General features: G+C 45.7%; 59 protein-coding genes (1 of these 59 running past the window's edge). 29 read left to right on the top strand and 30 right to left on the bottom strand.

Features of this window, described 5'->3' with window-relative positions:
• Positions 1 to 797, top strand: the end of a protein-coding gene (locus tag J7E78_RS01790) for a bifunctional diguanylate cyclase/phosphohydrolase (RefSeq protein ID WP_215074656.1). It extends 1,030 nt beyond the left edge of the window; 797 of the gene's 1,827 nt are visible here — the last part of the coding sequence; its start codon lies beyond the left edge, outside the window; its stop codon occupies positions 795 to 797.
• 154 nt (positions 798 to 951) lie between these two features.
• On the opposite strand, the gene J7E78_RS01785 is transcribed toward J7E78_RS01790, so the two are convergent.
• Positions 952 to 1,119: a hypothetical protein gene (locus J7E78_RS01785; RefSeq protein WP_017691019.1), complete on the bottom strand. Its 168-nt coding sequence runs from the start codon at positions 1,117 to 1,119 to the stop codon at positions 952 to 954.
• 303 nt (positions 1,120 to 1,422) lie between these two features.
• Here J7E78_RS01785 and J7E78_RS01780 point away from each other — a divergent pair, with 303 nt between their 5' ends.
• The 4 genes from J7E78_RS01780 to J7E78_RS01765 all read left to right on the top strand — a co-directional run bounded on the left by J7E78_RS01780 (position 1,423) and on the right by J7E78_RS01765 (position 5,999).
• A complete protein-coding gene (locus J7E78_RS01780) occupies positions 1,423 to 2,253 on the top strand; it encodes a sensor histidine kinase (RefSeq protein ID WP_215074655.1) in 831 nt (276 codons plus the stop codon).
• Position 2,254: 1 nt separating this feature from the next.
• Positions 2,255 to 2,911, top strand: a complete 657-nt coding sequence (locus J7E78_RS01775; protein WP_215074654.1) for a response regulator — start codon at positions 2,255 to 2,257, stop codon at positions 2,909 to 2,911.
• A gap of 210 nt (positions 2,912 to 3,121) precedes the next feature.
• A complete protein-coding gene (locus tag J7E78_RS01770) occupies positions 3,122 to 4,837 on the top strand; it encodes a copper resistance CopC/CopD family protein (RefSeq protein WP_215074653.1) in 1,716 nt (571 codons plus the stop codon).
• Positions 4,838 to 5,222: 385 nt separating this feature from the next.
• The gene (locus J7E78_RS01765) at positions 5,223 to 5,999 is read left to right on the top strand and encodes a YcnI family copper-binding membrane protein (RefSeq protein ID WP_251034752.1); all 777 of its coding nucleotides are present in this window, start codon (positions 5,223 to 5,225) and stop codon (positions 5,997 to 5,999) included.
• Between the two features lie 226 nt (positions 6,000 to 6,225).
• On the opposite strand, the gene J7E78_RS01760 is transcribed toward J7E78_RS01765, so the two are convergent.
• The 4 genes from J7E78_RS01760 to J7E78_RS01745 form a co-directional block, all read right to left on the bottom strand.
• Positions 6,226 to 6,498, bottom strand: a complete 273-nt coding sequence (locus tag J7E78_RS01760) for a hypothetical protein (protein WP_215074652.1) — start codon at positions 6,496 to 6,498, stop codon at positions 6,226 to 6,228.
• 51 nt (positions 6,499 to 6,549) lie between these two features.
• Positions 6,550 to 7,890: a hypothetical protein gene (locus tag J7E78_RS01755; RefSeq protein ID WP_251034751.1), complete on the bottom strand. Its 1,341-nt coding sequence runs from the start codon at positions 7,888 to 7,890 to the stop codon at positions 6,550 to 6,552.
• A 15-nt stretch (positions 7,891 to 7,905) separates the two neighbouring features.
• The gene (locus tag J7E78_RS01750; RefSeq protein WP_215074651.1) at positions 7,906 to 8,187 is read right to left on the bottom strand and encodes a hypothetical protein; all 282 of its coding nucleotides are present in this window, start codon (positions 8,185 to 8,187) and stop codon (positions 7,906 to 7,908) included.
• A 353-nt stretch (positions 8,188 to 8,540) separates the two neighbouring features.
• Entirely contained in the window at positions 8,541 to 9,797 is a 1,257-nt protein-coding gene (locus J7E78_RS01745) for a DUF445 domain-containing protein (RefSeq protein ID WP_215074650.1), read from the bottom strand.
• A gap of 332 nt (positions 9,798 to 10,129) precedes the next feature.
• Here J7E78_RS01745 and J7E78_RS01740 point away from each other — a divergent pair, with 332 nt between their 5' ends.
• The 3 genes from J7E78_RS01740 to J7E78_RS01730 all read left to right on the top strand — a co-directional run bounded on the left by J7E78_RS01740 (position 10,130) and on the right by J7E78_RS01730 (position 12,598).
• On the top strand, positions 10,130 to 10,957 hold the full coding sequence (locus tag J7E78_RS01740; protein ID WP_124118025.1) for an aldo/keto reductase: 828 nt from the start codon (positions 10,130 to 10,132) through the stop codon (positions 10,955 to 10,957).
• 274 nt (positions 10,958 to 11,231) lie between these two features.
• Positions 11,232 to 11,750: a sigma-70 family RNA polymerase sigma factor gene (locus tag J7E78_RS01735; protein ID WP_215074649.1), complete on the top strand. Its 519-nt coding sequence runs from the start codon at positions 11,232 to 11,234 to the stop codon at positions 11,748 to 11,750.
• The gene (locus J7E78_RS01730; RefSeq protein WP_215074648.1) at positions 11,747 to 12,598 is read left to right on the top strand and encodes a hypothetical protein; all 852 of its coding nucleotides are present in this window, start codon (positions 11,747 to 11,749) and stop codon (positions 12,596 to 12,598) included. Before J7E78_RS01735 ends, J7E78_RS01730 begins: the two co-directional genes overlap by 4 nt.
• Before the next feature lie 151 nt (positions 12,599 to 12,749).
• Here J7E78_RS01730 and J7E78_RS01725 read toward each other — a convergent pair whose 3' ends face one another.
• Positions 12,750 to 13,211, bottom strand: a complete 462-nt coding sequence (locus J7E78_RS01725) for a cupin domain-containing protein (protein WP_017691032.1) — start codon at positions 13,209 to 13,211, stop codon at positions 12,750 to 12,752.
• Between the two features lie 200 nt (positions 13,212 to 13,411).
• Here J7E78_RS01725 and J7E78_RS01720 point away from each other — a divergent pair, with 200 nt between their 5' ends.
• Positions 13,412 to 14,263, top strand: a complete 852-nt coding sequence (locus J7E78_RS01720; RefSeq protein ID WP_215074647.1) for a helix-turn-helix transcriptional regulator — start codon at positions 13,412 to 13,414, stop codon at positions 14,261 to 14,263.
• A 150-nt stretch (positions 14,264 to 14,413) separates the two neighbouring features.
• On the opposite strand, the gene J7E78_RS01715 is transcribed toward J7E78_RS01720, so the two are convergent.
• Positions 14,414 to 16,027 (bottom strand): glycoside hydrolase family 28 protein, encoded by a 1,614-nt coding sequence (locus tag J7E78_RS01715; protein WP_215074646.1) that lies wholly within the window; start codon positions 16,025 to 16,027, stop codon positions 14,414 to 14,416.
• Between the two features lie 488 nt (positions 16,028 to 16,515).
• On the opposite strand from J7E78_RS01715, the gene J7E78_RS01710 reads away from it, so the two are divergent.
• The 4 genes from J7E78_RS01710 (at position 16,516) to J7E78_RS01695 (ending at position 19,739) form a co-directional block, all read left to right on the top strand.
• The gene (locus J7E78_RS01710) at positions 16,516 to 17,244 is read left to right on the top strand and encodes an amino acid ABC transporter ATP-binding protein (RefSeq protein ID WP_215074645.1); all 729 of its coding nucleotides are present in this window, start codon (positions 16,516 to 16,518) and stop codon (positions 17,242 to 17,244) included.
• 39 nt (positions 17,245 to 17,283) lie between these two features.
• On the top strand, positions 17,284 to 18,117 hold the full coding sequence (locus J7E78_RS01705) for a transporter substrate-binding domain-containing protein (protein ID WP_215074644.1): 834 nt from the start codon (positions 17,284 to 17,286) through the stop codon (positions 18,115 to 18,117).
• Positions 18,118 to 18,218: 101 nt separating this feature from the next.
• Complete coding sequence (locus J7E78_RS01700; RefSeq protein ID WP_215074643.1) at positions 18,219 to 18,941, top strand: amino acid ABC transporter permease; 723 nt, start codon at positions 18,219 to 18,221, stop codon at positions 18,939 to 18,941.
• A gap of 147 nt (positions 18,942 to 19,088) precedes the next feature.
• Positions 19,089 to 19,739 (top strand): amino acid ABC transporter permease, encoded by a 651-nt coding sequence (locus J7E78_RS01695; RefSeq protein WP_215074642.1) that lies wholly within the window; start codon positions 19,089 to 19,091, stop codon positions 19,737 to 19,739.
• Between the two features lie 262 nt (positions 19,740 to 20,001).
• Here J7E78_RS01695 and J7E78_RS01690 read toward each other — a convergent pair whose 3' ends face one another.
• The 8 genes from J7E78_RS01690 to J7E78_RS29645 form a co-directional block, all read right to left on the bottom strand.
• A complete protein-coding gene (locus J7E78_RS01690) occupies positions 20,002 to 21,339 on the bottom strand; it encodes an FAD-dependent oxidoreductase (protein WP_215074781.1) in 1,338 nt (445 codons plus the stop codon).
• A 52-nt stretch (positions 21,340 to 21,391) separates the two neighbouring features.
• Positions 21,392 to 22,246 carry a carbohydrate ABC transporter permease gene (locus tag J7E78_RS01685; protein ID WP_215074641.1) on the bottom strand — a complete coding sequence of 285 codons (855 nt, stop codon included), beginning with the start codon at positions 22,244 to 22,246 and terminating at the stop codon, positions 21,392 to 21,394.
• Positions 22,230 to 23,144, bottom strand: a complete 915-nt coding sequence (locus tag J7E78_RS01680; RefSeq protein WP_215074640.1) for a carbohydrate ABC transporter permease — start codon at positions 23,142 to 23,144, stop codon at positions 22,230 to 22,232. The genes J7E78_RS01685 and J7E78_RS01680 overlap by 17 nt, the downstream gene beginning before the upstream one ends.
• Before the next feature lie 2 nt (positions 23,145 to 23,146).
• Positions 23,147 to 23,851, bottom strand: coding sequence for a beta/alpha barrel domain-containing protein (locus J7E78_RS01675; protein ID WP_215074639.1), 705 nt, complete (start codon positions 23,849 to 23,851; stop codon positions 23,147 to 23,149).
• A gap of 29 nt (positions 23,852 to 23,880) precedes the next feature.
• A complete protein-coding gene (locus J7E78_RS01670; protein ID WP_215074638.1) occupies positions 23,881 to 25,176 on the bottom strand; it encodes an ABC transporter substrate-binding protein in 1,296 nt (431 codons plus the stop codon).
• A gap of 103 nt (positions 25,177 to 25,279) precedes the next feature.
• Positions 25,280 to 26,047 (bottom strand): response regulator transcription factor, encoded by a 768-nt coding sequence (locus J7E78_RS01665; RefSeq protein WP_215074637.1) that lies wholly within the window; start codon positions 26,045 to 26,047, stop codon positions 25,280 to 25,282.
• Positions 26,048 to 26,052: 5 nt separating this feature from the next.
• Positions 26,053 to 27,876, bottom strand: a complete 1,824-nt coding sequence (locus J7E78_RS01660; RefSeq protein ID WP_215074636.1) for a sensor histidine kinase — start codon at positions 27,874 to 27,876, stop codon at positions 26,053 to 26,055.
• A 272-nt stretch (positions 27,877 to 28,148) separates the two neighbouring features.
• A complete protein-coding gene (locus tag J7E78_RS29645; protein ID WP_311516903.1) occupies positions 28,149 to 28,337 on the bottom strand; it encodes an aspartyl-phosphate phosphatase Spo0E family protein in 189 nt (62 codons plus the stop codon).
• Positions 28,338 to 29,266: 929 nt separating this feature from the next.
• On the opposite strand from J7E78_RS29645, the gene J7E78_RS01650 reads away from it, so the two are divergent.
• From J7E78_RS01650 to J7E78_RS01640, 3 genes are all read left to right on the top strand, one after another.
• A complete protein-coding gene (locus J7E78_RS01650) occupies positions 29,267 to 30,055 on the top strand; it encodes a nuclear transport factor 2 family protein (protein ID WP_215074635.1) in 789 nt (262 codons plus the stop codon).
• Between the two features lie 150 nt (positions 30,056 to 30,205).
• On the top strand, positions 30,206 to 30,574 hold the full coding sequence (locus J7E78_RS01645) for a PadR family transcriptional regulator (RefSeq protein ID WP_311516905.1): 369 nt from the start codon (positions 30,206 to 30,208) through the stop codon (positions 30,572 to 30,574).
• Entirely contained in the window at positions 30,540 to 31,427 is an 888-nt protein-coding gene (locus J7E78_RS01640; protein ID WP_215074633.1) for a permease prefix domain 1-containing protein, read from the top strand. The genes J7E78_RS01645 and J7E78_RS01640 overlap by 35 nt, the downstream gene beginning before the upstream one ends.
• A gap of 18 nt (positions 31,428 to 31,445) precedes the next feature.
• Here the strand turns inward: J7E78_RS01640 and J7E78_RS01635 are convergent, their stop codons facing one another.
• From J7E78_RS01635 to J7E78_RS01620, 4 genes are all read right to left on the bottom strand, one after another.
• On the bottom strand, positions 31,446 to 31,619 hold the full coding sequence (locus J7E78_RS01635) for an aspartyl-phosphate phosphatase Spo0E family protein (RefSeq protein ID WP_215074632.1): 174 nt from the start codon (positions 31,617 to 31,619) through the stop codon (positions 31,446 to 31,448).
• Positions 31,620 to 32,166: 547 nt separating this feature from the next.
• The gene (locus tag J7E78_RS01630) at positions 32,167 to 33,540 is read right to left on the bottom strand and encodes a helix-turn-helix transcriptional regulator (protein WP_215074631.1); all 1,374 of its coding nucleotides are present in this window, start codon (positions 33,538 to 33,540) and stop codon (positions 32,167 to 32,169) included.
• 255 nt (positions 33,541 to 33,795) lie between these two features.
• Entirely contained in the window at positions 33,796 to 35,181 is a 1,386-nt protein-coding gene (locus J7E78_RS01625; protein WP_215074630.1) for a helix-turn-helix domain-containing protein, read from the bottom strand.
• A gap of 130 nt (positions 35,182 to 35,311) precedes the next feature.
• A complete protein-coding gene (locus J7E78_RS01620) occupies positions 35,312 to 35,572 on the bottom strand; it encodes a TetR-like C-terminal domain-containing protein (RefSeq protein WP_215074629.1) in 261 nt (86 codons plus the stop codon).
• A gap of 15 nt (positions 35,573 to 35,587) precedes the next feature.
• Between J7E78_RS01620 and J7E78_RS01615 the strand changes: the two genes are divergently transcribed.
• Complete coding sequence (locus tag J7E78_RS01615) at positions 35,588 to 35,764, top strand: hypothetical protein (RefSeq protein WP_215074789.1); 177 nt, start codon at positions 35,588 to 35,590, stop codon at positions 35,762 to 35,764.
• 41 nt (positions 35,765 to 35,805) lie between these two features.
• On the opposite strand, the gene J7E78_RS01610 is transcribed toward J7E78_RS01615, so the two are convergent.
• Together J7E78_RS01610 and J7E78_RS01605 are read right to left on the bottom strand one after the other, a co-directional pair.
• Positions 35,806 to 36,174 carry a VOC family protein gene (locus J7E78_RS01610; RefSeq protein ID WP_215074628.1) on the bottom strand — a complete coding sequence of 123 codons (369 nt, stop codon included), beginning with the start codon at positions 36,172 to 36,174 and terminating at the stop codon, positions 35,806 to 35,808.
• Between the two features lie 117 nt (positions 36,175 to 36,291).
• Positions 36,292 to 37,353 (bottom strand): alkene reductase, encoded by a 1,062-nt coding sequence (locus J7E78_RS01605; RefSeq protein WP_215074627.1) that lies wholly within the window; start codon positions 37,351 to 37,353, stop codon positions 36,292 to 36,294.
• Positions 37,354 to 37,509: 156 nt separating this feature from the next.
• On the opposite strand from J7E78_RS01605, the gene J7E78_RS01600 reads away from it, so the two are divergent.
• On the top strand, positions 37,510 to 38,373 hold the full coding sequence (locus J7E78_RS01600; protein WP_215074626.1) for a LysR family transcriptional regulator: 864 nt from the start codon (positions 37,510 to 37,512) through the stop codon (positions 38,371 to 38,373).
• Between the two features lie 147 nt (positions 38,374 to 38,520).
• Here the strand turns inward: J7E78_RS01600 and J7E78_RS01595 are convergent, their stop codons facing one another.
• The 4 genes from J7E78_RS01595 to J7E78_RS01580 all read right to left on the bottom strand — a co-directional run bounded on the left by J7E78_RS01595 (position 38,521) and on the right by J7E78_RS01580 (position 42,917).
• Positions 38,521 to 38,949, bottom strand: a complete 429-nt coding sequence (locus J7E78_RS01595; protein WP_215074625.1) for a hypothetical protein — start codon at positions 38,947 to 38,949, stop codon at positions 38,521 to 38,523.
• 223 nt (positions 38,950 to 39,172) lie between these two features.
• Entirely contained in the window at positions 39,173 to 40,279 is a 1,107-nt protein-coding gene (locus J7E78_RS01590; protein WP_215074624.1) for a Leu/Phe/Val dehydrogenase, read from the bottom strand.
• Positions 40,280 to 40,566: 287 nt separating this feature from the next.
• Positions 40,567 to 41,196: a sporulation-specific diadenylate cyclase CdaS gene (gene cdaS, locus J7E78_RS01585; RefSeq protein WP_215074623.1), complete on the bottom strand. Its 630-nt coding sequence runs from the start codon at positions 41,194 to 41,196 to the stop codon at positions 40,567 to 40,569.
• 206 nt (positions 41,197 to 41,402) lie between these two features.
• Complete coding sequence (locus J7E78_RS01580) at positions 41,403 to 42,917, bottom strand: DUF6359 domain-containing protein (RefSeq protein ID WP_251034761.1); 1,515 nt, start codon at positions 42,915 to 42,917, stop codon at positions 41,403 to 41,405.
• A 224-nt stretch (positions 42,918 to 43,141) separates the two neighbouring features.
• Between J7E78_RS01580 and J7E78_RS01575 the strand changes: the two genes are divergently transcribed.
• From J7E78_RS01575 to J7E78_RS01565, 3 genes are all read left to right on the top strand, one after another.
• Positions 43,142 to 43,435 (top strand): hypothetical protein, encoded by a 294-nt coding sequence (locus J7E78_RS01575; protein WP_215074621.1) that lies wholly within the window; start codon positions 43,142 to 43,144, stop codon positions 43,433 to 43,435.
• A gap of 153 nt (positions 43,436 to 43,588) precedes the next feature.
• A complete protein-coding gene (locus J7E78_RS01570) occupies positions 43,589 to 43,744 on the top strand; it encodes a hypothetical protein (protein ID WP_017691064.1) in 156 nt (51 codons plus the stop codon).
• Between the two features lie 329 nt (positions 43,745 to 44,073).
• Positions 44,074 to 44,631 carry a GNAT family N-acetyltransferase gene (locus tag J7E78_RS01565; protein WP_215074620.1) on the top strand — a complete coding sequence of 186 codons (558 nt, stop codon included), beginning with the start codon at positions 44,074 to 44,076 and terminating at the stop codon, positions 44,629 to 44,631.
• Between the two features lie 92 nt (positions 44,632 to 44,723).
• Here J7E78_RS01565 and J7E78_RS01560 read toward each other — a convergent pair whose 3' ends face one another.
• Entirely contained in the window at positions 44,724 to 45,500 is a 777-nt protein-coding gene (locus J7E78_RS01560) for a Crp/Fnr family transcriptional regulator (RefSeq protein ID WP_235193905.1), read from the bottom strand.
• Between the two features lie 373 nt (positions 45,501 to 45,873).
• Between J7E78_RS01560 and J7E78_RS01555 the strand changes: the two genes are divergently transcribed.
• Entirely contained in the window at positions 45,874 to 46,305 is a 432-nt protein-coding gene (locus J7E78_RS01555; RefSeq protein ID WP_215074619.1) for a GAF domain-containing protein, read from the top strand.
• Positions 46,306 to 46,679: 374 nt separating this feature from the next.
• Here the strand turns inward: J7E78_RS01555 and J7E78_RS01550 are convergent, their stop codons facing one another.
• The 3 genes from J7E78_RS01550 to J7E78_RS01540 form a co-directional block, all read right to left on the bottom strand.
• Positions 46,680 to 47,390, bottom strand: coding sequence for a permease prefix domain 1-containing protein (locus J7E78_RS01550; protein WP_215074618.1), 711 nt, complete (start codon positions 47,388 to 47,390; stop codon positions 46,680 to 46,682).
• Positions 47,377 to 47,721 (bottom strand): PadR family transcriptional regulator, encoded by a 345-nt coding sequence (locus J7E78_RS01545; RefSeq protein WP_215074617.1) that lies wholly within the window; start codon positions 47,719 to 47,721, stop codon positions 47,377 to 47,379. The genes J7E78_RS01550 and J7E78_RS01545 overlap by 14 nt, the downstream gene beginning before the upstream one ends.
• Before the next feature lie 115 nt (positions 47,722 to 47,836).
• Complete coding sequence (locus J7E78_RS01540) at positions 47,837 to 49,036, bottom strand: hypothetical protein (RefSeq protein ID WP_215074616.1); 1,200 nt, start codon at positions 49,034 to 49,036, stop codon at positions 47,837 to 47,839.
• Between the two features lie 580 nt (positions 49,037 to 49,616).
• Here J7E78_RS01540 and J7E78_RS01535 point away from each other — a divergent pair.
• From J7E78_RS01535 to J7E78_RS01510, 6 genes are all read left to right on the top strand, one after another.
• On the top strand, positions 49,617 to 49,823 hold the full coding sequence (locus J7E78_RS01535) for a hypothetical protein (RefSeq protein ID WP_215074615.1): 207 nt from the start codon (positions 49,617 to 49,619) through the stop codon (positions 49,821 to 49,823).
• A 396-nt stretch (positions 49,824 to 50,219) separates the two neighbouring features.
• The gene (locus tag J7E78_RS01530) at positions 50,220 to 50,870 is read left to right on the top strand and encodes a response regulator (protein ID WP_017691068.1); all 651 of its coding nucleotides are present in this window, start codon (positions 50,220 to 50,222) and stop codon (positions 50,868 to 50,870) included.
• Positions 50,863 to 51,978, top strand: coding sequence for a PAS domain-containing sensor histidine kinase (locus J7E78_RS01525; protein WP_215074614.1), 1,116 nt, complete (start codon positions 50,863 to 50,865; stop codon positions 51,976 to 51,978). The genes J7E78_RS01530 and J7E78_RS01525 overlap by 8 nt, the downstream gene beginning before the upstream one ends.
• Positions 51,979 to 52,247: 269 nt before the next feature.
• Positions 52,248 to 52,742, top strand: a complete 495-nt coding sequence (locus J7E78_RS01520; protein ID WP_105406131.1) for an Lrp/AsnC family transcriptional regulator — start codon at positions 52,248 to 52,250, stop codon at positions 52,740 to 52,742.
• Between the two features lie 12 nt (positions 52,743 to 52,754).
• Positions 52,755 to 53,342: a chromate transporter gene (locus J7E78_RS01515; RefSeq protein ID WP_017691071.1), complete on the top strand. Its 588-nt coding sequence runs from the start codon at positions 52,755 to 52,757 to the stop codon at positions 53,340 to 53,342.
• Between the two features lie 2 nt (positions 53,343 to 53,344).
• Positions 53,345 to 53,890, top strand: a complete 546-nt coding sequence (locus tag J7E78_RS01510) for a chromate transporter (protein WP_017691072.1) — start codon at positions 53,345 to 53,347, stop codon at positions 53,888 to 53,890.
• Positions 53,891 to 54,049: 159 nt separating this feature from the next.
• On the opposite strand, the gene J7E78_RS01505 is transcribed toward J7E78_RS01510, so the two are convergent.
• Positions 54,050 to 56,425 carry an Ig-like domain-containing protein gene (locus J7E78_RS01505; RefSeq protein WP_251034750.1) on the bottom strand — a complete coding sequence of 792 codons (2,376 nt, stop codon included), beginning with the start codon at positions 56,423 to 56,425 and terminating at the stop codon, positions 54,050 to 54,052.
• Between the two features lie 208 nt (positions 56,426 to 56,633).
• Here J7E78_RS01505 and J7E78_RS01500 point away from each other — a divergent pair, with 208 nt between their 5' ends.
• Complete coding sequence (locus tag J7E78_RS01500; protein WP_215074613.1) at positions 56,634 to 57,239, top strand: methyltransferase domain-containing protein; 606 nt, start codon at positions 56,634 to 56,636, stop codon at positions 57,237 to 57,239.
• Positions 57,240 to 57,671 lie beyond the last annotated feature (432 nt).

The following is a 57,671-nucleotide window of genomic DNA, read 5'->3' as shown; positions in this document are numbered from 1 at the left end:
AGCTGCGCAAACAACTAAACGACACACCGTTTGAAGGTGTTGAAGTGTTTCCGCATGGTTGTCTTTCCTTCTCTGCTGGCGTCGCCCCCTATCAGGTGGATATGTATAACAAATCCCAGCTCGTGGATCAGGCCGATAAAGCACTGTATTATGCGAAGAAACAAGGCAAGAACAACGTTCACCGTCACGGCAGCAATGATGGCATGGAGCACGAGATTGATCTGGTGCAGGATGTTCGTGACATCGAGCAGCAGCTCAATCTGTTCAGATACAAGGATATGGATACGTTCAAACATTCCAAACGGGTCTACAAATATGCACTGGATATCAGTGAATTGCTTAAGCTGGACAATGTGGAGAAACGGCGTTTCGTGCTGGGGGCACTGATTCATGACATTGGTAAGCTGGAGATCCCATGGTCCATTCTCAACAAAAAGGAAAAACTCACCTGCGAAGAATGGGAAACGATTAAAGGGCATGTCATTTGGGGCAAAAAGATGGTGATCACGAACGATCGCTTCGCTGATCTGATTCCGTATATTGAATTGCACCACGAGCGCTATGATGGTACAGGTTATCCCTACGGCCTGAAGGGGAATGAGATCCCTCGGCTGTGCCGGATGCTAACCGTGATTGACTCCTTTGATGCCATGACGACAGAGCGTCCGTATCAGGAGACCAAGAACGTGGAGGAAGCCATTCGGGAGCTACGCGCGTGTTCGGGTTCACAGTTCGACCCGCATCTTGCGGAGCTGTTCATTCGATATATTGAGAAAAGAACAGCTCAGCAACTGTAACTTTAACTGTAACTTTAAAATGAATGGAACTTCTCCTATATCCCCTGGAAAAGTCAAAGCGCTATCCCCGGTCTGATCGGAGATAGCGCCATTTTCATTTTCGTCATGGAATGAATCGTACACCAGACAACTTCATTCTCGTGCAGATTCTACATTAAGATTTGGTATTCAGTTCATGTGAGGTCTGATGCAGCTCTTTAATCATCTGCTGCAAAAACATGTTGTCTTGGCGACTGATACCGTGCTGATTGTCTTGAACAAGCATCTGATGAATGTTCTTTTTGAGCAATTCACTGCGACGTTCCAATACTTCTTGACTCATGTTGTTGCGTCACTCCTTAACATGTTTTGTAATGAATTCACGTTCTATATAAGTATAGAGGACCTACTACGATAGGGAAAACGGACTCAGCCTTCCTCAGCTGTTCACACCAACCCTCACCTAGCGTGACAACATTTCACCACATGTCGTTCTTAGATATCCTTCTTAATACTCCCTGATCCTCCCCAAGTTTCTCCAAAACACAGACTAGGGTCTTGGACAAGCTTACGTTATAATGGTCCCATCCCTACATAAATAAAGTACGTTATTAAGCTAATCCTAGATCAAAGGAGTTCTGCATTCATGTCCTATAAACAAATCAAATGGATGATTCTGCTGATCCCCACTTTCACCGTAGGCATCTGGGAATATATTCGCCATCAGTTTCTGATGCCATACCTTTCGATGGATGCAGGAAACTGGTTAACACCCGTCATCGTTTACCTCGTCAGCGTGACACTGCTCAGCCGATTGTTCCACATGCTCGAAGGTGCCAGGGCTGCTCTGGAACAGGAGCGGGCTGCAAAAGCAGCTCTGGAAGCTCGTGACCAATTGGCACGGGAACTTCACGACGGCATATCTCAATCTCTTTTCCTGCTGTCAGTGAAGACCGATAAAGCAGGCCGTAGTCTGGCAGGGAGCGGACATGAGCATGAGATCCAGGAGATTCAAAAAACCGTGCATGAAGTCAATACATATGTAAGGCAAGCTATTGCCCAGTTGCGTTTTGTTCCTCCCTCTACGGTAACATCAGAAATTATTTCACTACATGCGCAGGTCGAAGTGCTCGTCAAGGAAACGGTGCCTGGTGCACAGATTCATTGGGACCTCAGGGGTGTAACGTTCTCTGCCAAGGAACAAGTGGAACTGCTCGCCTGTATCCGGGAGGGTTTACTGAACGTACGCAAACATGCGCAGGCTGCCCGCGTTCAGGTTCACGCGGAAGGTAACCCAATTGCCTGGTTCATTTATATTCAGGATAATGGGAATGGACTAAGTGGAGATCCTCTTCATCTGAAGGATCGGTACGGACTGCGAATTACGAAGGAACGTGCTGCAGAGATGGGTTGGTCTTTTACCCTCGATTCAAGACCGGGGCATACACGAATGACGATCGGAAAGGAGCATACTTAATATGGAACATGTACGTGTATTGGTTGTTGATGATCATGCGCATGCGCGTGAAGCGATCTGTAGCATTTTATCCGAGGACAGCCTGTTTGAAGTGATTGGTACAGCTTCGAATGGACATGAAGCACTGGAGCTCACCGGACAATGGATGCCTGACCTGATCCTGATGGACGTGCAGATGCCGGACATGGATGGGCTGGAAGCCACCCGTCAGATCAAGCTGCGATTCCCTTATGTTATTATCGTGATGGTCACCGTATCGGATGATGTGACCTTTCTGTTCGAAGCACTGAAACAAGGAGCTCAAGGCTATTTGCTCAAAAATCTAACGCCTTCCACTTGGCTTGAATACCTGCGCGCTATCGTCAGTGACGACGCACCGCTCAGTAAGGAACTGGCCTACCGGATTTTGCAGGAGTTTCCCGCACCACGCAGTGAAGATGTGCAAGATAACCCGCTAACCGCGCGGGAGCTTGAGATTCTGCAATGGGTATCGGCGGGATACACCAATCGGGAGATCGCCGATCAGCTCGGTATTTCAGACCAGACGGTGAAGAATCATCTCAAAAACATTTTGCAGAAGCTCCAGCTTGAAAACCGGGTACAACTCACCCGCTACGCGCTAGAGAGCGGGCTTGCAGGACGTAAACTTCGCAAATAATCATTGTTGTTTCGAGAATTCAATGATGCGTCCGACATAAGTGAGAAATGACATAGCATTCATGCTTTTGTCACAATTATGTAGACCAAATCGTTTTTTTATAGCCCAATGTAGTCATACGCAGTCATTTTGGACAAAGTTATAATGGGTTAGATTGTGTATAAAGGATCATGAATGACTGCAAATTGATAACCTGAGGGTGATGATTTTTTGATTTTTACACGCTTTACCCTGAAATGGGGCAAACGGCACTGGGCATTGGTCACCTGCCTGTTACTTGTATGTTGCCTTGTTATGCCACAGTGGGCATCTGCCCATGCTTATATTGTTAAGGCTTCGCCAGGAGAAAATGAGATCCTCGTAGCTGCTCCGGAGCGGCTGACGGTGGAGTTCAACGAATCCTTGCAGACGGCCTTTTATGATATCAAAATCACCGGACCTGACGGCAATCAGGCAGATGATGGAAATGTAAAGATCGATGTGGATCGCCCTCATATTCTGGAGACTGGCCTGCAGGCTGGACTCGGGAACGGGACTTATGCCGTTAACTGGAAAGCTGTATCTGCCGATGGACACCCGATCCAAGGGGCATATGTTTTCCATATTGGAGAACCGTCCGGTTCTCCTGCTGGACTAAGTGATCTTACATCCGGTTCCGGTTCAACAGGTGGGCCGCTGAAATGGATCGTATCCCTGACAGACTGGATTCAGTATCTCGGATTGTCTGTCATTCTGGGGACACTTGCATTTTTGCTGCTGCGAATCGCACCGACATCCATGACAAGAGAACCAATGGACGTTCCGGGTAGCTACAGACTGTTATGGATCAGCTATGCTGCTGCTTCCTTCGCCGCTCTGGTCAGCCTGCCACTGAATACGTTATATGAATCTGGTGTGGCTCTGAGCGAACTAAGCTGGGCACTTATTGGAAGTGCGCTCAAACTGACGTCTTTTGGCCAGATCTGGATGTTACAGATACTCATTGTAATGCTGCTGGCCGTCACGATTCTCTCCGGATATGATCGCGATCGATCCATCCGTGCTCGCATCTGGTCTTCTTACGGGTCACTCGTGCTTGTGCTTGGATGGCTGTTCACTCATGCCATGACGGGACATCCGGCTGCGGCGGATCAACGTGCTCTCGCGATTGCCATGGACTTCGTGCATCTGATCGGTGCTGCTTTCTGGATTGGTGCATTAACTGCCATGGCGATATGTCTGCCTCCACTCGCTGACAAGCTGCCTTCGAAGGTGCGAGGAGAAGTCTACTGGACTGCTATTCGCAGGTTTACCGCTTGGGGGATTGGCGCCGTAGCCGCTCTGGTTGCTACAGGAATATACAGCAGCCTGATTATTCTGCCTGCACCCGTGCTGACCTCCTTGTTCACTACAGCCTATGGCCTTGTCCTGATCGGCAAGATCGTCCTGCTGATTGTGATGGTTCTCTTTGCATGGCGTCATGCCAGAATGGCAAGAGCAGCAACGGGGAGCGGATTATCCGGCAGTCTGAAAGCCGAGCTTGCTACTGGTGCTGTGATCCTCGCTCTTGCTGCCGTGCTGACACATCTGTCTCCGGGACAACCCGCAGCGGTCGGACCGTATCAGGAGACAAAGACTACAGAAGATGGCTCGTCCATCACACTTCAGGTGAGTCCTAATGTGACGGGAGAGAACCAATTCGAAGTAGATGTCAAACGTGCAGATGGCAGTATCGTTAATGATCTGGAACAGATCACAATGTCACTCACACATCTGGACATGGATATGGGGATCTATGAGATTACCATTCCGAAAAATGACACCGGTGTGTACAAGGCTGAAGATTACATCTCCATGCCTGGACGTTGGAATATCAAGGTACATCTTCTGACCAAAACGTTGGATGCACTGGATGCCGAATTTGAGATCGACACCGCCAAGCCATAGTTACACAACGTTGATATTGAAAAGTGACCCAATCTAAAATTAGTGTTTCTACACACTGCAAATGTAGTGAAGGGAATGAAATTGATTCTGGAGAAGCGAAGTTAAACGCTTTCTGATCTACACGAGAACGGAGAGAACAGAAATAGCGTGAAGAAGCGAAGCGTTCGCCTTTATCCCCGGATTTTACCCTTTAAGAAAAGGGAATCAAAAAATCTGGGGATAACAGCGATCGGAAGGTTATTCTGTCATCGGAGTAGCAGGTGTAGCCTGCTTTTAATCACTCGAAAGACCATTCGTAACCGAAACGGCCTTTGCAGAACGTAGACACTCATTTAAGAGAATGGGCCGCATCATATATGATAAGAACTGAGAGGGGTTATTTATTTTGAAGAAAACATCATGGATTTCCAAACTAACATCCACTATCGCAACAGGTACAGCAGCATTCATGTTATTCGCCGGATTCGCGAGCGCGCATGTAACCGTTAGCCCATCCGTTGCACAGACAAGCGCATGGCAGACGTACACGATTAAGATTCCATCCGAGAAAGAACTGCCTACAACCAAAATCACCATGAAAGTTCCGGAAGGTGTGGCATTCAAGCAATATCAACCACTGGCAGGCTGGAAAATCACCACAGAGAAGAACGATTCCAATGAAGTCACATCGATCACATGGGAAATTGACGGCGATAACGAAGGCATTCTGGCAGGACAATTCCAGCAGTTCAACTTCGTTGCACAGAATCCTAAGGCTGAAGCTGAAGTGGCTTGGGATGCCTTCCAATACTACAGTGATGGCAGTATCGTAGAATGGACAGGCCAACCAAGTGACGCCAACCCGCACAGTATCACGACGATTAGTGAAGATCCGGCTGCTGCTGGTAATGCTGCGGCAGGTGGAGGTCATGCCAATGAAGGGCATGATAGTGCAGGTACAGAAGCAGGCACTGGTGATAAAGCGGCTAACGACGATAGCAAAGCAAACGATGACACCACGTTGGGCGATGCACTTAATGACACCGTTACAGGGGAGCCAAACAACACGGATACAGATCCGGGTACACTGAAGCTTCAACAAGCAACATTGATCGTATCCATTCTGGCCCTGATCCTGTCCTTCCTGGGGATCGCGTTGGCTACACGTCGCAAAAAACGTTAAGAACTAACTTACAGTTCACGATAACTTGAGAAATATTCAGATAACAAAAAGCCTATGGCATATGGGTTCATACCCGATGTGCCGTAGGCTTTTTAGCTATCATCATCTTGATTGGCTACCCATGTTCTTTACAATCCGTGGTTTAGGCACTAATCATGAAGCTCCACGGTCACACTCTTATCCAAGCTGATTGCCATCCGCAATATGGCAGCAGCCTTACCACTCTTTAGCGTTCCTGATCCGTCTGGATCATGATCTCAATGTACTGCAGCAAGCTTTTCTTCTGCTGTTCAATGGATTGAATACGTCTGGACAGGCCCGCAAAAAACTCTTCAATCTGCTGCCTTGTATGATCGGCAGATTGCCCTTTCCATTCGTTCAAGCGACTGTATAGCGCCCTCGCTTCTTGCTCATCGGCTTGCAAACGGGCAAGAAGCTGTGTAAGTTCTTTTTCCGCAATCCGAAGATCATTCAATTCCACCAGCAATTGTCCACCCACTCGTGTTCCCCTCCCCTATGTACGTGATATCAACGCTAACCAACCTGGTTCCTAATTAAAATGAACCGGACTCTCGTCCGCCTGCCGGAAGGCATCTGCCTTTTCATCAATAAAGTTCAGGAACTGGCTGGTATGTTTCATATGCCATGTGCCAAGTTCTTGAATTGACGCGTCCAGTTGGGTGACAATCGGCTCCAGCCTGCGACTGCGGCTTGTATGCAGGTATTGAGCCATGCGGCTTCGTACCTGATTGAGCTCGGCATTGCATTGTTGTGCATTTTGCTTCCACCGCGAAGCGACACTTTTCAGTTCTTCCGGCGTTACCTGAATCAGACCTGAAGCCGCAGCAGCCGAAGCCATACCTCCACCGCCGCCAGACTTGGAACGTAACGGACCGAAGTTCTTGCCGAACGGTCCCATGTGATCCATAAGGCGCGGTGAATAGCGGATTCTCTCTCCAGTAATCGGATCGTACAGGTCATTGGATATGTAACCATTTTTGAAATCATATTGATCCAGACTGTGATAGTTTTCCCCGCCAAATGAATTCTTGGCTTTATCAATAATACTCACGCCATCATTCGCCGAGTCATAATCGGAGTTGATGTAATAGGTCGATCCCACATGCCGGTCATATCCTCCCAGCGTTCCGCTGGCTACCAGATCACTGGGATTGGCATAGTTCACAACCTGCCCGTCAAAATCACCCGCTTCTGCCCGGCGCCGCATTTCTGGCGTCAAATTACCCATTACCGATGGTGCACTAAACGTCACGGCTGGAATTCCTGTATAAGCAGACGCATATTGTGCATTTCCCCCGCCCAAGGAATGTCCGGTCATCGAGAAATTCAGATCCTTATGCTTGTTCTGCATGTGATTTGCGTAGTCTTCGGATTGATACATCTGATTGGCCCAGCCTGTAGGAGAAACGGTTTTTTCAATATCCTTTACGCGATCACCCGTCCAGTTCTCCACGTCTCTTACCCTGTCACCAGCCCAATCCTCCACTTTGGATATACCCGTGAAGTCCTTAACGCCTTCGACCCCTTTGTCGAGCCAATCCGGCGTAAGATTATTAACAAAATTCCCGGCCTCCTGCTGACCCTTTCGAATCAACTCTCCGCCCCCAATACGGCCATCCATGACAAAGTCAGGTACGGAGCGATCCAGGGACGCACTTCCTTCTGTACCACGATAAGCAATGACCGCTTCCTTGGTCTCGGGATTATAAAATGTTACGGCATCAAAACCGGAAAATTTGTTACTTTCCGTCCCCTCAAGGACCTCCCACCCGGGAAGTTCCGTTAATTTGTCTCCAGCCTTTTGATCCTGGTAGGCTAGATCAGACATCGTTTTATACGTTTCATCATCAATATTGGACCCGTTACTCAATAACTACACCTCCCTTTATTTGACGTATGGATCATGTCCCTTGGCCATCATCACTTCCTCAATCTCAGGGCTAATGACCAGGTTCTTGGTTACCTTCTTTTTGTAGTCGTACGAAATGCCAAAGCTCTGATCTTCATGATCTTTCACATGCCCTTTCAACCCAATCTGGGACACTGCCATTTCCGGCAATAACTCTTTGCTTGTAATCACAACATCCAGTTCAAACTTCTGCTTGAAGTACTGAATTACGTTTGCTTCAGCTTCCTGGTATAGAGCTTCCTTCTCACTTGCATTCATGTTCTGACAACCTCCCAGAAATATAGTAAACACCATCATTAGTGTGAATAAACCCTTCAACCATCCTGCATGTTTAATACGGATCCCCCCTCTTGGTAGAATTGAGGCATTCACTATATGTGAAGTACACCCTATTCATCTGTTACTTGCATCATAGTACAAAATCAACATGAGCCATATCGGCTAACAGGATCGTTTTCATGTAACTTTCTTCCTATATGATTCAAATAGGACACTTTGGTGTACATTACCCACTTTCCTAATTCTTGCATCAAGCACATGATAATTTTCCCATCCACGACAAAAAGAGCCTACTCCTCGAAAGAGCGGCCCTCCTTTTACATGATTTACTTTTATGCCAATGCCATCTGCAGCGCAGTCAGCGCAATCCCGATAACAAATCCGGTAACGGCTCCGTTGATCCGAATCCATTGCAGATCCTGTCCAACCTTATCCTCAATCATCGAAACCAAAGTGGCATTGTCCATTTTGTCCACATTTTCGCGTACCAGTTTACCGATTTTGGAATGGTTTTTCTCCAGCAGTGTTGTGACGCCATTTACGATCTTGGCATTCATGCCTGTCATCAACTCGTCATCTGCCCGCAGATCAACCAATACCCGCTCAATGGCAGGCAGTGCATACGTATCTACATACTGTCCATCTTCCATCGCGGCGAGCGCCTTGTCTCTCAGTTCGGTGAGTTTGTTCAGCACCGTTTCCTCTGCGTTCCAGCCCTCCAGCATATTGTTCTTCCAACTGTTGATTCCATCTTGCATAGCCTCGCTCATTGCCAGACGCACCGTCTGGGTACGTACCATATCAAGCACCTTGTACCTTAGAGCGCTGCCCTCACGTTTCATATCCTCTACCCGATCGAAGAGATATCCTTGTAAAATGCCACCCAGACGCTCCTCGTTCATATAACCCAGGAACGCATTCATCGCAAACTGCATCAATCCGTTCATCTGAATGCCGCTGATGGCTTTCATGCCGCTTTCACCCAAAAACATGACCGTCTCGGGTTTAACCAGCCACTCCTCGGCTTGCTTCAGTCCGTAGTCCAGCGCTTTGGCGTCGTAACCCCGCTCTGTCATCTGGTGGGCAGCCCGTTCCAGAATCGGACCCAGGTCAAAGGCGCCCGCTTGTGACTTGATCTCACGTGCTACGAGCGGTGCAATCTGCTCTAACGGCAGACCAGCCAGAATTCGTTTGCAGAGTGTATCAATCATGATCTTGATCCCGTCACTGTGAAGCTCACGTGTCAACGTATCGAGCACCGTCTCTGCTGCTTTGAAATCTGCAATTTTCTCGGTAATGCTGTCTTTGTTGAGCAAGTTATTCTCTACTGCGGAGACCAGACCTTCCGTCATTTTATCGCGATTTTTCGGCAGCAATGCCGTGTGTGGAATTGGAATACCGAGCGGGTGACGGAATAATGCGGTAACTGCGAACCAGTCCGCAAGTCCACCCACGAGTCCCGCTTCAAATGATCCTACCAGCAACTTGCCCACGGGAACGCCCTGGAACGGCAAGGATGCAGCAAATCCCGCTCCCATGACTACGAGAGACCAGGCAGCTGCTTTTTTGGTTTGTTTAGGTTTAGCCATTATATTCTTGCTCCTTTATTGTTAATCGTACGGTCCGGTCTGTACCCGATTCCGCACTTCTTCGTTTCTTATGTAAATTCTCCATAGCAAAGTCCTGACTTCCATATTCCGTATACTTCATCTTATCACCCACAAGCGTCAAAACCAAACCTCTGGTTGAAGAAAAAGGATAATAGAGATGTTTACTTCGTAAAATGGATCACTTCCTTTTCCAAGACCAGGCAGATTTTAGTATAATCAGTCATGACGGCCCTTCGATATCGATTGGCTGCTGAACAGCAGGGTAATTACATAGTGGAACAATGAATCAATAAGAGGAGGAATTTCGGACCATGAAACACGTGCAGGACACAACCACGCTCTATAACGGAGTCAAAATGCCATGGCTGGGTTTTGGGGTATTCAAAGTTAAAGACGGAGACGAAGTCGTTCATGCTGTCAAAACGGCCATTCAAGCCGGGTATCGCAGCATCGATACAGCCAAAGCGTATAACAACGAAACAGGTGTCGCTCAGGGTATTCGTGAATCTGGAGTAGCTCGTGAGGATCTGTTCATTACCACTAAAGTATGGAATAGCGATCAGGGATATGAATCCACGTTAGCTGCCTTTGAAGCCAGCATGGAACGACTCGAACTGGAGTATCTGGATCTCTATCTTATCCACTGGCCGGTTAAGGGCAAGTACAAAGATACATGGCGAGCGCTGGAGAAACTTCATAAAGAAGGACGCATCCGGGCGATCGGTGTGAGCAACTTCCAGATTCACCATCTGGAAGACTTGATGATTGATGCCACGATCAAACCAGCAGTTAATCAGGTGGAGCTTCACCCACTACTGATTCAGTCAGAGCTTCGTGAGTACTGCAACAAACATCAGATTCAGATCGAAGCCTGGTCTCCGCTCGGACAAGGTCATCTGATGGATCATCCGTTACTGAAGGACATCGCCGCCAAATACAGCAAGTCCCCCGCACAAGTGATTCTGCGCTGGGATCTGCAGAACGGCATCGTGACCATACCCAAATCTGTCACCCCTGAGCGAATTCGCGCGAACGCCGATCTCTACGATTTTGAGTTAACTTCGGAAGAAGTAGAGCAGATTAACGGCCTGAACGAGAACAAACGCTTTGGTTCTGATCCAGACAACTTTAACTTCTAATTATAAACAGATTAATTCGATTACACCCGCCTTCGATCTTAGAAGAGCGGGTGTTTTGGTATGTGATGTTATAGGCATTCTATTCGTTGTTAAGAATGGAGGCAAGGCTCGCTATCCTATTCAGGGCTGAAAGAAAAAAGTTTTTTGACAGCTTAGAACTATTTCGTCTCCTCATCAGTCTAACGAGTGTCAAGCGAACTCAAGCACATGTATAGAATCCAGGCCTGGAACGAACGGTGACTTGAATATTTAGGTTTATCAGGGGGGATCAGGAGTGATTAGACTGAACCATAGAAAGACAAAAGAAGAACAGTTCAGCGAAAAAATAACAGAGATTCAAAATAAATTATATCGACTGGCATACTGCTATGTTAAAAATGAACAAGAAGCGCTGGATATCGTATCCGAAGCGGTCTATAAAGGGTTCATCGCTTATGGAAAGATGGAGTCCATGACTTATTTTGATTCCTGGATGTCACGAATTGTGATTAACACAGCGATAGATCATATTCGACGCAACCAGCGAGTGACCTATATGGAGGATCATGCGCAGGAGTTTGTGGCTCCAGAGCGAGGGGCATCCGTGGAAGTGAAAATGGATCTGTATGATGCACTGGATCGACTCGTGCCCGAAGATAGAGCCTATATTATATTAAAGTTCTTTGGTAATATGCGTTTCCGGGAGATCGCTGAAGTGCTCTCCCTCTCGGAGAATACCGTTAAGTCAAAATTCTACCGGATTATCAACAAATTAAAAATGGATTTAATCGAAGGAGAGGTTGGAGATCTATGACAGGTAAAGAACAATACGAAAATATTGAAATTCCAGCTCAACTTTCAGATGTTATTCGTCGTGCCCAGCAAAAGGCTGCCACTCGCAAAAGCTCATCCCGCATCATTCGCTATACCTCTGCTCTGGCGGCATGTGCTGCTTTTCTTTTCATCGTCAACATTCCTACTGTGGCAAATGCCATGGTCAAAATACCTGTGGTCGGATCTATTGTTCAGGTACTTCAATTCGGCGATGGCGGCAAGATTACCGATGGAGTAACTGTGGGATCGGAAGCAACCGAAAATACGCTTAAAATCAATTTTAGCACCGACGAGCAAGATCAGACTAATGATGCACCCCATTATAATGTGGTACACAAAGAAGCACCGAATCGTATTCTCTTCACTTTTAGCGGTGCACGTTACATGGATATAGAGAAAGTCAAAGCCGACTTCATGACCCAGCCTTTAGTGAAAGATGTTTATGGTTCCATGATTTTAGACGACTCTTCCGTCGGATTCGTAGTTGTTTTAAAAGAAGGGGTACAGTATGTCGTAACGGAATTCAAGAACCCTGGATACCTGGAAGTGAAACTGACTTCCGACGGCAAACCGGTCACACCTCGGAAGGTATACTCTCTCCGCACAGGATCAATGCCTTTTGGAGAATCGATGGGTATAATTAAAGAATCCTATCCGGATGAGGACATCTCTTTCCTCAAAACGTCCACTGGTGAGTTTACAGCAGTTATTGGAGAATATCCTACCGCTGAAGAAGCTGAACAGAAGCTCAAAGAACTCGCTCAGCAACCGGATTATCATGAGGAGTTTTATGTGGACAGCTGGATGAGTAACGAGAACCCGAAGTGATTCGTCATCACCAAAAGTGATGCTGGTCCAAAAGGGAATCCTACATCCCCGAACTGGGCATAAACCTTAGCATACTTAATACGCTCAATCCAAAAAAATCCCGATTCGGATGCCCTGAGCATCTCCAATCGGGATTTTCACATATCAAACCCTATTCGCTTTTGGATACCAGCTTGAAATCATCAAAGTGGAAACCTGGCGCGACTACGCAAGTTACCAGTACAGGCTCATCGCCCAGCGGGCGCGCTGTCTGCCATACGCCGGCAGGAACGAGCACCTGTGGTGATTGCCCCGCAGCAATATCCATCCCCAGAACAAGAACTTCCTCGTTCTCCGGGTTCTCCCCGTTGCCGCCGAGCTTCAGTTCAACCGGACTGCCGCTGTGCCACAGCCAAAGTTCATCGGACAGAACCGTATGCCACTCGGAGATTTCATGTGCGTGCAGCAGGAAATACGTGGAACTTGCCGAGAATCGTGGGCCGGAGTATGTATCCGGCAGAACGGATTGTGGAATCTGATAGGATGCCTTCCATTCTTCCTTATACCAACCGCCTTCAACGTGAGGCTGCATATTAAGCGCAGCAACCAATGGCGATAATTCATGTGTCGTCATAACCTGTTTCCTTCCTTCCAAATCATATTGGAGACACTCCTTAACCAGAGTTTCGCCTCTCTCTCCCTACTCTAAAACATCAATCAAGTTTTGTCACCTTGACAGCACACATTTTCCAATGATAGCGTTTACAAAAAGATGGATGTTCCGTTATGATATGGATATCGTTGTTAATCCGTGAAGCAGAGGGGAGCTGTACCATGAGTCTCATAGAGGATCGGATTGGACCCAAATATCGAATCGGTGAACATTCATTTACCATTGAACATATGCGAAGACATGATGGGAACGGTATGCCACAGCCTCACGCTCATCCATTCTATGAACTGTATTACTTACTTGAAGGTGAACGAGTGTATTCCATGAATGGTCAGATTCTGTCCGCCCGCAAGGGTGATTTCATTCTGATTAATCCACATGATGTACATACCACTTCCAAAGGAAGCATTCCTGGATTCGAACGAATTTTAATCGGTTTTTCGCCCGCTTTTGCAACGGGGATGGAACTTGGCATATGTGGTCTGCTGCCTTTTAATTGTTCAAGGCTCCTTCGCCTGCCTGAAGAAGAACAGCCCGAGATGGAGCGTATATTGTGGCAGATGCTGCAAGAATGCAAAGAACGCCGTCCTCACTATGAGATCGCGGTCAGAAGTCTGCTTGCCCAACTGTTGATCCGTATTCATCGGGTGGAGGAGTTTATCCGGCAGTCATGCCCTGGTCCTCTGCATCCGATGCAGGACAAAATCAGTGAAATCGTCACTTATGTGAATAACAACTATACCGAACCACTTACGCTGGAGGGTGCAGCCAATCGTTTTTATATCAGTCCCTCCTATCTGAGCCGAATGTTCAGCCGATTTACCGGGTTTCGGTTTAGCGAATATTTGCGTGTTGTCCGGGTCCGAGAGGCACAGCGAAGATTGCTGTCCACACAAGAGCGTGTCCAGATGATCGCAGAGAAGGTAGGATTTGAGCATACAGCTCATTTTAACAAAACATTCAAACAGGTCACCGGTACAACGCCTTTGCGCTATCGCAAGGAATACCGGTAGATCATAAGACAACATCATATTGAAGCCGAGTGGGTAGCCTTGCTCCAGAGATTACGTATTCCTTATATCAAAAGGCATCACGTTCTGGATCTATGGCTACGCCACTGCGGCTGAATTGGACCCACTTGTATAAACCCTATTACATACATTTTACCTGCGAATGATCACGCCACTTCGTACCTCGGGACCCACAGAGATCTGACGACCGTCTGTGTCTGCATCGCCTTCACGACATACAATGCCTGCGGACTCGTGTCCGGTCACCATCAGAAGTCGGCCATCTGCACCTTTGCCCTGAATGCTCTCTAATTCTGCCCCTTTGCACTGGTGCAAATGAACCAGCGGGCCTTCGGTAATCTGCGCCTGCAATTCAGCGATATGCAGATGTTTCGCATGAGCACATTGGATACCACTGCGAGCTTGTACGTTGTAACGCTGGATGATCACCCCGTCCAAAGGCTGTTCCGGTAATCCACTCACAAGCAACGCAGTGTCGGCACCGGCACAGACCACATCCGATATTCGAATATCCCGGAACACCGGCGTGTCTTCACTAATCTCCTGAGACAGATCACTGCCCCGGGCAGACCCTTCCTGATTTGCATAGAAAAAGGAAAACGAGATGGCTTCCATAATGATATCTTTCATATAGATGCGCTCAATCTGAATATCCTCAACCACCCCGCCGCGCCCACGTGCGCTTTTGAAGCGAAGTCCAATGTCCGTACCGATAAACGTACAATCCGATACTCGCACATGCCGCACACCACCGGACATCTCACTGCCAATGACAAACCCGCCGTGACCGTGATACACGGTGCAATCCCGAATGGTGATGTACTCCGATGGAAGACCCAGTTCACGGCCTTCGGCATCCTTGCCTGATTTCAGACAGATCGCATCATCACCGACATCGAACACACTCTTCTCCACCACCACATGACGGCAGGATTCAATGTCCAGCCCATCTCCATTTTGTGAGAACCACGGATTCCGCACACTCACGTTACGAATGGTTACATGCTCAGAAGCCCAGGGATGAAGATTCCATGCAGGCGAGTTCTGGAACGTTGGACCGTCCAGCAATACCCGTTTGCATCTCCGTAAACTGACCATGTTGGGGCGCAAAAAGTCTTTGACTTCTTCATAGGATGCCACATCACGTACCTGCTCCTGATGCAATCGATTCGCAATGGTACCACCTTCAAGTGCAGCTGTGGTAGGCCACCAGATTTCTTCATCTTCGCTGGATTGCTCTACAACACCACCAGAAGCGACCAATCGGTTCCACTCTGAAGTGGTCATTTTGGAGCGTTTCACCGGACGCCATGCCTCCCCGCCCCCATCCCATATCCCCTCACCAGTAATCGCAATATCCTCCAGTTGATCACCATCGATCGGGGATTGGCAACGTACCACCTGCCAGCCTTCGAAGCTTGATACAATTAATGGGTATTGATCAAAATTTCGGCTAAACGTAACCAGTGCCCCTGCTTCCACATGTAGCTCGATACTGCTGCGCATTATAATCGGACCAGTGAGCCATACTCCAGCAGGAATTACGATTCTGCCACCTCCTGCTTCAGCACATGAAGCGATGGCAAGTCGGAACATCTCCGTATTATCTGTTACGCCGTCTCCAACAGCTCCATAGTCTGTAAGCTGAAAATCCTGAGCAGGAATGACCGGCAAATCGGCTTCATAAGCTCGAACATCGGACTGAGCACTTGCTCCTGTCGACATTGGGGAGTGATATGTATTCATCGTGCAGAATCATCCTCTCTACATGTAATGGAATTGTTATGGGGTCAGTCAATACATATCGCTTATACTCTCCTTACTTACGTTCAAACGGACGCTCTCTCGTTCCATCTTATCAATGGCATGACGTGTAGGGTTGAGCTTTCTTGCCATGTACACGTGGAACTTGATGCTATTTGTTTTGTTAATTCAAAGTCATAAATCAAACATCACTTTCAGTATACTATATACAACTATTCCAAAGGTTGGAAAACAACCAGGAGAATAGATTCATTTTTCTGTCAGGATTCGTCACAAGACATTTAATAACATGACAGATATATAACATATCTTCTGACTATAGCCCTAGAGAACCCATTACTTATGTCATGTTTTATCACAAACCAATTGCCATAAGCAGGATGACTATGTATGATTAAATAACTAGTTTCAATTTTTTCCTTATTATTCCTTTTACACACAGACGTTGCAGAAAGGATGGGGGTGTACTCTTGATTGAATTTAGAGGTGTCCAGAAGCATTTCGGTCATTTTCATGTCCTCAAGGATATCCATCTTCACATTGAAGAAGGAGAGGTCGTCGTCATTATCGGACCTTCCGGCTCCGGCAAAAGCACATTACTCCGCTGTATGAACCGCCTGGAGACTATTACCGAAGGTGAACTTGTCGTCAGTGGGATTCCTCTACATCAGAAAAAGGTGGACATTAACCTCTTCCGCCGTGACATCGGCATGGTATTTCAACACTTCAATCTTTATCCTCACAAAAAAGTCATTGATAACATTACCCTTGCACCCATGAAGGTGCGCAAACAACCCAAAGAACAGGCAGCCGCAACAGCAATGAAGTATCTGACCCGGGTGGGCATTGCCGACAAAGCAGACAGTTATCCCTCCCAGTTGTCCGGTGGCCAGCAACAACGGGTAGCTATCGCCAGAGGACTCGCCATGGAGCCCAAAATCATGCTTTTTGACGAACCTACCTCTGCACTTGATCCCGAGATGATCGGGGAAGTCCTCGATGTTATGCGCTCCCTTGCCCATAATGGCATGACTATGGTCGTTGTTACTCATGAGATGGGATTCGCCCGCGAAGTTGCAGACCGGGTCATCTTCATGGACGAAGGCCGAATTGTAGAAGAGGCCAACGCCGCTGAATTTTTTGACAACCCCAGAGAAGAACGAGCACAGCAATTCCTGAGCCGTCTGATTCATCATTGAGAATAATCCAATATTCCATTTTGAAAGGGGTCTTTATTCATGAAGAAATTATTGAAATGGCCATCATTTATGCTTGTCCTCATTCTCTCGCTTGTATTGTCAGGTTGTAGTACAGCCGAGGAGAGTAGCAGTAGTGGCGGTTCTGGTGGGGATGCTGAAGCCAAAGGAACAATCGAGCAGATTAAGGAACGTGGCAAGCTCATTGCCGGTGTGAAATACGATACGAAGCTGTTTGGATTGAAAGATCCCGCAAGTGGCAACGTTGAAGGATTTGATATTGATATCGCCAAGGCACTCGCCAAGCAGATCCTTGGAGATGAGACAAAGGTCGAACTGAAAGAGGTCACCTCCAAGACGCGCATTCCCATGCTGCAAAATGGAGACATCGATATCATCATCGCCACAATGACAATTACGGATGAGCGTAAGGAACAGGTAGATTTCAGTGATGTTTATTTTGAAGCAGGCCAATCCCTGCTGGTGAAAAACGACAGTGCGATTACCGGCCTGGAAAGCCTCAGTGGTGTGAAAGTGCTCGCGGTGAAAGGCTCCACATCCGCTCAGAACATTCGCGAGAAAGCCCCGGATGCTGAGGTGCTTGAATTCGATAACTATCAGGATGCATTCACTGCTCTCAAAGCAGGTAAAGGCGAAGCGCTAACCACAGATAACATCATCCTCATCGGCATGCAACAGACGGATAATAGCTTCCAATTGGTTGGTGGCAATTTCACAAGCGAACCTTATGGTATGGCCATTCGCAAAGGCGACACTGCCTTCGTGGAGGAAGTCAACACGCTTCTCAAAAGCATGAAAGACAGCGGGGAATATGACACTTTACATGAGAAATGGCTGGGCGCGAAGCCCGAGTAACCCGAATTAAGATAGGTAAGCGGCGAATTCATCTGCTGGATGCGAAGCATGAGCAGATGTAATCGCCGTTTCTACATCTGGAGAACGGAGGCTTCGCCTATATGGGCACATTGGATTTCAGCGTACTAATGCGACACTCGGATCGTTTTCTGGAAGGGTTCCTGAATACGATTCAAGTGAGCATTATGGCTCTCATTGGCAGCTTTATCCTTGGCGCGATCCTGGCTATCTTTCGGATATCCCCTGTGAAACCGCTGAACTGGATCGGCACGGCTTTTGTGGAATTTATCCGAAACATCCCATTGCTGTTAGTTGTGTTTTTCTTCTATCTTGGACTGCCTGCACTAGGTATCTCGCTGGATGGATTTGTCTCCGGTACGCTGGGTCTGACCATCTACACCGCCGCTTTCATTGCCGAAGCGATCCGAGCGGGCATTCAGACGGTGCCGCGTGGACAACTGGAAGCAGCAAGATCCTCCGGCTTGTCCTATGTACAGGCCATGAACCTGATTATTCTGCCCCAGGCCATCAAGATTGTACTGCCGTCCATCGGCAACCAGTTTATCAATTTGGTCAAAAACTCATCCATTCTTGCCGTCGTCGCCGGCATGGATCTTATGTATTTTGCCGACCTGGTTAACTCCGATACGTTCCAACCGCTAAGTGTGTACACCATTGTTGCGCTGTTCTATCTGGTAATGACACTACCACTTAGCTTCCTGGTGCATTATATGGAGCGCAGGTTTGGACAGAGCGATGCAGAGGCGCGCAGCACCAAGGGTAAACCGAAAAAGAACAAACCGGCAGGTCAGGTCACCATGTAACAGATTAACTTGTACCTGCGCAGATTTTAGGGAGATATATCGGCTTGTCCATGTGGTTTGAATGAGTACTGGATCGTCTGACAGTCCATGCCCCATCTATTGATCTTCAATATTCCATTCCTGCATACAGAAGGAGGCTAATAAAATATGGACTTTAGCGGGGCCTATGCGTGGCCCAACCTTCGTTTTCTGCTTCAAGGATTCCTGATTACCCTGCAGGTAGCAGGGCTATCCATTATATTAAGCTTTGTGCTTGGCACTGTGCTGGGTACGATCCGGTTTACCCGTATCCCTGTTCTGTCACAGATCGCGGCAGTGATCGTGGATACGATCCGGAATCTGCCGCTGCTGCTCATCATTTTCTTCATCCACATGGTACTTCCGCAGCTCGGGATTAAAATGTCCGTCTTCTGGTCCACGGTCGTTGGACTGAGTCTGTTTGAAGGCGCGATGATTGCCGAGATCGTCCGTAGCGGTCTAAAATCCGTTGAGCGCGGTCAGGTGGAAGCTGCCCGCTCCTCGGGCCTGAGTTACATGCAGACCCTCGGTGGCATCATCATGCCACAGGCGCTACGCCGCATGTCCCCGCCCATGGTAAGCCAGTTCATCTCACTCCTGAAGGACACTTCACTGGCGATTATCATCTCCCTGCCAGAGCTGATGCACAACGTGCAGATCCTCGGCGGCCAAAGTTTCGATTATATTATCCCGGCCCTGCTGCTCGCAGCCGTATTGTATTTTGTCATCAACTACGCGCTGTCCATTGTTGCAAGACGACTTGAGGCACGCATGAATTGAATGAATGAAGCGCGGAGAATAAGGCATGAAATAATACGAAACATGAAGGAGCATGACGGAACCGAGATCTCGTGATTGATTAGATGCGAAGGTCTAGATATGAAGTAAAGAACCCATGGATGAAAAGAATGAGAGCGCCCAAAGACTCCAAACCCACCCATGCAGTGAATTGGAGTCTTTGGAGCTGCAATTATGCCCATAAAATAAATATCACGAGCTATCCACCGTGGGAAGCTTATTTAGCCAACCATCAGCTCATCCGCTAGATCGCCGCTCCGTTGCGACGTAATTCCGCCTGTAACAGCGCGATCGGCAGTCCCACCGAATCAAGCTTCATCTTCACTATTAGTGCAGCCGCTGTTCCCGCCGCCTCCCCGGTAGCCATACAGCTTGGAGTCAGCCTTGTTGTTGCATGTGCCTCATGTGTGGTGGAGATGCAGCGTCCTGCCGCCAGCAGATTGCGGATATTGTGAGCGATCAGACAGCGATATGGAATATCATATGCTCCGTCTCCCTCTATAAAGGCAGCCACAACACCTTGACCCGAAGGGTCATGAATATCTATCGGATAACCGCTTCTAGCGATCACATCGTCGAACTTTCGTCCTGCAACTACATCCGCTTGTGTCAACGCATAATGTCCAATGATCCGTCTGGATTCACGAATACCAATCTGCGGCGCTACTGCCGAGATGGAAGCCCGTTCGAATCCAGGCACATCACGCTGCAAAAACTCAGCAATCATCAGCACCTGCTTCCGCCCTTCCTGTTCAGCAGAGGTCAGATCCTCGACATCCGTCGCATCGAGTCCCTGCACCCGGGTACAATTAATCAGCACTTCATCGTCAGCCGGTCCGGTAAAAAACAACACCTGGTCGCGATTAATCGGCACACCTGCGTTTTTCCACTGGGAATAGAAGCCACTCACCCCGGTTAACGGGATGCTGTCCAGCTCTTCAAAAGGGGTCTTGGCATAAAAATCCTCCGGGTGCTCCTGCATGTATTGTTTCACTCGTCCAAGATCCACACCACGCATGCGGAATTTCATGGTCATCGGCTGTGACTGATGGTCGCTGTCTCGTCCCTTTGCCACAGAAGCACCCGCAAGATAAGCCAGATCCGCATCCCCGCTTGAATCCACGAATACGTTCGCCTGAAACTCCTTTCTTCCAGACTTGCTTGTCACTCGCACCGCTTCCACCCGATCATCTACAACAACCACTTCATCCACGAAGCTGTGCAATAACAGCCGGACACCTGCCTCCTCTAACATCTCTGCCGCAACCACCTGAAAGATGGCTGGATGGTACGGCGTGACGGTATGCACAAATCCGACTGTATCGCGCAGATGCCCCGGAGAGCCGCCACGTGCCTGCAATCGATCCACAATCTCCTGCGCAATACCTTTAATGACCTGCTCACCTCGCTCTGTGTGGAAAGTCATCCAGGGATATACCATAGCGGCAGTTGACATCCCGCCAACGAATCCGTATCGCTCCACCAGCACTGTTCGTATACCCTGTCGTCCAGCCGCAATGGCTGCTGTTATACCCGCAGGGCCCCCTCCCACAATAACGACATCCGCCTTTTCCTTTTTCATGCTCATCCGTTCACGCAAATGTTCCCCCTCCTTCCGATACTATTGCCATGGCTTACTCTTTAAGTCCCGTCATGGCAACTCCCTCAATGAAGCGCCGTTGTGCCAGGAAAAAGACAATTAACAGTGGCAAGGTAGCCATGACGGTAGCGCTCATCAGATATTGCCAGGCTGTACCCACTTCATCTGTAAACAGGGATAATCCAAGAGGAAGTGTCATTAGATCACGCGAGTTAATGAAGATCAACGGATCAAAAAACTCATTCCAGATCGTCACAAACGTGAAGATCGTCAAAGTAGCCATTCCGGGCTTGGCAATGGGCAGCATAATTCGTGCATATATTCGGAAGCGATTGCATCCGTCCATCATCGCCGCTTCCTCCAGCTCGGTAGGCACCGTGATGAAGAACTGCCGCATCACAAAGATGCCAAACACACCGCCCGCGCCAAAGATCGGCAGTAAAATCAGCGGGAGATGAGTGTCAATCCACCCCAGCTGCCGCATGAATAGAAACATCGGAATCGCCGTCACCTCATGGGGAATCATCATCGCACTTAGCAGGATGAGAAATACCACATTACGTCCCTTAAACGGAATTTTGGCGAATGCATAACCGGCGAGAGAAGCAAAGAATACTGTTCCCAGCACAACCAACACAGAAATGTAGATACTGTTCCAATAAAAACGGTGAAACGGAATCAATCGGAAGACATCGATGTAGTTCTGAAATCGGAATGATTCCGGTATCCACTGCGGTGGATAGGTGAATATGCTCTGGGGTTCCTTGAATGATGTCGATATCATCCAGATAAATGGCACAATCATCATGAGGGAAATCAGAGTCAGCAACAAATACGTCCCCAGAATACTTCCTATTTTTCGCCCCGAAGGACTAGGCATCGCCTTCATTGAATACCCACCTCTTTCGGAGCTGCCATTGCAGCAGTGTCAGAATTAGCACGATGAAGAACAGAACATATGCGAGAGCAGAAGCATAGCCAAACTGAAATAGTTTGAATGCTTTTTCCCAGATATAATAAACCAATACCTTTGTGCTGTTGCTCGGCCCGCCCTGTGTCATCACATAGATCTGCCCGAATACTTTGAGTGAACCAATCACGGTCATGACTACTGTCAAAAACACTGTTGGCGTGATCATGGGCAGCGTGACGTGGAAGAAGGTTCCCCTTTTGCCCGCCCCGTCCAATGTTGCTGCTTCGTACAGTGAACGCGGTACCTGCTGAATGGCTGCAATGAACAGCACCATATTCAGACCGACATTTTTCAGCACACTTGTCACGATAACCGCTGGCATTGCCAAATCCTGATTGTAAAGCCAGGCCGGGCCCTTGATGCCCAGCATCAACAGAAGCTGATTAATCAATCCCGACTCTGTCGCATACATCAGCTTCCACACGATGGCCCACACAATTAGCGAGGTCATGACCGGAACAAAGATGGCGGTTCGGAAAATTCCGATACCCCGCAGATTTCTGGATAGCAGCAACGCGAGCAGCAGAGCGAGCACAATATTAAGCGGCACCAGCCCCGCTGTGAAATAGACCGTATTGGCAAGCACTTTCCAGAACATCGCGTCTGTCAGTATATTCCGGTAATTATCCAATCCAATAAAATGATGATCCCCCAGCAGCGGCCAATCGGTCAGGCTCATGTATAACGCGAGACCCATGGGAAACAGCAGCAGCAGGGTAAACCCAAGCACCATCGGCGATACAAATAGCCACCCCGCGATCTGGGCCTCTCTGGCGAGCGGCCCCCTTCTTTTGCGCTTGTGTGGATGGGTCACAATCAGGCCCTCCCCCTTTTCAGACTGTCCACCGCATTGCGGAACTCATTCACAGCCCTTCGCAGCTGTTCCTCCGTGTTGCCTGTCACAACCGCTCCAAGCATAATCGCTTTGACCCCGGTATCATGCAGCACCTGAACATCCCCAGGCACCAGCTTTCGCTGGGAAGGAACCAATACCGGAACCTGTGCTTGCAAGACCAGACGGCGATATTTAAGCACATCCGCGAAGCTGAGCGGTGTACCATATTCTTTTCCAGGAACAATGGATGCCTCCAGGGCGGTGAAGCCGAAGTGAGCTGCCGATGTAACGAGGGAAGCATCATATTCCTCATTGATCGCAAACGTTGGGTCCAGCCCCAAGTCATTCAACATGAAAGTAGGCAAGTGATGTGCATAGATGGAATAGAAATCAAAACCCAGCCCGGAAAGCCCCTCCACATCCTCCCTTCGTGCCCCATCTATACTGCCGGAAGGTACGACCCCAAGCGGACCACCAAATTCACTGCGAATCGCTCGAAATACCTCGGCATACCTGTCCAATGGGCCAAAATGATTCCCGCTGGCGCGATGACCGACATTATAGTGCACCTTCAGTGCATCAGCACCCTCTTCCATGGCTGCCCGAGCCAAAGCAAGTTCATTCTCAGGCAGACTGACCACCAGGGACAGCGGTTTCCGCTCAAGTAATTCTTTGAATTTGCCCATTATTCTCACCTCCGGTTTCGATCGACTTCTTATGGTTGCAGCACGCTTTGGATCTCTTCCTGCATTTGTTTCAGGTTATCCTTAGCTGTCGCTGTCTTGGCAAATAGTCGGTCCAATCCCTGCAATACCGCATTGTCGATATCCTGCCAACGGATATGGCCGGGGATTAAGCGCGCTTTCGGCATTTCATCAATGACGGCCTGCACAATATGCTCTTTGCTCGGATTATTCGGCTGAAGAATGAATACGTCCGAGTTCAGAACAGAAGTACGCGGAGGCACAAAGTAGGTGGCTGTCGCCTGAATCCCCTGCTCACTCGCAAAATACTTCAACAGCTTCTTCGTTTCCTCTGGATGTATGCTGTCGTTAAACATGGCATATCCGGCCTGCCCCAACATCGGTACACTGCCTTGTGAACCGGAAGGCATAGGAGCGATACTCCATTCAAAATCCGTAATCTCTCTTGCTTTGGATACATAGCTATAATTATCAAAGAACATGCCCACATTACCCGCATCAAAGCTGACCTGTTCGCCCGCCTTCGGGTGTGATTCATCGGTGAACATCATGCGTTCCAGCAATTCAAAGGTCTGTACGCCATAGGAATCGTTCCAGGTGAATGTTGTCATGCCTTCGTCGAATGGACCGCTTCCATTGGACCAGGAATAGGAGGATAGCACCGCCCAAGTCTTCCAGTCGCGAAAAAAATTGGCGCCATAGACTCGGTTGGTCGCATCCTTACTGGTAATCGCCTTCGCAGACTCTTCGAACTGTTCCCATGTCCATTGACCTTGAGCCGCCAGGGTGTTAGGGTCCGTCAGGCCTGCTTTGTCAAACAGCGTTTTGTTGTAAAACATAACAACCGGAGGTGTGGAAAAAGGCAGCCCCAGCAGTTGATCTCCATCACGGAACAAATCCAATGTACTTGGAATATAATCATCCAGCTTAAACTGTGCATCATCCTGGAACTCGGATACATCGGCCAGAATGTGGTTGGACTTGAATTGCGGCACCATTCGCTCCGATACCCAGGCGAGATCGGGAAGAGAGCCTCCGGCGGCAAGCACCGAAATCTTTTGCTGGTATTCTGCGAAAGGTACGGATTCCATCGTGACTTTGATGCCTGGATTTTCCTTGGTGAAGCCATTGATCAGCTTGTTGTATACATCCATATGTGCCTGGTTCCCCCACATCATGAACTTCAGCTCCACCTCTCCATTCTCCCCGCCTGCACTGCCAGGTTCACTGCTGGAATTGGCGCTAGTGCACGCGATTGAAGCAATGATCATGACTAAGAGCATTAACATAAGTCCTGCTTTTTTCATGGAAATCCCCCTTATGGACGTTGTGGTATACAGGTGCAACCAAAGTATAACGAAAGCATCGTTCCCCCTTAAATCACGTCAACTACAGAAATGGTATGGTTTTTCAAGAAATACTGAATCGGTCTCGGTATTCTCCCGCAGTCCATCCCACCTGCTGCTTGAACACCAGCATGAAGTGTTTGGGACTCTGATGCCCGGATAACCGTGCCACATCATAGATTTTGAGACCCGTGTTGATCAGCAACCACTTGGCCCGCTCCATACGTGCCTCAGTGATATATTCGGAATAATTGATTCCTATTTCATTCTTGAACAACTGGCTCAAATAAGTAGGGTTCAAGTTAACGAGAGCTGCTATCGTCTGAAGTCGCAGATCTCCATCGGGATGTTGCTTGATGTACTCCTTCACATCTCGAATAATCTTCCGTGTATCTCCACCAGCGTGTTCTGCTTTTCCAGATGGCTCCGGGATCGAAAGGGTCGAAATTCCATACCTGCGATCCAGCAGCAATTGAATCTTTTGTATGCACAATGCCAGTTCATAGCGATCGATTGGCTTCAACAGGTAGTTCAACACCCCGTACTCCAGCGCTCTGCGTGCATATTGAAACTCGCCGTAGCCGCTAATGATGAGTATGAGCAATTCAGGGTACATGTCTCTAGCTTTGCTTACCAAAGTTAATCCGTCCATTTCACGCATGCGGATATCCGTGATTAACACATCCGGCACATCACATCTCAGAAAATCCAGCGCCTCGGTACCGCTCGACGCTTCGCCCGTTACCTGAAACTGAGAAGACACTTGTATTATCAGCTCCCTCAGCCCATGACGGATGACCGTCTCATCCTCCACAAGCAATACTTTATACATGCGCTTCAATCCCCTTTCGGTAAAAGTTGAATGGATATCGTGATCACCAGTCCCTGCCCGGGACTTCCATCAATGCTTAGGCTGCCGCCTTCTCCATAGATGAGACGAAGCCTCTGGGCGATATTGTTAAGCCCCAGGCTGTCTCCAGCATGGCAACGTAATGCCTGACTGGAAGGCTGTTTCGATATGGACTCGTTTAACTCATCAATCTCAGCCTGAGTCATCCCCTTACCGTTGTCTCGTACACTAATCAGCAGTTCATGGTCAAATTTCAAGGCAGATATCCAGATCATTCCCCCATCTTCCTGTCCTTCAATGCCATGGTAGACTGCATTTTCCACCAGCGGTTGCAGTATCAGCTTCGGAATCACACATTCTGTTATCTCTTCTTCAATGTCATAGTTAACCTCCAGCTTACCGTTGTAACGTACCTGCTGAATGCGTACATAGGATTGTACAAAAGCCAGTTCTTCCCCAAGGGGAACCATCCGATCCACCTTATCAATCGTGTAACGCAGCAGCTTGCCAAGCGCCGTTACCATGTCCGACACCTCAGCATGCTTCTGGCGAATGGCCATCATGTTAATGGACTCCAGCGTGTTGTATATAAAATGGGGATTCATCTGGCTCTGCAACGCTGATAACTCTGCCTCCCGCTCTTGAATGCCCAGCAGGAACACCTCATTGAACAGTCGATGAATCTCTTCCATCATTCGGTTAAAGCCCCGGCTCATCTGTCCGAATTCATCGTTGCTGAAGTGTGCTACCCGCTGGCTAAAATCTCCCTGCTCTACCCGAATCATGTGGTGCTTCAGTTGAATCAGTGGCCGGGTGATACGATAGGATAACAGAACCGCCAGAATCGCTATACCCACCATACATAACACTGCGAACCATATTGTAAAGGTGAGCATCTCACCCGACTCCTTTTGAATCACAGCAATAGGTGTAAGACTGATCACCGAAAGCCCGGAATAACTGGAATGATGTTGTACATAGAGATAGGGCTGCCCATCCAGAACAACCTTTTGGTTTCCTGCATAGCTTTGAAGCTTCCCATGCATTAGCAACTGGTCATACGCAGACATCCCTCCGATTGAGGTCCGTTCAAACAGCAGACGCTGTTTGCTGTCTACAATCATCAGGCTTGCATCTTGCTCATAATTCAGATTGGATAACAGTTCGCCGAAGGCCTCCAGACGGATGTCAATCAGAATGTATCCCAATCGCTGGAGCGTACCCGGATCTCGAAGCACTCTGCCCACCGATATGTAAGATTCTTGCTGACCGCCCGTGTAATAGCCGGGAACATGCGGAGGAAGCAGGCGCCTTGTCCCTTCCGAGTCGTCAAGCTCTGCAAACCAGTCATCCTGTCTGCTGTCCCATACCGGCTTGACCGCCAGTGAATCGAGATTGGAAAATAAAATACCGCTATTGCTGATCAGGTGAATCCCCCGAATCTCGGGCCGGTCATAAGCTTGACCAGATGTGTAGAGCTTCATTTTCAGATAATCCTCAGACCTCGCCCATGTACCCGACCCCATCGGAGCATTGTATTTGCCTAGAATGCCAAGCACCATCTGATCGTAAAGCGGCAAGAGCGACAACCGCTCAAAGTCCTTCAGCAGCCGATTCAGATTCGCGTTAATCTGGCGAACCAGTTCAATGGTGAACTGCTCGGTCTTGGCATCCATCGTCTGCGAGAAATGCTTGTAGTTCATCATTCCCTGCAAACTTAGCGGCAGCAACGTCAGCGCCAGGAACAACAGGAGCAACTTGGTGCGCAGGTTTACGTTTTTTCCGAAATAACTGTGTACCTTGTCCATCATTTCCGTTCATCACTCCCTCTCCCAATCATTGTATGAGCCCCCTTCACAGATCAATCTGGATATAACTGGGGTCATCATATCCAGTTTTAATGGTCATTCGCTATCCTGCCAACTCTGGAATAGGTACGGAATTTCAAGGTATCCGCATTGGTTTCAGGTGAACGCAAAAAAGCCGACTGTATCGCTACAGTCGACTAAGGTATTTCTATTGAAAATCCGCTGAATTAATCTATAGAACTAATCTGCTGAACCAGACAGAAAAACCGACTGCATTATGCAATCGGTTGTCTGTTCCTGAGATGGCTTTTATATTTATATCGATTATATTCATTAATAAGCTCGTCCAGTACCATGGACTGTCGGAGGACTTGGTTGTCCTGCATGCCATGATTCTCCGCCAAACGACTCAATTCATGCCTGTTCCGTTCGATTTGGTCTCTGATCTGTTTCGGTTCACTCACAGCATGCACCCCCTCTTTTTTTAATATTTTAGGATACATTGCCAAAAAATTAACATTATATTCCTTTGCAGAACGAAATGATTGTTTACAAAGGTAGTTTCATTAGTATGATTGCCAGAATACACAAATAACGCCTTGCTCCGACAGATAGTTGTCCAAACTAAATATTCCATACACAGTCAACCAATCCGATCTCAGCCGGACTCATCTCTTCATCTACATAGGGTTCATTGTGATTGGACTGATTGTAACTATTGTCATTGCCTTAAATAATCAAAACAAAAAGAAATAGACCGCCCCAGCTAAGGTAATGGTCTATTTCAGCTACCTATGCACAGCCACCGCCCTTAGAATCGGCTGTTGTAAAGAGTAGGGATGTTCGCGCATCCTTGCTCTTTTTTTATTATCTCCGGTTTAGCACAGTTTGTTGCAGAAGTTAACTCTTTACTGGTAATTATTGTCGCTCATTTTGGAGTAGAAGGGAAGGGGTATAAGCATGGTTGTTGCATAAAGGTTCTCTAAATCTTTAACCGTATCCTGCCTGCCACACATTCAAATGAAATAAGTTCCTCTTTAATGTATCCTCATTTTAGTAAACAGACGGAAGTATTCACGAGTTATTTTAAAAAAAACAACCTCCAATTGATTTCCTTCTTTATCTCTCATTAGAAGCGTAATTACCTAAGAAAATATATTGAAATATACCCCTAACTAAATGATAAAATTTACACTATTATAACTTTTTTCCTTTAAATAATAAAAAGAATGTTATGCAAAAAAAATTATCATCAAACAAAGGAGGTGTTACCCACAATTCTTCAAACAGGCCAAACAATCAGATTGGGCTAAACTCTTTTTATCTAGTCCTAGCCTAAATAACCGTGAAGAATATTTGATCTAAATACACAATTAAAGGAGCTGTTAATGCAATGATGAAAAAGTTGTTACTTCCCTTATTGTCTTTATCTATTACTCTAGGAGGTGCTCTCTGTTTAAACACCTCTACCGCTAATGCGTCAGATAACCCGGAAGTAGCTGCTAAACTAGCTGTTCAAGAATTTTTTGACACTATGGCAGAAGGAAGTTTTACTGAAGCTACAGAGTTAGTTATAGATATGAGATATCCAAACAAAGAGAAACAAATTGCTAAGTACGAGCATTACAATTCTGTAAGTGACTTTGATTCGATGAAAATCATTGATACACATGCAATGGATGACTCAACGGTTGTTGTAACATTTCAAGGTAATGTTTCTGGAATAGAATCCGAAAATGAGCTATATGTAAAAGAGTTTGAAGACAAATGGAAATTGATTTTGGGTGACAATGATCCTGCCACTGTAGCAGCACTGAATGTGCCAGAATTTAGCACACATGCTGTGGTAGATTACTATTCCTTTACAGGATTTAACTACGGAAGAGCTCATTACACCACTAACTCTTTCTCGACACAAGGTAACGCCGTAAACATTATAGGTTGGCAATATGCGAGCACTGATTTTCATGCAGATGTATCTTATCAAGTAGCTCAAGATTCTTTCATTGGATGGAAAACTTTTGGTAACGCTACATCTGTTTACGGTAATTATACATCCGCTGCTAGTGATCGTTTCACTATCTCTTTAACTGGTATTCCAAAAGGAAATGATTATCACATTCGCATTGTGAATTGGGCACCAGTATCTGTCGATGGTGCAGGGAATGTGTATACTAATTAGAATTTACTAATCCCTATTACCACTCAACACCTTTATTTATAGTAAAGGTATTGAGTGGATTTTTCATGAAATAATTTATCATAGAAAATTATCCTTGAATAATCTTCAAATATCTGTTAATTTAAACTACATAGAATTACATAGTAGGTGGTGTATCAGTTGAAAAATGAAATGATTAAGGGATATATCGACGGTATTGTGTTGTCTATTTTGAGCAAAAGAGATGCTTACGGTTACGAAATATCTCAACACATTAATCAAGTAACCGATGGAGCATTTCTGCTCAAGGAAGGTACACTGTATCCTGCATTAAAGAGGCTCGAAGCCAATACTTACATTGAAGGCTACTGGGGTGATCAGGAAGGTGGGCCTAGACGAAAATATTACAGGATAACAGATGATGGCCAACTTCGACTTGAAGCAATCAAAACCTCATGGGAACAAAATACACATATCATTAATATTTTCTTAGGAGGAACGGCGAATGGACATTCAATCCTATTTAGATCAAGTTTTTAAGAGATCATTCTTATCTAGACGAGAGCGTAGCGATTTAGCCGAAGAAATGTCTACTCATTTACACTCGTCCAAAGAGCATCATATGAACGAGGGATGTACTGAAGAACAAGCCACCACAAAAGCTATAGCATCTTTTGGCGATCCGATCACCTTAAGAACTAAATTGACTCAAGAGACTTATGGTCTATCAAGTAAACTGATCCTACAGTTTATAATTATGAGCTTAATCCTGTATTTAAGCTCCCTGTTCATAGGAATAGTTCTTCATTATTATGATGTTCATAACAGTGTGGTCGAACTTTTCCCTATAGCCTTCATTACACTATGTGCCTTGATCAGTGCTTTGCTGCTGACTCGCAAAAACACTGATCGTTGGTGTCTATTGTCCGTTCCCATTTTATTTGGATTAGGATATTTGCAGGCATATCTGGGTCTTTTCAAAAATATGTTTGGTAGCCTCGATTCATTTACGCTTTTTGAGAATTTATTTTTCAGCGGCGCTTATGATTTTTCAGGGCGTAATAGCTTCATACTTATTGGCGGTCTGATCCTAGCTGTTCAAACACTCATTTTGTTTGTTATCAGCAAAAATATCTACATCTCTTTGATGACCTTCGCCTTCTCTATTTTGTATACAGTTTCTCATATGGTCATTTTCGGATCATATTATCTGTTCTTTGGGGATCATTTTAGTTCGTCTGTCACCAATGGATACAATGTTTTTGCCGCCGGTAACATTCAACGCCTCTCAGATATCGGTGTGAAATTAGGTATGTGTCTTGTATTGTTTTTCACTTTAAGCTCAGTAAAAAAGCTAATCTTTAAATCTAAATCTAAGCTCCAGGCTGGATGAGTTAGAATGACATATTATTTACTTTTTCAGGTTCATTCCAAAGGAATATTGATTATATTCATTAATTAGCTTATCCAACGCCATAGACTGCTCAAGCACTTTCACATTCGGGATTCCATATTGATCTACCAAGCGACTCAACTCTTGCCGACCTTGCTCGATTTGGTCTTTCAAGATACTTAGTTCTCTCATGGCATGTACCCCTCTAGGGCATTCTAGAAAAACATTTAATATGAGTAAGCTATTAGTTTCGCTCATGACTACAAGTGCTTTTTAGAACATATTATGTTTTGCATAATATTGTAAAAACAAATCTTTAGAAAAGGCATTGCGCTCTGCCTAATCCTTTTTCAAAACACAAAACAGCCTACCGGAAAAGCAGATAGGCTGTTTGTTTTATTTAATATTTATTGTCTTAAATAATTGTGAATATGTCTCTTGCTGAGACAAACTAGCTTGCTGTCTGTAAGTTCCGTATAATTCAACGCATTTTACTGTCATGTGATCGTCTTGGTTCAATGTTGAAAGAGATAAGTTATAAAGTATTATATCTATACCGTTTTGATAATCCTGTCGACTGCATTTATACTTTGCGAGTTCATAATTAAACAACATATATATATGAGTTATAACTCGTGAATTGCACCCTCTATCTAAATAAAATCGTTTGATCTTGTCTTCATATTTTTCTAAATGACGGATTGTAATATGAAGTGCGACACCTGCTGCCCCAGATAATTCACGAACGAAAAGTCGGTACGCTTAATTTATCTATTAGTTTTGTATACAACTCTTCCTGGGTCTTACTGGCGCAATCTCTATATTTTCCGTATAAATCTATACATTTGATACACATCATGTCATCATTACTTGAGACCGAACGTTCGAAACTAGTAATTAGATGTTCTATTCCCTGTCCAATCTGGTTTTGGTTTAATCTATATCTTGCAAGTTCGTAAAATAAGCGTATATATCTGAAATTCAAGGCTTGCTCGTTATATGTTCCTTTTAAATATTTCTCAGTCCTGATTTCATTGATGTAATTTTGGAATCTATCTAAAGAAAAATTAATATCGTATGAGTACTGATTAGCCGCCTGTATGATGTATGGGAACGCTGTTAAAATCTCTTTAGGATTAGCATCGAGGTAATCCAGGTAAGCACTTAAAACTTTAAAATCGCCTGATAATATAGTGTATAAATATCGATTCCCTTCGGCCCACCCCTTGAACCTTTCTATTAATTCTTTCTCTTCTTTAGTTGGATTTTCTGCTTCATCCATAACGTTCACATAAACATCAGTGTACTCCAAAGCCTGTATATACTGCTTCCGCTCTTCAGACACATTTGCCTTAAGTAGATTAGCATACGCTTTATAAGTGAATATAGGATAAAAGGCAATTCTTGGTTTTCCTTTGCGTCTATTGGATTGAAGAAGAAACTGAAAGTCGACTCTTCGTTCCAGTTCTTCAGCCAACTCAAAGACCTTATCCCACAGATTTATTGTTCCATACACATTGGCCAAATCTTTAATCGCATCCAGTTGTACTTCTTCATTTAACTTATCAATAAAAGGCTCAAACCTTACTGCCGCATTGAGATTATCAAATTTACTCAGTGTTTTATGAAGCAAGAAAATACGGTACTGGCATAAGGCCAACCGCTCCGAGTGTTGATATTTCTCACTGTCTGCCACACATTCATACAAAATAAGAGCTGCTTCTTTTAGTCCTTTAGCAAAAAAGTCTTCAGCCACTTCGAATAACTGTTCTATATAGGATCGATCATCTGTCACATGAGTGATAACTTGTTGTATACAATCCAGCTTACCAAGTTCTGCACACTCGTATAGGTATGGTTCCAAACGTCTCCAGTGGGGCGCAGATTCAATGAAGGATTCTACCCCGTAACTTTCATAAAAATAACCTTTTTCTAATTCCATTGCAGAAGTAATCTGATTCAGTTGGTTCATAGACATCGGCCTGTTGCCTTTAAGAATGGCACTTAATGTACCAACATTAATTCGTGTAATTTCGGAGAAATGTTGCAACTTGAGATTTTGTTCTCTCATATATTTCTCAATATGCACTTTTATTGTAGGTACTAATTTCACTATCACACCTCCGCCATCCAAACCACTTATATTTCAATTAGATATAATAAATGTTATTTTAATCCTGTATTTTACATTGGTCAATCTATGAAAATACAAAAAAAGCTTACTCTCAATACTTGAAAGTAAACCTCATTGACAATTTAATATATCTCTGGCTGTTATAAACTGCCTCCACCATGATGATGAGCTAATATTTGTATAATTACATCACTATCAAAATTTCCAATTTCACCAAAATTAATAATCATAAAGCTAAGCAAGATTACATAGAACATTTTCTTTTTTTTCATAAGATTTCTGAACCTCCATCATAATAAGTTTGTATTGATGCTCAATTTCAGCGTTACCCATGTTTTTGTATTTCTCATATAAGGAAATACAATGAATAATATCCGTTTGATTATTTAATCTTACAGACTCCCCTAGACAGTCCATAAGTTGCCTCAAACCCTTTCGATATTCATGACGATTCAAGTGATAAAGAGAACGTTCTAGCAAAAATGTAGCATACAGTTCACTCTTTATTTGTTCTGTATATCCTTTTGAATGGTCAATTTCAGAGTTAATACGGTCGCTAAACTTATATAAAATTTCATCAATATTTTGTTCAAACTTATTAGCTGCTTCTAAAATATTAATTAATGCAGGTAGAATTTCCTCTTCATTTTGTTCAATAAATTCTACGTAAGCAGGTAAAACACTGAAATCACCTATCATTAATTTATATAAATAAGTATTTGCTTCTGTCCAACCGGCAAATTTATCAATATAAATCTGATCTTCATCATCAGGTTCCGAGACATTAGCAAGTTTGGCGTAGAGCTCTGTGTAAACTAATGCCTCCTCATAACGCCCCTGTCTTTCACATGCCATTGATTTAAGTAAATTGGAATAAGCTCTATATACGAACAAAGGATAGGCGGTAAGTCTATCGCTTTTGTCTATTTTCTTCTTTGTATATGATTGCAAAATTTTGGTTTTCCGGTCTAATTCTTCAGCCAAATCAAACACCTTTTCCCAATATCTCAAAGCCAGATACGTATTCGCCAAATCCTTAATCGCATCCAGCTGCCTCTCCTCATCCAGCCGATTAATATATGGCTCGAAGTGCACGGCGGCGCGGAGGTTATCATGTTGATTCTGACCGAGAGATAAGGTGAAAATGCGATACTGACACAATGCGAGACGTTCCGAATGTTGGTATTTCTCACACTCCGCCACACATTCGTACAACATCCGTGCAGCCTTCGTCTGTCCACGTTCCAGCATACCTTCGGCCATCTCGAATAGTTCGGAGATATAGGAGCGATCGTCCGTCACCTGTTGAATCACTCGCTGGATGCAGTCCAGCTTGTCCAATTCTGCACACCGCTGTAGAAATGGCTCAAGCCTTCGCCAGTGAGGAGCCGATTCCACGAAGCACTCCGCACCGTATGTCTCGTAGAAATAACCCTCTTCCAGATTCATGCCCTGGGTAATGAGATCAAGCTGCGCCATCGCGATGGGGCGAGTTCCCTTAATGATTGCGCTGAGCGTTCCAGCGTTCACCCCCGATATATCGGCAAAATACTGCAGGGTGTACCCCTGTTTCCTGATGTAGTCCTCAATATATGAGCGTATCGTAGTTGTAGGTTCCATGTATCCCACCTCCACAATGAAAATCCATAAATTTGAATTTATATGATATGCACAATTTTAAACCTAAATTTTACAGCGGTCAATAAAAATCGTGGCAATTTCCTTCACTTATATACAGGGGAAATCGACTTTATTCAGCAAGAAAATATCCAATACCATCAAACAGGGAATCAAGCAATACCTCTACATAGGCATCATCCATCACTTCACCCGTCACTAACATGCGATAGAACACCGTCCCATAGATCAGATCAATATACAATCCAACGTCCACCCCTGTCTTCAATTCGCCGCGCTCCACACTCTTCTCCAGAATTCCCCAAGCTTCACGCCGACATGGCTGGATGGTACTGCCTAACGATGCTGTAAGAATGGCATTCTGGATTTCCATGTTACGGGGACCATCGTGGCAATCACACTGGATATGGCTGTCTCGGGAAATCTGGTGCTGGGTCAACGCATTATCTACTCGTTAGCAACGAATAAAATGAATAGGTCTTCAATCCGAACGACGAAACAAGGGCAGACTGATCCTCAGATCAGTCTGCCCTTGTTGTTACAATCATCACTCAGCTCCCTGTGATAGAGCGAGGTATCACTATTATTAAGATGGATATTGGCGTATTAGGCTTTACTGTGAAGGGTAACTTGGTACCCGTCTGGGTCGGCAAATGTAAAGGTTCTCCCGAATGGGCCATCTATTGGTGCAGATGTAATTTTTACGTCTGCCGCAACAAGCTTGTCGTGGATTTCTTGCGTATCCGGGGCATGAAGCCACAGAGCGATACCAAGTCCTGGCTGAGCACCTGAACCGAGTTCTGTTCCTGGCAATAGGTCACGTAGAGCAAATGCAATAGGCTTGGTTTCAAATACTACAGCATGAGGAGGTCCCGCCTGTGAGCGTACCAGTCCAAGATAGTACTGATAAAATTCGGCTGAGCTTTCAAGATTGCTAACCTGAAGTGAAATGAAATCCGGTCCAATTGCTGACATAATGTAATGTCCTCCTTAGTATTTGTATATCTTGATCATACAAGGCCGCTCTTGCCAACAGTATGTCAGTAGTGTTTTTTCCGTTTTTTGATTTCTTCTCTTACTAGATTTTCTCTTTTACACCAACACAGGCAGATGCGTAGCTGCATCATACTCGACCAATGGCTCACCCGCTTGTAACTTACGCACCAGATCTGGATTGGCGATAAACGGTCTGCCGAACGCAGCCAGATCTATGCTTCCCTTACCAATCGCGTGCTCCGCGGTCTGAACATCCAGATCACCCACACCAATGATGATTCCATCCCACTGACTACGAATCCGCTCGTGAAAAGACTGCTCCCCTTCCCATGCTTTCGCATAATGATCTGTTGAGGGATGCAAGATCGTAATTCCCGTCTCGCGGAACAAGTTCAGATATGCATCGATCATTCCAGCTTTGTCTACCCATGCATAGGATGCATCATCATCCTTTTTCTCAGAGAATCGTACCGATATGCGATCCACAGGGATCTCTTTTTTCACAGCCACAATAAGATCCCGCAGGAACCGCAATCTGCCCGCAGTGTCGCCTCCATATTCATCTGTTCTGTGGTTAGTCTTCTCATTGATAAACTGGTCGATCAGATACCCATGCGCAGCATGCAGCTCGATCCCGTCAAACCCCGCGAGAACTGCATTGCGGGCAGCATTCTGAAAATGCTGAATCGTATCCGCTATATCCTGTGCACTCATCGCTTTAGGAACCTGATACGGTTTATGCAGCTTATGCACTCTTCCCGTTGCCGCAAGGCTGGAAGGTGCAAGTGGAGCGGTTCCGATCAGATCGGAGTGGGACAACCTGCCGACATGCCACAGTTGAGCAATAATAGTGCCTCCATGTCTATGAACAGCATCCGTTACCCTTTTCCATGAAGTCGTCTGTTCATCTGTATATAAGCCGGGGATGCCGTAGGTGCCTTTGCCTGCCAGATTGGGGTTAATGCCCTCGGTAATGATCAGTCCCACGCCATCTCGCGCACGCTGCTCATAATATGCGACCATCTCATCCGTCACGGTCCCCTCCTGATCATCAGCAAATCCCCGGGTCAACGGTGCCATCACAATTCGGTTCCTTAATTGCCACTGATGAATCGTTACCGGGCTTAATAGTGTTGAATGTGTATTCATGTTATCCATGTCATATCCCTACTCTCTTTGTCATTAGGGATATTGTACGGCGGCTCTGATATATCGTAAAATGATTGAAATATATACTTGTATCTCTCAGAGAGATACCTCACATCAACATCTGCGGAAGCAATGTAAGTTAATCCACGTTCAGGAGGATACAGCATGGAACTTTCCGATATCGATATTGTTCTCGCGGTGGCGCGTTCAGGCAAAATCTCACAGGCCGCCAAAGAACTGAATTACGCGCAATCCAATGTCACTACGCGCATCAAAAAACTGGAGCAGGAATATCAGATCCAGCTGTTCAACCGTTTTCCCAAAGGTGTTGTACTGACCTCCAAAGGAGAACAGTTCGTCCAGTACGCCACGCGCATTCACAACCTTTTGCACGATCTGAAGCAGGACATGACCGATCCCGGGGAGCCTTCTGGCACGCTGAAAATCGGCATTGTAGAAACAGCGGCATCCAGCCGCTTTATGGAGATTCTGAATGAATATCAAATAACCTACCCGAAGGTGTCCATCTCACTCGTTAACGCCACTTCACCCAAAGTACTGCGCAAGAAAATACAGGACTATGAGATTGATGGTGCTTTTATCAGCGGTGCTTGTGTGAAGGAGGGTCTGAAGGTGGAATATGAGATGCAGGACACGGTTCATATCATCTCCAAGCGCATGGATACACCACCCGAAAGCCTGTGCCAAGTATCGTGGGTTGTTTTCCCCGAGGGCTGTCCGTATCGTGAAATGACCGAAGAATTTTTGCAGGAAGAAGGGTTGTCCGCACGTAATATCATCGAAGTGAGTACGATGGAAAACCTGCTCAGCTGTGTGGAGTCAGGAATCGCATTTACCATTATGCCGTGCAACGTTATTCACAAGAAACCGGATGATTTCTCCGTATTTGATCTCGCAGATCGTTATACTCATACCACGACAACCTTTGTCCGCGGTGAGGATCGGTATGTCAGCAGTGCGCTGGATCAATTCATGAAACTGCTGAATCAGAAGTGCATTACGTTTTGATATAGAGAGCTTAGTACCCCTCTTTCAACCGCTGATCTTCTTGATTACTAAATGGACTAGAGCACATTGATCGAGACCATAAAAAAACAAAGCAAAAGGCATTCATACAGAGTGCCTTTTGCCTTCCTTCCCTCAATACCTATTCAATTAACCCTTACTCCACCTTGAATCGTGCAGCCGATTCGGCCAGATTCTGCTCGATATTGCTGGAGATTTCCTTGGACTGGCGGGAACTCTGCTCTGCTCCACCATAATAGCCAGAGCAACTCCGATCAGGGTCACGATAACCATCTGACTGTCTGTACAAAAGGTTTCATCTGTCATTTCGTTGGTATCACGCAACTTCAAGAGTTCTTTGAACGTGTTATGTACGGATATCGCATGACTCAATTGTTGCTGAAGCTGCATCGCTGTCCAAAGCCCTTCCCCAAGGCGGTCAGCCATCACATTCATTTCATCTTTGCTTTTCCTGACCACAACATCAGATGAAATCATATAACTTGTGGTCGTTGCACCAAGCAGAACCAACACAACCAATACACTGATCATGAAAGGCAGCTTGATTTTAAGCGACATATTTTTGAGCTTATCCTTGAACCATCTGCATCTGAACGATGTACATACATTATCGGAAAAACCATAGTGAAATTGATCAATTAGGGAGATATTGCCACTGTTATTCTTTTTAATACTTATCACAATATAAAAAAATGGCCTGTCAGATCGACTATCCATCTTTGGAATGGATGTTGCCGTTACCTAACAGACCGTTTTCAATTTGGTTATGATTCTATTACGTTTACTTGCGCAATCTCCGGGAACTCAATGCATGATGACCATTCTGCAAAAATGTACTGCGCGTATTCTTCATCTGTTCAATTCGTCGCTCAGCCAGACGATCTGCGGCAACATAGGTAGCGATGCCCTCGGTACGTGAGCTTTCGAATATTTTCTCCAGAGTGGAATAGATCTCTCCGATCTTGCTCCACGCCCGATCCGCGTTATAACCGTTCAGCTCATCCGCAATGTTAATTACGCCACCTGCATTGATAACATAGTCAGGCGCATATACGATGCCCATATCATACAGCTGATCCCCATGACGGTTCTCCAGCAGCTGATTATTGGCACAGCCCGCTACAACCTTCGCCTTGAGCGTTTTGAGCGTATCGTCATTAATCGTGCCGCCCAGTGCACATGGTGCATAGATATCACACTCCACACTCGTGATGTCTGCGGGATCAACTGCTGTCGCGCCGAAGCGATCCACAGCCTGTTTCACCGAGTCCTTATGGATATCCGTAACGATCAGATGTGCACCTTCCTCATACAGATATTTGCACAGATGCATCGCCACATTGCCGACACCTTGGACCGCTATCGTTTTACCCTCCAGCAGATCGGTACCCAATGCTTCTTTGGCTGCTGCCTTGATCCCCCGATATACACCCCAAGCCGTTGCAGGTGATGGGTTACCGGATGAACCATAGCTCGCCGAGATGCCTGTCACATAATCGGTTTCCTGATAGATCAGGTTCATGTCCTCTTCCGTTGTTCCCACATCTTCGGCTGTGATATAACGTCCGTTCAACCCTTGAATATATCGTCCAAACGCCCGAAACATCGCTTCGTTTTTGTCACGCCTTGGATCTCCGATGATAACGGTTTTGCCACCGCCCAGATTCAGTCCGGATACCGCATTTTTATATGTCATACCACGGGCAAGGCGCAGGGCATCTTCAATGGCTGCTTCTTCTGAAGCGTAAGTCCACATCCGCGTGCCTCCCAGCGCAGGGCCGAGTGTTGTGTCATGTATGGCGACAATTGCTTTTAACCCTGAATTTCGATCCTGGCACAGAACCAGTTCCTCATAATCGTGATGCTCCATTACTTCAAACCAACTCATGTGCTAACCGTCTCCTCCAACCATTTTTGCGATCCAATCGCATTGTTCTCTATCTCATTGACCATCCTCTATTGTACCCATGAATACCCAATTTGTGCAAAATCACATCGCAATGTTAGAGAAGCATCTAATGATGTCTCTCATATGGCAGGAGCACAGCTGTCGAATTTCAGATTACAATTTTATCGTCGATCAATAGAAAAACCTCTCTCCCTTACAGGAGAAAGGTACAATTCCCTCAACTGCATCAACCTATTCGCCCCAAGTAGGCCACTTAATCGCTCACATTAAGGAAGCGTTTCGACCACATTAATTGGATGCAGATCGCCATCCACAGCAAATGAAGCCTGTCCTGTCTCCTCGGAGACAACCAACACAACCGCATCCGTCAATTCACTGAGTCCCAGTGCTGCCCGATGACGAGTGCCTATTTTTCGTTCATGCACTTCCGCTTGCGACAACGGCAGCACATTACCAGCGGATACAATCTGATTGCCACGAATCAACACAGCCCCATCATGCAGAGGTGCACCGGGAATAAACAGCGATTCCAGCAACGCATGGGTGACTCTGGCATCCACAGCCACGCCTGAGTGGATGATCGACTCCAACGGAATCTCCCGTTCAATCACAATCAACGCCCCATATCTCCGGTCAGATAGATGCTGTACGCTCGATGTTAATTCGGCAAACTTCTCGGTAAAGGGTGACAGATAACAATCCAGATAAAACGAAGAGGCGAGCACCTCGATCTGCTTGATCTCCGCTCGAATCTCTGCAAATTGCCCCAGCAGACAGGCACTGTCATTGTCAAATCGGGATAACGTCAGATTCATACGTTCTGCCACACGATGCAGATCCGCTTTGAGCTTCTGTCTCATCGAAGAACTGTCACAGTCTGCTTGCCGATTCATCATTCGCCGCCTCCTTGGTTGGGTTGGGCTTCACGCCGCATCATTAGTACCCATAACTTCCCCTCTGAAGCACATATTTATGCAATGGCAGGGCTGTAGGAGCTAATCCTGAGCTTCATTGTAACTGATATAACAAGCAAAAAAGAGCCTGTCCGCAAAACTCCACGGTCAGACCCTACTCGCATTATTTGATGTCCTGTCTATTTCACTTATTGCGCTTTTCCGTATGAACCTGCCTTAAACGTAGTCGGATCATACCATTTGTACCCTGCTGCCGGTGCAGCCCATGGCTCAAGTTGCGGCTCGGTTGATGCAGCCGGAGCTTCGATCGGAAGCAGGCTTGTTGCCGTATCCAATGTCAGTCCTGGCACTTGTGCCAGACTGGTGTAGCTCTCTTTGACCGCGAGCCATTTCACAGTATTCACAAGGAACGTGGCATCATCCACTTCTTTGAATCCATCATAGGTCTTCTTGGTAGCACCGGTCTCTTCACGCAAATATTTCGGAGTCGCGTCTTCCACAGGTGAAGAATCACCGATAAACGCGGCTTTGCCCGCACCAACCTTTGCAATGGCAGCATAGGCTCCTTCAGCTCGTCCACCACCGTTATATACGCCCTGATCCACGGCATTGCCCCACTTGGACACACCACTTGGTACATACACCAAACCTTTGGCCTTGTTCGGGTCTATAATCGCAATGGTCGATCCCGCATGCATGGCTACTGAATTAACACCAGCCGTAATGCCGAAGGATTGTGCAGGTGCAACGATATCCGATGCATTAACATCTCCAAGGGCATTGTAGCGAAAACGGACACCAAAGTTCGTCGCGAGCCAGTCTGAACTCGTCACACTCTGCATCGCTGGTGATTCGGCTTCAGCCGAAGACATGCCTTTGGCCGGATTCAGGAAGGCACCGCGGCGATAACCGTTGAATACTTCGGAAGAATCCCAGCGGTTTTTGTTACGGTCTGCATTATAGTGATCGGAGATGAAGAAAACACTTCCTCCGTTCTGCACGTATTGCACCAGCGCAGCCTGTTCAGTCGCTTTGAACGGCACGTTGGCTTCGCCAATGACAAAGACGTGGTAGTCTTTCAATTTATTATAGGTGATGGCTTGCTCACCAAATGTATACGGGATGCTGCGTTCCAGCTGATCCACGGCAAAGCCTGCGTTTCGCAAACCATTGGCAAAATCCGAAAATGCCCCGTCAACAATCCAGTCGGCAGCACCTGCGGTCTGCGCGTGGGTATTATCGAACAATACTTTCTTACCGGTACCGTCCGGCAGTGTTGTGCCCGGGTTCGGTTCTGGATCAGGATTGGTTGTTCCGGAGGAAAGTGTGATGGACGTTGGGTTTTTGACTCCTGCATAGCTGTTGTAAGCACCGAGGGTTCCGGTTATGATGATCTTTTTGCCTACAAGATTCGGATTGGAAGCCAATCCATATTGCGAACGGAAAGATGAGGTAATCTGTACATCCAATAATCTGGCGTTGGTCCGCTCTGACGCTGAATCGGCAATCAGAACATTAAAATCATTGGCATACGGAGATGTAAACTTCGCGGTAAGTGACCCGGTAGCATGTCCAACAATGATTCCTTCAACCGTCGCTGTACCTCCACCGCTCTGGGCAGCGATGGCCTGAGATACCGTAAGTGGTGCTGCAGCTTGTACCGGACTTTGCGAACCCGGCCCCAGCAGTGCGGTTGCCATCATGATAAAGACCAGGAATGCCCCGATCCAGTGCTGCCATAACGCCTTTTTCATATTCCCTTTCTCCTCCTCCAAATTACCTGATAATGGGTTATCCTCCTTTAATTTAATTGTTCATATGCTGAATTCCTCTTTCTTTTTGTAAAGTTTATGAAAAAGTTTAGAAGTTGAGTCTATTGGCCCATACTGATTATCATTAGGATTCCATTTACCGAAGGAGTAAAACGATGATGAAGTTGGTATTTTTGATACTCTTGTTGATTGTTCCGCTGATTATGGCTTATGTTGCTCTTCGTTCCCGAATGGTTACCCGAGTATTCCATATTGTTGCGCTACTCTGTTTCTACAGTGCGGCAACCGTCATCGCTGGTGATGTGTATGCGACGAATGCTCATATGACGACATTCACCACCGAGATTCACCATTTCCTGCTGAATGGCTGGTTCTTGTATCCGTCTGCATATCTCGGTGTGTACATTCCCTATGTGCTGTGGATGAGCTTATTTTCAGAAAAAAGTTAAATTCGATGCGTACTTGGGATTGCATTTTGCCAGCGTTCATTGCATAATGAATATATAAATGTGATAATGATTATCATTCTTGAACTTGTCTCTTTGTAACTTTCTACTGCATATGATTTTACGATTTTATAGATAAAGGGGAACGAACATCGAATGAATACAACTCTGCAAAAGGCTGACCTGCAGCTTGACGATTACTTGGATCTTCTGAACCTGGCAACCAATCTGGGTGATACGAGATGGCAAAAGGAAATTATCCGTAAGCTGGCTTATACTTATCCCGCAGTTCAATGTAAACAACCACAATAGCATGCCACATACAGCATAAATCTACATTATGGCTCATGACCGATTCATTCGTTGAATCTGTTATGGGCTATTTTTGTTTTACTATATAATTGAACTAAACAATTACATGAGAAACGGAGAGGACAGAAATAACCTGAAGGAGCGGAGCTAAAAGCTTTCTGAAAGAAAGCTGCTTCGGAAGCATACACCTCGCCTTTATCCCCGGATTTTCCCCTTTGAAAAAGGGAATCAAAAAAAATCTGGGGGTAACAGCGATCGGAAAGTTATTCTGTCATCGGAGTGGCAAGTGTAATATTCTTTAGTTCAATTGATATAGGAGGGGAATAGCTATGCAACTGGAGACTGACAGACTGATCATCCGGGAGATTCGGGAGACAGATTGGGAGAGGATTCATGCCTATACTTCCATGCCGGAAGTTACACAGCATACAGCGTGGGGGCCGAATACCGAAGAAGATACGCGAGCATACGTGCAGTTTGTGTTGGACATGCAGCAGACAAAACCACGAGAAGGCTATGAACTGGCGATATGTTTGAAAAGTGATGGAACTCTCCTCGGCGGAGTAGGTATTCACGTGATGGAGAAAACCAATGCAGAGATCGGTTACGTCCTTAATCCCGCCTATCAAGGGAAAGGTTATGCCGCCGAAGCAGCCCGAGCCATGCTTGGCTTTGGCTTCAATACACTTGGTTTACACCGAATTTATGCGAAATGCCGCCCGAACAACAAGGCTTCAGAGAACGTTATGCAGAAGATCGGCATGCAGCGAGAAGGGCTATTACGCGAGCACTGGTTCTACAAAGGTTCCTTTCATGACTCTGTGATCTATTCGATTCTCTCCAGTGAATATGCACATGAACAATTTCAAAGAAACACAAAAAGCTGACTCCCATATATGGGCCGCCAGCTTTTATTTCGTTCTTTTTCTCCGTAACGACCCCAATCGCCAATGGAGGTGAAGCCTCTGAACCAGCTAATTTACAATCGGCACAGCTCTACCGGACAGCTCGGGAATGTAGGACATCCACACATACAGCGCAGGGCTGCCAGGTCACGAATCATCAGTTTGCCGTCCATCATATCCAGCGTACCTTGTTCCTTCCATGCCCCCAGCATCCGCGTTACACTCTCCCGGGTAGCTCCAATCATCTCGGCAAGATCGGTATGGTTCAGCTTCATGTCTAGCACGATGCCATCCGGTGTAACCCTGCCATACGAATTGCTGGCACGGATCAGTGTCGAAGCGAGCGCACCCGCCTTGCCATACAGCAGCAAATCACGGAATCTCGACTGGGTAATTCGCTGCGACAGTGCCATCCATTGCAAGAATTTCAAGGCAAGGTCGCCATGTTTGCTGAGTATACTTTCCAGATCGCTAAGCGAGATAATGGCCAGTTCCCCTTTTTCCGCCATCTCTGCACTGTAGCTATGATTCAATCCGCCGATGCCGCCGAATTCACCGATGAGATCGCCGCTTTGCTGAATGGATAAAATAATTTCCTTGCCATCCTCCGTCGACTTGGTCATTTTCACTCGTCCCGAACGAATGTAGTACAGATATCCGGCTTCATCGCCTTCGAGAAAGAGACTATATCCCGACTTCACCCGTTTGGGTTGCATTTTTGCTTCAATCAGGCCCCATTGCTCAGATGTAACAAACGAAAGGATTCCGCCTGTTTCTCGTGTCATTTTGCCCGCCTCCGTTTGTTTCTGCTCTGCTCTTTGGGTTGTTCTTTCTACAAATACTGTACCCATAACCTTCGTCCCCCTCGGTGATTCCTTATGTATCCATCATACCTCGAAAGTAGCGCGAGGGTTATCGGGGGATTACCTGATCCTTAACGGAAAACTCCCTGAGTTTGCTGTGAGAAAAGTCACATTTCACCGATATGCCTCATCCTTCGCATTTCTTCAATCCCTTGGTGTACCTGATTCAGGAGTCCTCCACTGCCCATGTTCAGTAAATTTCAGAACGGAAATAGGGGTTTTCCCTGAATTACAATGTACGAGAAAGGGTCTACAATAGAATCAACATTGTAATACCCTTACTTTAAGATGATCCTGAAAGGTTAATGATATTGATTACACGTTACGTACGTTATAATTTCGAAAAAGGAAGTGTCCTCTCATGCATGATGAACTGCCATCTGGCATTCAGGAGATGATCGACGGCCTGCGCCTGAACACATCCAGCGACTTCTGTGGACTTGCCTGTCTGAACGGGACGATGCTACGCTGGAAGTATACCTCTGGGGCTAGTAATGAACGGGTGAAACGCATGGAAATGCGCCCCGGACAAGATCTGGTGGGCACTGCCCTTCGGACTGGACGCACAGCAAGGTCTGATGCACAATCCACCGGGGAGCATACACCCGGTCGTTGCCCGTTAATGCTCGCTGAGCGGCTGGTATGTGCCATAGCGGTACCTGTGTTCCAGGAAGGAAGCGTGCCTGGTGCTGTGCTGCTCGTTGGCAGCAGACTGCCTTGCACCTTCTCACCGGACATGGTCCGGCAGACGGAGCAAGTCGCTCTGCATCTTCAGCCGAAGGTGTTTGGATAACGACATCTGAAACGAAGCCAAAAGTCTTGTCCTCATGGGGGTAACAAGACTTTTTTATTATGGTTTATTCTTAGTTGGGCAAGACCTATTCTTCCATCGGAAGCAACACAGCACAACAGTGCCATTTCCATCGAATCGCCTTCATGGTTACTTGCACAGCAACGGTGAACTATCATCATGTTCAGCGGTGTTTTTTATAAAGACCAAACCCTATTTTTGTATCCCCCATGCTCTCTGGAGCCATCCTTTATTTAAAAACAGCAGCCAGAATATCCGGCTGCCGTTGATATCATTTCTTTCTGGTGCTATCGTTTCTCATTATCCCTTCGTGGCCTGCCAATGAAACAATTCATATTCCAGATTTTAATTACTAATCACCTTTTTTCCCTATATCTCATCCATCCCATTATAAAAAAGAAGATCGAGAAGGAACTCATAAGCAAACTTATAATCACTACCATGGAATATCTAACGACATTATGCGAAAATTGGATTTCGTAAACATTAGTTGTATTCGGATGTGCAGTATACTTTAACTCCACTTTTGTATGAATCAACCAATTATCATATTGAGGAAATCCTTCATGGTCTATTGTTTTAAAAATTTGATTTGATTTTGAACCTCCTTTCTCTGTAATTACAGTATCCTTAATGTATCCGCGTTCAATTTCATTTTCGGTAATGGATTTTATTTTTGCCACATCTGGAGTTTCAGAACGATATAGTTCAGCCCATAACGCATTGTAAAAGGAAGCTCGTTCATTTGCATAAAACTGTTGGCCTCCCCAAATAGTAAGTAGCAACAATATAACAAAACCAAAACAAAAAAGTGAAATTTTCCAATATACATTCCATTTGCGTCGTTTCGATTTTATTTCTGGATCATCATAAAATATATCCTGATTTCCACCAAATTGTTCGAATGCGTCTATTGTTGCTTGTTCTTCACTTAAACCTTTCGCTCTTCCGTCTTGGATATAATCCACAAGATGGGTTCGCATTTCTTCTCTCATTTCATGCAATTCTTGTTTACTCAACCCACTATCCCGGTATAAGTTATCCAGAAACGTCTCAATTTTTTTCATGTTGGTTCGCCTCCAAAAACATTTCCAATATCGCTTTGAGAACAATCCATTCTTTCTGGCTGTGATTAAATTCGACTTGGCCCGTAATTGTAATTTTATAGTACTTTCGCCGTGCAGCTCCCTCCGATTCACTCCAATACCCTTCAATCCATCCTTTCTGCTCCATTCTTTTTAAAGCTGGATATAGCGTCCCTTCCTTTAACTCGAATAAATTCTGGCTAGTTTTCTTAATTGCTTTACTCATTTCGTACCCATATAAGTTATTGTGAGAAAGCAAGCTAAGTAGAATGAAATCAATATAACCCTTTAACCACTCTTTTCTAATTTCCATTAGAACACCTTCCTTACACAAAAAAATGTATCACAATATACCTTGTAACACAAGGTATATTGACAAAAAAAGTTGGCAATTTATATGCCAACTTTTCCTTACCTCTAATTAGTTCTTATTTTTTCGCGGTATCTTCAATTAACCAAGTCAATGGCTGCGCAAAAATATCCTCCTCTTGCCCAGTAATACTTTTGTCTCCACTAGGATCTATGATGTAAGCTGTTGTATCCTCAGTCAGGTTAGAAATTTGATCTTTAGAGACATAGCCTTTTAAATCAGTATATCCCGAAAAGGTTACATTGCTGTCATCCAATGTGATAACCTTAATTGAATCTGTTGCCATTGTAATACGATCATTGTTTTGATCAATAGCTCGAGCCTGAACTTGTTCAACTTCTACATTATGCTTTTTTGTGAAACCTTCAAGTTCTGATAATGTAATAGGTTTCTCAAATGTTATAGTCACTGCAATTTTTTCGGAATCTCCAGCATCTTTCAAAAGAGATTGTGGATTCACAATAGAATCTAGCAACACTCTTTTTACTTCCCTGTACGATGATATACTTATTTGACCTGACTCAACAGCCTTGTGCTCACTAATTAAATCTGGATATCCAGATTCATATGATTGTAAATCAGTAGCCAATGATTGTTCTGATGGAAACTCTTCAAGCAAGGTTGGTTCCCCAGGTAATGAAAATCCTCCCAAATTGTCACCATAGGTATGCACATGTTGAACTACACTTGATTGCACACAATTGTTATAGTCGCTAGCTCCTTTTTTACTTATGGCAAACTGAGCGTTCACCTTACCACTGTCACCGCTACCACCATCTCTATAGTCATTCCATAAAGACTCCATGTAATAGGTTTTTCCTGACTCGACGGTACCCAGTACAGTTACTTCCGTTTCATCATCTTCACCAAAAAAGTTATTATCTTCAATATCTATTTTAGGATTGGGGAGATTCGTTCGAACTTCATCCCCATCGATTTCTAAATCCCATGAGTCTGGTATAGCTGTCTGATCAATTGTTAAATAAGCGTTCGCATTATCACATGTATTCCCCGGATTATCACCACCATTATTATAATCGAGAATATTCGTAACATTAGTTGAATCCAAAGTGAAGTAAATGGAAGTATTTAATCTTGTATTTCCACCACTCGAGACTAAACTAAGAAAACCTTGACCTGACTTTGGAACATAACTACCGTTGTTATAATTTGAATAACTCCATGCATGGATAGATGAACTGAGCGAGAACAACATTACCGTTCCCAAGGCAAGAACTTTCAAATTAAACTTTTTCAATTGAAAACCTCCCAATTAAGTTATTGATTATTGTTTACTGCCCTTACCAGTAGCGAAACAGCACAAATAAGTAGCTATCCCACCTTTCAAGTGAGTTGCTCCTATATCAAATGTTTGCATAAAGCTTGTTACCTTATGTAATCTCTATACTGTCTGCTTTACTCTAACAAAGTATAAGAGCACAGGACATAGCCCCGGATGTGTAGACAACACTCAAAATATTATCTGCTTTCTCAGAATAATCCTAAGATAAGCTAGATTCATATTACAATATATTCTATTTATATACAATAAAAGTTATTTAATTATATATTTTTACATATTTCCTTAATTATCATGATCTACACTCACACTCTCTATGATTTGTGGCTAAGTAATATACCAGAAACCTCAGCCTGAAAGAAAAGCAAAAGGAGAATAACCTGCAGTAGAAAACTAATCATGTAAACTGCGATGCGAAAATTTAAATCGTGGTCATCAAACCTTCTATTTTAAACACACTAAAATATGATGACTTCCTGAATACAAAGTTATCTCTTGAAATAAATGTAATATATTCGATTTAAAAGGGCCCTTATGTGTGCTTAATCTGGTTAAGGGCATAGTTGACATTGGACGAATCGACGGCCCTGCCAAGAACTCCATTCAAGGGCTGGTCAAGGAAGGTACTACCTTCTCCAACTTTAGTCTGTTCGGTAAGGAATGGTACATCAACGGAGATGGTGTTAACCGCGGTGGACAAGGCATCTATCAGCAGCTCGGGCTGAAAGCACCAGACTATGTGTAGAAAGAGCTGATTGAACAGGATAAAGATACTGTACCTATATCTGAGGAAAAACTGGCGGATTACGCAGGTGATTATATTTTCCTCGATTGATCCAATGAAGGTTCGCTGGATGAAACATCACCCGTCTGGTCATCCCTGGATGTTGTGAAGAACAATCGAGTGTTTAAGCTGGATGGGGAACGTTTCTGGCCTTACGATACTCTTACCGTGGAGGCACAGGTCCTGGAAATTTCCAATATGATTCAGGAACGTTTCGGCCAAACAGAACATTAAGGTTCAATGTTTCTATCCCACACGCTGAGAGTAAGGGAAGTTATTCGGAGATTAAAGCTCTGAATCGCTTCTTTTTTTGTTATGATATAGATAGAACTAAGGAAGCGGACAGGGGGAAATGATGTGATTCAACTATTAGTTGTAGACGACCATGTTGTCGTGCGTTCCGGGCTGATCGCCTTACTTGAAGGAAAGAATGATATACATATCGTTGGAGATGCCGCAGATGGCGATGAAGCCATTGCCAAGGCTCAAGAGTTGAAACCAGATGTGGTCTTGATGGATTTCAGCATGCCACCAGGCAAAGACGGTCTGACCGCTACCGCTGAATTGAAGAAATTGATGCCAGATGTCTCCATTTTGATACTAACCATGCATGACGATGAAGAATATCTGTTCCGCGCCATCCACGCGGGAGCATCCGGATATATACTGAAAAGTGCGCCGCATGAAGAATTGCTTGCCGCGATTCGTTCCGTAGCAGAGGGTAGCGCCTATCTATACCCCAGTGCGACCAAGCGGCTGATGAGTGAATACCTGGACAAAGCCAAACAGGAAAACGCCGGACCGTATGACACGTTATCCGAGCGGGAGAAAGAGATTTTGTCCTGGATTGCCAAAGGATACGCCAACAAGGAAATCGCCGAACATCTGATCATCAGTGTCAAAACGGTCGAATCCCACAAAAGCAATCTGATGGAGAAGCTTGGCCTGCGTACAAGACCGGAACTGGTGAAGTTCGCCATGAAAAAGGGGTTGCTGAACTTTGAGTAGTGCACGCGAGAACAGACTTAGCGGATTTGCCGACCAACCTGTACGCCTGCTACTTCAAGAACTAGATAATCACATTACGGATAATGAATTTTGCAGCAGGTTGAAGGGGTCCCTGCATCAACTGAGTGATCTGAAATTTGCCTTGGATGAATCCTCTATTGTAGCCCTGACAGACCGCAAGGGTAAAATCCAGTATGTGAATGATAAATTCTGTGAGATCTCACAGTATGAGCGCGAGGAACTAATCGGTAAGGATCACCGAATCATTAATTCCGGATACCATGGCAAAAGCTTTATGAAAAACCTGTGGGAGACGATATCCTCAGGTAAGGTATGGAACGGGGAAATTCGCAATCGTGCCAAAGATGGCAGTCATTATTGGGTCAACACCACCATCGTTCCTTTCCTTGATAACGACGGGCAGCCCTATCAATACCTGGCTGTACGCAGCGAGGTCACCAAGCTAAAATCCGTCGAAGCCGAATTGCAGAAGATGATGTCTCAAGTGATGAATATTCAGGAAGAGGAGCGACGCCGGATCTCGCGTGAACTGCATGACGGGATTGGACAGAGTCTCTTCTCTCTGGTGATTCAGATGGACCGACTGCTGGCAGACCAGCCTCAACCGGGCGTCGAAGCACTGCGGAAACAGGTCGCCGGGATTATGGAAGATGTACGTGGTATGGCATGGGAGCTGAGACCGTCCGTTCTGGATGATCTGGGTGTTGTTCCGGCGATTCGTACGTATATCGAGAATTACACCCGTCACTACGGGATCAAAGTTGATCTGGAATGTAATTTGCGCAAACGACTGGAGACGAACCGCGAGATAGCCATCTACCGGATTATTCAGGAAGCCTTAACGAATGTCGCGAAGTATGCCGATGTTGCCGAGGCACGTGTTACTATAGAAGACGCTGAGGACATAACGATGGTTATTATTGAAGACCAGGGTGCCGGATTCAGCGAAGCAACTGCTGGCAATGGTGTTGGATTGTTCAGCATGGAAGAGCGTGCCCGTAGTGCAGGAGGAACGTTGAGAGTTTCTTCCGAGCCTGGCGAAGGGACCACCGTTACCCTTTTACTGCCCAAGACAGCACAGGGATAACCGACATGCTTCGTATCACACTTTGCGCTTCACTCCAGCTTATCTATTATTTAACGGCTGCTCGCTATTGGACTGTGCGAGTGGTCTTTTTATTTTCGATTGGTCGAAATGACAAAATGAAGGCTCAAAATCGGTTAAATTCAATAATTACGATAAATAGATTGACTCCAGTTACGATTCGTCATTAAACTATGAATGCCACATACACATTGTATGTTAAGTAAATTTTCATTGTTCATTTCATATAGCGAAAGAAAAGGATGGTCAACATGTCAGAGAAACGCTCCTCCAAAGGAGGAGAAATTCCACAAATGTACAATCTGGACGAGATGGATCGCAAAATTATCGCTGCGCTTCACCAGAACAGCCGGATATCCTATACGGATCTGGGGACACAGATCGGGTTGTCGCGTGTAGCTGTTCAGGCACGCATTAATGCGTTATCCGAAAAAGGAATCATCGAACGCTTCACCGTTGTGATCAACCCTGGCAAGGTTGGGCTTCAGGTCTCCGCCTTTTTTAATGTCGATGTTGAACCGCCCTTCCTGGATGAAGTCGCTGAGAAACTGGATGAAGAGCCAGCCGTCACCAGCCTTTATCATATGACAGGCCCAAGTACCCTGCACATGCACGGTATTTTCGCGGATATGGAAGAGATGGAGCAGTTCTTGCTCGAGAAACTCTATAAGATGCCAGGTATCGTCAAAGTGGAATCACAGCTATTGTTGAAACGTTATAAAAGCCGGATGGGCATGAGACTCTAGGAGGAAATCAGCATGGGTTGGAAAGATTATAACGGTCTCGTCATCGGAATGGTACGAACCGGAATTCTCGGATATGGCGGTGGCCCTTCGGTGATCCCGTTAATCCGTTACGAAGCCGTTACGCGTTACAAATGGGTCAGTGATGAGGAGTTTGGCGAGATTTTGGCCATCGCCAACGCCCTGCCCGGTCCCATCGCGACCAAGATGGCCGCATATCTCGGTTATAAAACCAAAGGTGTGCTGGGCGCGATTGTGTCCGTACTCGCTCATATTTTGCCGACAAGTATTGCTATTATTGCTCTGCTCGGTTCCATGTACGCGCTGCGCGAATCGAAAGTGGTCGCGGGCATGGTAGCCGCCGTGCGGCCGGTCATTTTTGTCATGCTGGGCATGATGGCTTATGAATTTGCCATGAAAGCCTGGAAGGGACTCGGCAAAGTTTTTGCCGCCCTATTCGGCGTAATTGCCTTTGTACTATTGCAGCTGCTGGATATCCATCCGGGGATTGTGATCGCTGTTTTCCTTGGATATGGTGTCTTCCATCTGGATCTGGTTCAGCGCTTCAAGTCCAAAGGCGAGTCCGATAAGGGGGTGTCCTAAGGATGCTCCAGACCTGGTGGGAATTATTTTGGGGATTTTTCGTAGCAAACATCTTGGGATATGGGGGCGGTCCGGCTTCCATTCCGCTTATGCAGGAAGAGATTGTGAACCATTACCAATGGATGACCACAGAGCAATTCGGGGATGTACTGGCGATTGGTAACGCCCTTCCCGGGCCGATTGCAACCAAAATTGCTGCATTTGTCGGGTACCACGTAGCAGGCTGGTTTGGGGCATTTATCGCAAGTTTTGCCACAATCGTGCCTTCCGCAACTGCATTAATTATATTACTTCGTCTGTTGAACAAACATCGTACTTCACCAAAAGTCAAAGGTATGACCCTACTCGTGCAGCCTGTTATCGCTGTACTCATGATTCTGCTCACATGGGAATTCGGGCAGCTATCCACTGATTCCATCGGCATCTGGCAGACGTTGATCATTGCAGGCATCTCGCTCTGGGTTATGACCAAGACCAAGCTGCACCCGGCCATTCTGATCGTGATCGCTTTTGCCTATGGTGCGCTGGTACTGTCTCACACGATGTAGTTATAGAAACATACAGGGAACGATTCCTGAATAAGACGTTTCAGAGTCGTTAGCGCTTGAAGACATGCCTAGTTTATAGACAAAAAAACGGTGATACCAGCTATTAGCTGACATCACCGTTTTTATTTGCGCGTTTTATGCTCACATTTGGAAAAGCAATTACTTCGCTTCAACCACTACTGTTACTTTGGTTTTTACACCTGCAAATGTCACCGTAATCGTTGCTTTACCTTTGCCGTTCGCCTGAATAATGCCATCTTTCACCGATGCTGTTGCAATACGGGAAGATTTCCAGAGAGCCGGTTTGGATACATTGGCTTCACTGCCATCAGCATACGTTGCAGTTGCAGCCACGGTTACCTTTTCACCAGGTTTCATGGTCAACGTTACTTTATCCGTCTGCAAATATTTCAGTGTATCCACATCTACAGCAATCGTGACAGACTTGCTGCCGTATTTTGCTGTGATTTTGGCTTTACCGCTACCTGCTGCCTTTACTTTACCTTTAGTCACCTGAGCAACAGTGTACTTATTCGTTTTCCATTCAGCTTTGTCCGTAACATCACGCTCGCTACCGTCGCTCAAGATAGCCGTTACCGTCAGATCAGCTGTATCACCTGATTTCAGCGACAGAGCCAGCTCGGAAGCTTCAATACGTGAGATGACATCCACTTCAACTTGGATCGTCACTTTTTTGGAGCCGTATTCTGCTGTGATGTTGGCTTTACCACTGCTGTTACCTGTGATCACGCCTTTTTTCACATCCGCTACACGTGAGTTGCTGGATTTCCAGGTTGCTTCGGATGTTACATCCAGCGTGTTGCCATCTTCATCCGTACCTGTTAGAAGGATCGTCTGAGTTTCTTTGGCAGACAGAACAACGAAGTTCACATCTGCTTCCAGTCCACTAGCCATACCTACTTCAACAGGCAGAGTCAGTGTTTTACCTTCAATCTTCGCTGTGATGGTTGCCTTACCTGTGGCAACACCTGTGATAACCCCTTTGCTATCTACCTCAGCGATTTTATCGCTGCTGCTGCTCCAAGTTGCATCTTCAGATACATCTTTGGATGTTTCACCATACAACGCCAGCACTTTGGCCGAAGTCGTTCCACCCACGGCTACCGTTGCTTTTTTCTTGTCCATCTCATACTTGTCTGCTACGTCTACATTCACTGTGAATTTAACCGTTTTACCGCCATAAGCTACAGTAATCGTAGCCGTACCGGATTTGTATGCAATCAGATCGCCGTTTGATACATATACAACATCTGCATTGCTTGAAGTCCACGTTGCTTTGGAAGTTACAATTTCTGTGCTTCCATCAATATACTCTGCATTGGCTACCAATGTCTTGGACTTGTTATCACCCGTAACACTCATGGCTAGTTTGTCATTTACATCTTTGATATCCAAATATCTTGCCGTATCTACATCCACAGCAATTTCTACGGTTTTGCCACTATAGGTTGCCTTGATCGTTGTCGAACCTGCGCTAATGGCTGTGATCTGTCCCTTAAACACCGTTGCAACCTTCTCGTTGCTGGATGTCCATGTTGCCTGATCCGTTACATTCACATCGCTGCTGTTTGGATAAGAAGCCGTTACAACGACATTAGCTGTTTTGGTTGTCTCACTCAAACGGAAGAAGATGCTCTGTTTCTCCACACTCAACTTGCTGGTCAGATCTACATCCACGTCAACGGATACAGACTTCGTACCGTATTTGGCTGTGATCTTGGCAGAACCTGCCGAGTATCCTGTAATTTCGCCTTTGAGAACATCTGCAACCTTCTCATTGCTGGATGTCCACTCCGCCAGATCCGTTACATCTTTGGTTGTACCATCTGGATACGTAGCCGTCACTTTCACACTTTCACTTTTGTTCAACAACAGGTTAACCTGCTGTTTATCTACATCTACACGTTTAACCACTTCAACGTTAACATCCACCGTCACGCTCTGGCTGCCAACTTTGGCTGTGATGACTGCCGTACCCGCGCTTTGTCCAGTTACTTTACCATTCACTACGGTAGCAACCTTCTCATCACTGGTAGACCATTCTGCAGTACTTGCTGCTTCATTATTTGTTTCATTGTCACTATACGTTGCTGTCAAAATAATTTCTTTTGTATCTCCCGTGCGCAAATCCAGACTTTGCACGTTTTTCGAAAGAGCTTTGACTTTCTTCGTCACTTTCACTTGAACAGTTTGACTTTGACCCTGGTAAGCTGCCGTAATCGTCGCTTTACCTTCCTTTTTGGCCGTGATTGCACCATTATATACAGTTGCTATCGAAGTATCTTCACTACTCCAGGTTGTACTAATCGTTACATTAGCCGAGGTATTATCTGAATATACCCCTGTCACCGTAACAGACCCAGAATCACCAACTTCGAGCGACATCTCATTCTTGGAAACCACAATTTTGGACAGTTCTTTGTCTGCCGCAGCGGCCAAGCCTACGTTGGAAATACTCAGCATCATCACCAGCATCATCACCATGTACTTGGTCAATCTTGGCTTTAACATCATTTCCCCCCGATTATCTTCATTTTTTTCCTTATCTTTAATGTCGGCAAGTCCTTTCCAGATGTTTAGACTTTCAGGAAATTTTCAGGGATTCTATGGAAATTAATTCATTCTCGCTTCCTGTTCCAACTAATTCATACCTGCGAATATTGCGCATACCTATGTATATTGACTGTCTTGAACTTCTTGTAAAAGGATTGGAGGAAACATAATGCGTCAGCCTTTTGATTACATCGGGTATTGGGAGGAAACATATCGTTTGGGTGAAACTTCCGGGAGGGGTTCATACGGGGTATTGGCTGAATTCAAGGCCGAGGTCGTGAACGGACTGATTCAATGTGAAGGTATTCATCGTGTCATTGAGTTTGGATGTGGGGATGGCAACCAGTTGCAATACATGAATTATGAGGACTACCTGGGCGTGGATGTAGCGGCTTCTTCAGTAAAGCGTTGTGCTTCCCAATTTGCCAAGGATTCTTCCAAGAGCTTCATGCTGTATACACCAGGCCTATGGATTAACCGAGGTTTCCTGCAAGCCGATCTGACGGTCTGTCTGGATGTGTTATATCACATCACGGATGAAACCGATTTTCGCAATACCCTTTATGATATACTGCACTCTTCAACAGCATGGGTGGTGCTTTACACCCGTTTGAAAGAAAACGGCAACCCGGGGATTGATACAATCCAGGACCGTAATCTGTTCAAATATCTCTTCGACTACCCTGATTTCAAAGTTCATGAGATTATTCCGCAGCGCTATCCAGATCAATCTTCTGCCGACTTTGTCATCCTGAGACGTACGCCTTCGAAGTGAAAATTGATTCTTTCAGTAAAATCATAGCCAAGTCTGCACCAACTGAAACCGTAAGAATGAGATATTCATAGACCAGATATTCTTTTGTCTTCCTTGGATTATGTACACCATCCGCCTGTCCGCTCACCTTGATTTATCTATTCAAAGCTCAAGCTTAGGTATACTCCGTCTCCAATAGAAGGGATATCGTTCCTAATACTGGAGACAGTCGCACGCGGACAGGTGAGGATGGTTTGCTAATGACGCTACTGACAACTAAATACTGAATATATAACTGGTTAACGGGTTGAATCTAATGAAACAACGTGAACTACACACCACCTAAGAGGTGGGGTGCTTCTTGGTCAATAGAGCAACTGCCCCAAGTTTACCCAAGCTTACAGGTGAGTTCCTCACCCAATGTATGCCATTTAGTTGGCGAGTTGCAGCACA

It is taken from the genome of Paenibacillus polymyxa (assembly GCF_018614975.1).
Lineage (GTDB): Bacteria > Bacillota > Bacilli > Paenibacillales > Paenibacillaceae > Paenibacillus > Paenibacillus polymyxa_E.
This window is presented reverse-complemented; position numbering and strand designations above follow the sequence as displayed.

What these genes read in the sequence shown, in the direction of transcription:
- J7E78_RS01600 (WP_215074626.1), top strand. Translation starts at nt 37,510, where the DNA reads ATGGAACTTTCCGATATCGATATTGTTCTCGCGGTGGCGCGTTCAGGC.
- J7E78_RS01670 (WP_215074638.1), bottom strand. Translation starts at nt 25,176, where the DNA reads ATGAAAAAAGCAGGACTTATGTTAATGCTCTTAGTCATGATCATTGCT.
- J7E78_RS01730 (WP_215074648.1), top strand. Translation starts at nt 11,747, where the DNA reads ATGACAGGTAAAGAACAATACGAAAATATTGAAATTCCAGCTCAACTT.
- J7E78_RS01640 (WP_215074633.1), top strand. Translation starts at nt 30,540, where the DNA reads ATGGACATTCAATCCTATTTAGATCAAGTTTTTAAGAGATCATTCTTA.
- J7E78_RS01575 (WP_215074621.1), top strand. Translation starts at nt 43,142, where the DNA reads ATGATGAAGTTGGTATTTTTGATACTCTTGTTGATTGTTCCGCTGATT.
- J7E78_RS01650 (WP_215074635.1), top strand. Translation starts at nt 29,267, where the DNA reads ATGATGAAAAAGTTGTTACTTCCCTTATTGTCTTTATCTATTACTCTA.
- J7E78_RS01665 (WP_215074637.1), bottom strand. Translation starts at nt 26,047, where the DNA reads ATGTATAAAGTATTGCTTGTGGAGGATGAGACGGTCATCCGTCATGGG.
- J7E78_RS01720 (WP_215074647.1), top strand. Translation starts at nt 13,412, where the DNA reads ATGAGTCTCATAGAGGATCGGATTGGACCCAAATATCGAATCGGTGAA.
- J7E78_RS01580 (WP_251034761.1), bottom strand. Translation starts at nt 42,917, where the DNA reads ATGATGGCAACCGCACTGCTGGGGCCGGGTTCGCAAAGTCCGGTACAA.
- J7E78_RS01635 (WP_215074632.1), bottom strand. Translation starts at nt 31,619, where the DNA reads ATGAGAGAACTAAGTATCTTGAAAGACCAAATCGAGCAAGGTCGGCAA.
- J7E78_RS01740 (WP_124118025.1), top strand. Translation starts at nt 10,130, where the DNA reads ATGAAACACGTGCAGGACACAACCACGCTCTATAACGGAGTCAAAATG.
- J7E78_RS01570 (WP_017691064.1), top strand. Translation starts at nt 43,589, where the DNA reads ATGAATACAACTCTGCAAAAGGCTGACCTGCAGCTTGACGATTACTTG.
- J7E78_RS01520 (WP_105406131.1), top strand. Translation starts at nt 52,248, where the DNA reads ATGTCAGAGAAACGCTCCTCCAAAGGAGGAGAAATTCCACAAATGTAC.
- J7E78_RS01780 (WP_215074655.1), top strand. Translation starts at nt 1,423, where the DNA reads ATGTCCTATAAACAAATCAAATGGATGATTCTGCTGATCCCCACTTTC.
- J7E78_RS01505 (WP_251034750.1), bottom strand. Translation starts at nt 56,425, where the DNA reads ATGATGTTAAAGCCAAGATTGACCAAGTACATGGTGATGATGCTGGTG.
- J7E78_RS01745 (WP_215074650.1), bottom strand. Translation starts at nt 9,797, where the DNA reads ATGGCTAAACCTAAACAAACCAAAAAAGCAGCTGCCTGGTCTCTCGTA.
- J7E78_RS01775 (WP_215074654.1), top strand. Translation starts at nt 2,255, where the DNA reads ATGGAACATGTACGTGTATTGGTTGTTGATGATCATGCGCATGCGCGT.
- J7E78_RS01610 (WP_215074628.1), bottom strand. Translation starts at nt 36,174, where the DNA reads ATGTCAGCAATTGGACCGGATTTCATTTCACTTCAGGTTAGCAATCTT.
- J7E78_RS01595 (WP_215074625.1), bottom strand. Translation starts at nt 38,949, where the DNA reads ATGTCGCTTAAAATCAAGCTGCCTTTCATGATCAGTGTATTGGTTGTG.
- cdaS (WP_215074623.1), bottom strand. Translation starts at nt 41,196, where the DNA reads ATGATGAATCGGCAAGCAGACTGTGACAGTTCTTCGATGAGACAGAAG.
- J7E78_RS01785 (WP_017691019.1), bottom strand. Translation starts at nt 1,119, where the DNA reads ATGAGTCAAGAAGTATTGGAACGTCGCAGTGAATTGCTCAAAAAGAAC.
- J7E78_RS01675 (WP_215074639.1), bottom strand. Translation starts at nt 23,851, where the DNA reads ATGGGCAAATTCAAAGAATTACTTGAGCGGAAACCGCTGTCCCTGGTG.
- J7E78_RS01560 (WP_235193905.1), bottom strand. Translation starts at nt 45,500, where the DNA reads ATGGGTACAGTATTTGTAGAAAGAACAACCCAAAGAGCAGAGCAGAAA.
- J7E78_RS01685 (WP_215074641.1), bottom strand. Translation starts at nt 22,246, where the DNA reads ATGAAGGCGATGCCTAGTCCTTCGGGGCGAAAAATAGGAAGTATTCTG.
- J7E78_RS01605 (WP_215074627.1), bottom strand. Translation starts at nt 37,353, where the DNA reads ATGGATAACATGAATACACATTCAACACTATTAAGCCCGGTAACGATT.
- J7E78_RS01750 (WP_215074651.1), bottom strand. Translation starts at nt 8,187, where the DNA reads ATGAATGCAAGTGAGAAGGAAGCTCTATACCAGGAAGCTGAAGCAAAC.
- J7E78_RS01510 (WP_017691072.1), top strand. Translation starts at nt 53,345, where the DNA reads ATGCTCCAGACCTGGTGGGAATTATTTTGGGGATTTTTCGTAGCAAAC.
- J7E78_RS01660 (WP_215074636.1), bottom strand. Translation starts at nt 27,876, where the DNA reads ATGATGGACAAGGTACACAGTTATTTCGGAAAAAACGTAAACCTGCGC.
- J7E78_RS01700 (WP_215074643.1), top strand. Translation starts at nt 18,219, where the DNA reads ATGGGCACATTGGATTTCAGCGTACTAATGCGACACTCGGATCGTTTT.
- J7E78_RS01565 (WP_215074620.1), top strand. Translation starts at nt 44,074, where the DNA reads ATGCAACTGGAGACTGACAGACTGATCATCCGGGAGATTCGGGAGACA.
- J7E78_RS01690 (WP_215074781.1), bottom strand. Translation starts at nt 21,339, where the DNA reads ATGAAAAAGGAAAAGGCGGATGTCGTTATTGTGGGAGGGGGCCCTGCG.
- J7E78_RS01515 (WP_017691071.1), top strand. Translation starts at nt 52,755, where the DNA reads ATGGGTTGGAAAGATTATAACGGTCTCGTCATCGGAATGGTACGAACC.
- J7E78_RS01695 (WP_215074642.1), top strand. Translation starts at nt 19,089, where the DNA reads ATGGACTTTAGCGGGGCCTATGCGTGGCCCAACCTTCGTTTTCTGCTT.
- J7E78_RS01620 (WP_215074629.1), bottom strand. Translation starts at nt 35,572, where the DNA reads ATGGAAATCCAGAATGCCATTCTTACAGCATCGTTAGGCAGTACCATC.
- J7E78_RS01550 (WP_215074618.1), bottom strand. Translation starts at nt 47,390, where the DNA reads ATGAAAAAAATTGAGACGTTTCTGGATAACTTATACCGGGATAGTGGG.
- J7E78_RS01500 (WP_215074613.1), top strand. Translation starts at nt 56,634, where the DNA reads ATGCGTCAGCCTTTTGATTACATCGGGTATTGGGAGGAAACATATCGT.
- J7E78_RS01725 (WP_017691032.1), bottom strand. Translation starts at nt 13,211, where the DNA reads ATGACGACACATGAATTATCGCCATTGGTTGCTGCGCTTAATATGCAG.
- J7E78_RS01555 (WP_215074619.1), top strand. Translation starts at nt 45,874, where the DNA reads ATGCATGATGAACTGCCATCTGGCATTCAGGAGATGATCGACGGCCTG.
- J7E78_RS01625 (WP_215074630.1), bottom strand. Translation starts at nt 35,181, where the DNA reads ATGGAACCTACAACTACGATACGCTCATATATTGAGGACTACATCAGG.
- J7E78_RS01715 (WP_215074646.1), bottom strand. Translation starts at nt 16,027, where the DNA reads ATGAATACATATCACTCCCCAATGTCGACAGGAGCAAGTGCTCAGTCC.
- J7E78_RS01590 (WP_215074624.1), bottom strand. Translation starts at nt 40,279, where the DNA reads ATGAGTTGGTTTGAAGTAATGGAGCATCACGATTATGAGGAACTGGTT.
- J7E78_RS01705 (WP_215074644.1), top strand. Translation starts at nt 17,284, where the DNA reads ATGAAGAAATTATTGAAATGGCCATCATTTATGCTTGTCCTCATTCTC.
- J7E78_RS01545 (WP_215074617.1), bottom strand. Translation starts at nt 47,721, where the DNA reads ATGGAAATTAGAAAAGAGTGGTTAAAGGGTTATATTGATTTCATTCTA.